We start from the raw sequence: 56529 nt of genomic DNA, 5'->3' as shown, positions 1-56529 counted from the left end.
CGGGTCGATGCGGAAATCGCCTGCCACGATGGCGTCATCATCCAACACGCGGCTGACGGCGAGGCTTTCGGGCACAAACCAGTCAGAGAGGCATTTCGAGATGCGCTCTTCATCCGGGCGGTCCTCTACCCGGATCAGCGCCGAGGTGATCCTCACACCGGGGGCTGAGGCAAGCCAGTCATCCGGAAACACGCCCATGTCGGACGGATCGAAGGGACGATCGGTCAACCCATTCAGAAACACCGTGTAGGTCACGAATTCCGTGTGCTGTTCCCACTTCAGCGTGTGCTGGCCGATCTGTCCGGAAAAATGAGTGGCACCGGGTTGCGGGTGGCTTGTGCCATAGCGGTCCAGCAGCGCCTTGAGATGATCGAGATCCAGCGTTTTGTCCCGTGCCGCCGCGGATTTTGGCTTTTTCAGCGCGAGGTACACAGCGCGACAGGGCGCTTCGAGCGACGGAAACGGTCGGGCGTGAAGTTCGTTCGAGAGGGCGTAGCGCAGCGGGTGGTCTTCGATCGGGGCCATGACTCAGTCTTTCCGGTTTGGCCAAGACTTAGGCGCCGCGACTCGGCAAGTAAAGGAAATTTCCAAACATTTCAACATTTTACCAGTATCCAACAGTATGCAGAGCCAATTCCCGGGTGCCATATCCCCCGCTCTTTTACCCTAGGTCCGTTACACCACAGAGCCAGTTCAATGATCTCAAACGGTTTTTGCGTTGCGTCAACGCGCAGTCAGAGCAGTTGGAGTAAACTTGGTTTGTGTCGCAGGGGATCGCCTCCTGTGGCGCTTTGGCAGCAAAGGGGGGAGAGGATGAAACTCTTTATCGGCTACGCCACGTCAGAAGGTCAGACGCGCAAGATCGCCCGGCATATTGCGGACCGGGTGGTGGATGCAGGGCATGCGGTCGAACTTGCGCCGCTTGCAGATGCCGCAGATGTGGATTTGACCCGGTTCGACGGTGCGGTGCTCGGCGGGTCGCTCCATGCCGGCCAATACCAGAAAGTGCTGTCCGAGTTCGCGGCAGATCATGTGACCGCCCTTGCCGCCATGCCGACGCTGTTTCTGTCCGTGTCGCTGGCCGCCGCAGGCCATGACGCGGAGGACTGGCGGGCGCTGGACAAGATTCTGGCGGATTTTCAGGATGCGACCGGCTGGGTGCCGGGCCAGGTGGCACAGGTGGCTGGGGCCTATATGCCATCGGAATACGACGTATTCCGCCGGTTCGTGATGCGCCGGATCATCGCTGCAAAGGATCCGGAGGCCGATCTGGACTGGGACCACGAATACACCGACTGGGACGGCCTGGACGCCCTTGTGGACGGATGGGTCGAGACGCTTGGATCCTGAGCAACGGATCCCGTCCCGCGTCCGAAAACGAAAAAGCCCCGCCGAACCCGGCGGGGCTTTGCCATGTCGTTTTTCCGAACCGTATCAGGTGATGCGGGTCAGCAGATCCTCAAGCGACTTCTTCGCATCGCCGTAGAACATGCGTGTGTTCTCTTTGAAGAAGAGCGGGTTCTCGATGCCAGAGTACCCGGTGCCCTGCCCGCGCTTGGACACGAAGACCTGCTTGGCCTTCCAGCATTCCAGAACCGGCATGCCGGCGATGGGGCTGTTCGGGTCATCCTGTGCCGCCGGGTTCACGATGTCGTTCGAACCGATGACGATGGCGACGTCCGTATCCGGGAAGTCGTCGTTGATCTCGTCCATCTCGAGAACGATGTCGTAGGGCACCTTGGCTTCGGCCAGAAGCACGTTCATGTGGCCGGGCAGACGGCCTGCGACCGGGTGGATCGCAAAGCGGACTTCCTTGCCCTTGGCGCGCAGACGACGGGTGAGTTCCGCCACGTTCTGTTGCGCCTGTGCCACCGCCATGCCGTAACCCGGGATGATGATGACGCTGTCGGCCTCGTCCAACGCGGTGGCCACGCCATCGGCGTCGATCGCAACCTGTTCGCCCTCAACGGCCATCTGCTCGCCCGCCGGGCCACCGAAGCCACCGAGGATCACGCTGATGAACGACCGGTTCATCGCCTTACACATGATGTAGGACAGGATCGCACCGGAAGAGCCCACAAGCGCGCCCACCACGATCAGAAGGTCGTTGCCCAGCGAGAAACCAATCGCCGCCGCGGCCCAGCCCGAGTAGCTGTTCAGCATCGACACCACAACCGGCATGTCGGCGCCGCCGATGCCCATGATCAGGTGGTAGCCGATGAACAGCGCTGCGGCCGTCATCAGGATCAGCGGGAACACACCGCCGGTGTTGAAGTACCAGATCAGGCAGAGCACGGACAGCGCAGCGGCACCGGCGTTCAGGATGTGACCGCCCGGCAGTTTCTTTGCCGATGTGTCGACCTTGCCCGCAAGTTTGCCATAGGCGATCACCGAACCGGTGAAGGTCACCGCACCGATGAACACGCCAAGGAACAGTTCGACCCGCAGAATGGCGATCTCAACGCTGTCCTTCTTGGCCAGCAGGGCTGCAAAGCCTTCCAGCGCCTTCTTCGCGCTGTCGTCCATCGCCATGACACGGCCCAGTTCGATATGGGCGATGAAACCCACGAACACGGCCGCAAGGCCCACAAGGCTGTGCATCGCCGCGACCAGTTCCGGCATCTGGGTCATCTGGACCCGTGTCGCCAGCTGGTAGCCGATGACACCACCGCCCGCGATCAGAATGATCGAAAGCAGCCAGTAGCCCGAACCTGGACCGACCAGCGTGGCCGCCACGGCCAGCGCCATGCCGACAATGCCGTACCAGACGGCGCGTTTTGCGCTTTCCTGCCCTGACAGACCGCCAAGCGCGAGGATGAAGAGCACAGCTGCAACCACATAGGCTGCTGTCGTAAATCCGAATTCCATGATGCTGTCCCCTTACGACTTCTGGAACATGGCGAGCATGCGCCGTGTGACGAGGAAGCCGCCGAATATGTTGACCCCGGCCATGAAGACCGAGAGGGCGGCCAGCAGAATGACGAGGTAAGACCCCGATCCGATCTGCATGAGAGCCCCCAGAATGATGATCGAAGAGATGGCGTTGGTGATCGCCATCAGCGGCGTGTGCAGCGAATGCGCGACACCCCAGATCACCTGGAAGCCAACGAAGACGGCGAGAACGAACACGATGAAGTGCTGCATGAAGCTCGCCGGAGCAACGAGGCCGGCCCCGAGGACAAGCGCGCCGCCAACGGCCAGCAGCGTGACCTGCTGCTTGGTCTGGGCCTTGAAGGCGTCCAGTTCCTGCTGCTTCTTCTCTTCCGGTGTGAGTTCCTTGACCTTTTCCTTCGGTTTGGCCGCAATCGCCTGAACCTTCGGCGGGGGCGGCGGGAAGGTCACGGCCTTCTCGTGCGCGATGGTTGCCCCACGGATCACGTCGTCTTCCATGTTGTGCACGACCTGCCCGTCTTTCTCGGGCGTCAGGTCTGTCATCATGTGACGGATGTTGGTGGCATAGAGGTTTGAGGACTGCGTAGCCATGCGCGACGGGAAGTCGGTATAGCCGATGATCGTCACGCCGTTATCGGTGACGATCTTTTCGTCCATTACGGTCATCTTGCAGTTGCCGCCCTTTTCGGCGGCGAGGTCGACGATGACCGATCCCGGTTTCATGCTCTCGACCATGTCCTTGGTCCAAAGCTCGGGCGCTTCGCGGTTCGGGATCAGCGCGGTGGTGATCACGATGTCCATTTCGGGCGCCAGTTCGCGGAACTTGGCAAGCTGGGCCGCTGCGAATTCCGGCGAGGAAACAGAGGCATAGCCACCGGTTGCGGCGCCGTCCTGCTGTTCTTCCTCGAAGTCGAGGAAGACGAATTCCGCGCCCATGGATTCAACCTGCTCGGCCACTTCCGGGCGCACGTCGAAGGCGTAGGTGATGGCACCAAGCGATGTCGATGTGCCGATGGCGGCAAGCCCGGCGACACCTGCACCGACGACCAGAACCTTGGCGGGCGGGACCTTACCGGCGGCGGTGACCTGACCGGTGAAGAAGCGGCCGAAGTTGTTGCCTGCCTCGATCACAGCGCGGTAGCCCGCGATATTCGCCATGGAGGACAGAGCGTCCATCTTCTGCGCGCGGGAAATCCGCGGCACCATGTCCATCGCGATGACCGATGCGCCCTTGTCTGCGGCCTGCTGCATCAGCTTTTCGTTCTGTGCAGGGTAGAAGAACGAGATCAGAAGCTGGCCTTCGCGCGATTTCTTGATCTCGGCTTCGGTCGGCGGACGCACCTTGGCGACCACATCCGCAGCTTTCCAGAGTGCTGCGGCGGTTTTGACAACCTCAACGCCAGCCTCTTTGTACGTTTCGTCGCTATAACCCGCTGCGTCGCCTGCACCGCTTTCGATGATGCAGTCATATCCCAGCTTTTGCAGCTGACGGGCGGAATCCGGGGTCATGGCAACGCGTGCCTCACCCTTCATCACTTCCTTTGGCGTCCCGATTTTCACCTGAGCCGTCCCCCTTTGCTTCGTTCCGAAGTGCCGTAGCGGCATGTTTGCGGCGATGGGTCTACAATGCTGACCTAATGCACACAATGCACCCCCACCGCGAAAGGCTCATCTAGAGCAGATGGGCGCGGGCGGCTAGAGCCAACGTCGCGTTTGTTTCTCATATCGTGCAAAATTCGCACGAAAATTTCGCCGCAACCGCTTTTCTTCCGCAATTATGAAGTGTTTCTCGATCCACCAGACGAAGATCGGAATCAATGGGAGCGATAACACTGCATCCCAGTAAAGGATCATCCCGGCCAGGATCAGCGAATCAGCCAAATAGATCGGGTTCCGTGACCGTTTGAAGATACCGCTGGTCACAAGCGCCGCAGGGTCTTGATGAGGAATGATCGTGGTGCGGTGCCGTCGCATCTCGTAGGCGGCAAGAGCAATCAGAACGAGGCCGCCACCGACAAGCAATCCGCCGAGCAGATCCGCCCAGACGGGCCCAAAGCTCAGGCCAAGGGAATGGTAGGTCTTCTGCCACCAGGCGACCGCCAAAGCCGCCGCAAGCCAAACCGGGGGGATGTCGATGTATTTCAGCATGGCGACGGATATAGCAGGGCCCGACGCCTTGGGCGAGTGGGGTCAGATGGACAAAAGGCCGCCCAGGATGGGCGACCTGAGGATCACATCTTGACGCAGCCCAGGATCTCGTTTTTGGGGATCCGCGCGACCATCACGCCGCCATCGACGCGCTTGACGTGGAAGCCGTACCCCCGCATCCGGAACTTCCATTCCGCATCCGAAAGGGTCTTCTGGCGCTCGGACACAAGGAAATGGCGCAATTCGCCCAGATCCCGGCTCGAATAGGTTTCTGCAAACATGGGTGTCTCCTCGTACATTTACCCACTGTTTGTCCGTGCGGATTGTGGCCAATTTTGGAAAAAATCCCGGTTTTTTGCCGAACGCGAAACAATCGCGGTCTTGGCGCAGTCATTGGCATCCGGTGAAGGCTGAGAACCGCGCCCTAACCCTTTGTTTCGTTGACCAAAGGTGTCCGATGCGCTCTGCGCAGCTGGGCCTCGCGCCAGGTGATGAAGATCACGGACGCCATAATTACGCCACCGCCCAGGATCACCCAGGGGTCCGCCGGCTCACCAAAGAACACCATGCCCAGCAGAACTGACCACACCAGTTGCAGAAAGGTGACCGGCTGGGTCACCGTCACGGGGGCCGCAGCAAAGGCCAGCGTCATCGTGTAATGCCCGGCCGTCGCGAAGCACGCGACTGCGGCGAGCACGGCCAGATCGGCCAGGCTTGGCGTGACCCAGACGGCAATCGCAAAAGGCGCCAGCCCGATCGTGACCGTGATCGACAACAGCGCAACCACCATGCTTGCGGGAAGCTCTCCGGATACGATCTTGGCGATCAGGTAGCTGCCCGCAAAGAACAGCGCGGTCCCCAGCATCGCGATATGGCCAAGGTCGAGCTCCCGAAATCCGGGGCGCAGTATGATCAGTGCCCCGACTAGAGCGGCAGCAACTGCCTGCGCGCGGCGCAACGCCAGCGTTTCACCGAGGACAAAAACCGCAAGGATCGTCACGTAGACCGGGTTGAGATAGTTCATCGCCGTGACCTCGGCGATCGGGATCCGGGTCATGGCAAAAAACCACAGGATCACACCAAGCGAATGAACAAGCCCGCGCAGGGCAAAGAGGTTCTTCTGCCGGCGGGTCAGCCGGATCGCCATCAGTTCCCGCCAGACCGGGATCAGGAAAACCAGACCGATCACGTAGCGCAGGAAGGCCGACTCGGCTGCCGGGATGCGTCCACCCAGCGTTTTCACCAGCGCCGTCACCGCAACGAAGCACAGCCCAGTCATCACCATCCAGAAGATGCCTTTGACAGGGTTGCCGGTCTTGTCGGTGGGTGAGGACGCGCTCATGGCGGCACTGGAACGGAAGGATGCGGGAAGTTCAAGAGGCTCTCATTCGACACCGCGCGCGCCCTGACGGTCGATCGTGTGCGATCACATCAGCAGCAGTTTTGCCGCGATGGCCCACATCACGACGCCGATGATCACATCAAGGATCTGCCACGCGCGGGGTTTTGCAAAGAACGGCGCAAGAAGCCGCGCACCGTAGCCCAAGGAAAAGAAGAACACGAAACTGGCGGTCATCGCACCAAGCGCAAAGCTGAGGCGATCTGTGTATTGCGCGGCGACCGCGCCCAGCAGCACAACCGTATCGAGATAGACATGCGGGTTCAGCCATGTCAGCGCGAGACAGGTCAGCAGCGCGGTTCTGAGCGACCCCGCCGCGTGCCCCGCCTGCATCGCCTGTCCACCGCGCCATGCGCTGAGCAATGTGCGTGCGCCGTACCAGATCAGGAAGGCCGCCCCAAGCAGCCGCATCGCAAGCTCCAGCCCCGGTACGGCCTTCGTCAGCGCACCAAAACCTGCAACCCCGGCGGCAATCAGGATCGCGTCAGACAGCGCACAGGTCAGGCAGACCGCAAAGACGTGGGATTTGAGCAACCCCTGCCGCAGGACAAACGCGTTCTGCGCTCCGATGGCGAGGATCAGAGACAGGCCCAGCGCAAAGCCGGCTAACGCCGCCGTCATTTAGAGCGCCCGCCAGCCGATATCGCGGCGGCAGAAGCCCTCGGGCCAGTTGACCTGATCGACCATTCCATAGGCCCGATCCCGCGCCTCCTGCAGCGTGGCCCCACGCGCGGTGGCGTTCAGGACCCGGCCACCCGTTGCGGTGATCTTGCCATCCTTCTCGGTCGTGCCAGCGTGGAACATCATGTGGAAGCTGTCCTCAGGCAGATCATTCAGCCCGCCGATGACGCTGCCCTTCTCATAGCTGCCCGGATACCCGTTTGCTGCCAGCACAACGGTCATCGCATGATCGTCGGCCCAGTTCACCCGCGCCTCGCCTAGACGTCCTTCGGCACAGGCGTGCAGCAGGTCCATCGCCTGCGCGCCCAGCCGCATCATCAGCACCTGACATTCCGGATCGCCGAAGCGGACATTGTATTCCACCAGCCGGGGCTGGCCGTTCTCGATCATCAGCCCGGCATAGAGCACGCCCTGATAGGGCGCGCCGCGCTTCGCCATTTCGGCCATGGTCGGCTTGATGATCTCGTCGAGCGCCTTCTGCGCGATTTCGTCGGTCAGAACCGGTGCCGGGGAATAGGCCCCCATGCCGCCGGTATTCAGACCGGTATCGCCCTCGCCCACGCGCTTGTGGTCCTGCGCGGTGCCGATGGGCAGCACATCGGTGCCGTCGCAGAGCACGAAGAACGACGCTTCTTCCCCCTGCATGAATTCCTCGATCACCACCTCAGCCCCGGCCCCGCCGAAGGCACCACCGAACATATCGTCGATGGCGGCTTCGGCCTCGGCCACGGTTTCCGCGATGATCACGCCCTTGCCTGCAGCCAGACCGTCGGCCTTGACCACGATCGGCGCGCCCTGTGCGCGGACATAGGCTTTGGCCGCGTCGGCATCCGTGAAATGACTATAGGCCGCAGTCGGTGCGTTGGCCGCATCGCAGATCTCCTTGGTGAAGCTCTTGGAGGCTTCGAGCCGCGCCGCTTCGGCAGACGGGCCGAAGACCAAGAGACCCGCGTCGCGCAAGCGATCCGCAACACCCGCCGCCAGAGGCGCTTCGGGGCCGACGATCACGAAATCGATGCTGTTCTCTTCAGCGAAAGTAACCACCGCGCCGCCGTCTTCGATGTCCAGGGCGGCGCAGTCCGCGATCATCGCGATCCCGGCATTGCCAGGAGCCACGATCAGCCGGTCGCATTTGGGGTTCTGCATCACGGCCCATGCCAGCGCATGTTCGCGCCCGCCACTTCCAAGGATGAGAATGTTCATGGCGCACGCTCCGTCTTCACCTTCGGTTGCGCGCGTTCTAGGGTCAGGGCGAGTGAAGCGCAAGCGAGGCCAAATGTCCGATCTGATCGACGATCCGCGTCCGGGGCAGAACCTGCCCGAATACACCGTGTCCGAAGTCTCGGGTGCCGTGAAGAAGACGCTGGAGGATCAGTTCGGCCGCATCCGTGTGCGCGGCGAGGTGGGCCGCGTGTTCACCGCGCGGTCGGGGCACCTCTATTACGACGTAAAGGACGACCGGAACGTGTTGGCGTGTACCACGTGGAAAGGTCAGGTCTCCAGCCTGTCGGTGGTGCCCGAAGAAGGTCTGGAGGTGGTCGTGACCGGGCGCATGACGGCGTTCGGCGGGCAGTCCAAGTACAACCTCAACGTCGACGAAGTGACCGTTGCCGGCGAAGGCGCGCTGATGGCGATGCTGGAAAAGCGCAAAAAGGCGCTGGCCGCCGAAGGGTTGTTCGATCCCGCACGCAAGAAGGAACTGCCCTACCTGCCGGACATCATTGGCGTGATCACCTCGCCTTCGGGGGCGGTGATCCGGGATATCCTGCACCGGCTGCGCGACCGTTTTCCGCGCAAGGTTCTGATCTGGCCGGTGGCCGTTCAGGGGGCGGCCTGCGCGCCCGAGGTGGCCCGCGCGATTACGGGTTTCAACGCGCTGACGCCCGGCGGTGCCCTGCCCCGCCCCGACCTGCTGATCGTGGCGCGCGGGGGCGGAAGCATCGAAGACCTTTGGGGGTTCAACGAAGAGATCGTCGCGCGGGCGGCGGCCGCATCGGAGATCCCGCTCATTTCAGCGGTGGGGCACGAGACCGACACGACCCTGATAGATTACGTATCCGACCAACGCGCGCCCACGCCCACAGCCGCTGCGGAGATCGCTGTACCCGTGCGGCTGGAGCTGCTGGGATGGGTCGGCGACCAACAGGCGCGCATGACCCGCGCCGTGTCGCAGCGGATGCAGACCCGCGACCAGCGCCTGCGCGATCTGGCCCGCGCCCTGCCCCGACCGGACGCGCTTTTGTCCGGCCCGACCCAGCGGCTCGACCTGATGGCGGACCGGCTGCCGCGCGCCTTGACCCGCACCGTGGACCTACGGCGCGGACGGCTCGTCGAAGCGGCCGCTTCCCTGCGCCCATCGCTTCTGTCCCGCGCCCTGGCCGAGCAGCGGCGGCGTTTCGACCAGAGCGCCACCCGGCTGGCACCCGGCCTCACCCGTGTGGTCGAGACGAAACGCGAGGCGCTGGCGCGCCGCGCCGACCGGCTGTCGGTCAAACCCATCGAACGGGATCTGGCGTCCAAGCGCGACCGGCTGGAGGCGCTGACCCGGCGGCTGTCGAGCGCTGGTCAGGCGCAGGTCAAAGATTGGCAGTCCCGACTTACGGCACTGGACCGGCTTCGGGAAACGCTGGGTTACAAGGAAACGCTCAAGCGCGGCTATGCGGTCGTGCGGGGCGATGGCGCGGTGGTGACGACACAGGTCGCAGCGCAAAAGGCTACGGCTTTGGAGATCGAATTTGCCGATGGGCGCATGACCGTCGGCGCGGCGGTCGCGAAACCCTCGACAAAAGCAAAGCCAAAGCCGCCGGAACAGGGATCGCTGTTCTAGGCAACGCGCGGAAGCGATTTCGAAATCGCTTCAAAGCCCATGCGCATGGGCTTTTTCAACGCGTTTCGAAACGCGTTCTCCTCCGCCGCCGGTTTGCCTCTTTGCTTTCCCCCCCTGCCGCTCTAATCCTCGGGGCATGAGAACACTCTTTCTTGGCGACATCATGGGTCGCGTGGGCCGCACCGCGATCACCGAGCGGCTGGGCGACCTCAAAGCTCGACTGAAGGTCGATTTCTGCGTGGTGAACGGCGAAAACGCGTCCAGCGGCGTTGGTTTGTCCGGCCCACATGCGCAGGCGCTGCTCAACGCCGGGGTCGACTGTCTGACGCTGGGCGATCACGCCTTCGATCAGAAGGACATGCTGTCCTATATCGAAAACGAACCCCGCATCCTGCGCCCGCTGAATTTTGCCAAAGTCGCCCCCGGTCGCGGCCATCGCCTTTTTACCGATGCGCGGGGCCGCAAGATCCTTGTGTTGCAGGTGCTGGGACAGGTGTTCATGAAACGCGCCTTCGACGATCCGTTCTCGGCGGTTGACGCGGTGCTTCGTGCGCACCCGCTGGGCGGGCAGGCGCAGATGATCCTTGTCGACATGCATTGCGAGGCGACATCGGAAAAGATGGGCATGGGCCATTTCTGCGATGGCCGCGCCAGCCTTGTGGTCGGCACGCACACCCATGTGCCTACGGGGGATGCGCAGATCCTTCCGGGGGGGACGGGCTACCTGACAGATGCGGGCATGTGCGGCGACTACAATTCGGTGATCGGCATGGAAAAGACCGAACCGATGCGCCGCTTTGTGACGGGCATGAGCAAGGGCCGGTTCCAACCCGCACTGGGCGAGGCCACGCTGTCGGGCGTATTGGTGGAAACTGACGACCGCACCGGCAAGGCCACCGCGATCCACATGATCCGTGACGGCGGGCGCCTTCAGGCCGCCGCCCCATGACACGCGCCCTGCCGCTGATCGTTCTGATCCTCGCGGGGGCCGCCTGGGGGGCGACGCAGCCTCTGGCCAAGACAGCGGTCAGCGAAGGCTACCGGCATTTCGGTATCCTGTTCTGGCAGATGTGCATCGGCGCGGTCCTTCTCGGCCTGATCTGCGCGCTGCGCGGGACGGGGATGCGATTCACCCGGCGGGACATCACGCTTTACACGGTGCTCGCTCTGATTGGCTCTGTCCTGCCAGGCATCTCGTCCTATTCAGCGGCGATCCACCTTCCCGCAGGTATCCTTTCGATCCTGCTCAGTTCCATCCCGATGCTGGCTTTTCCCATTGCCCTGCTGTTCGGATTGGAAAGGTTCCGGTGGACGCGTCTCGCCGGGCTGAGCCTTGGGTTTGCCGGGATTTGCCTGCTGATCCTGCCGGATGCGGGACTGCCTTCGGAGGTCTCGGTGATCTGGGTCTTCGTCGCTCTGGTGTCCTCGCTCTTTTACGCACTGGAAAGCAATGTCGTGGCGCGCTGGGGTCTGGACGGGCTGGACCCCGTGCAAACGCTGTGCGGCGCAACGCTGGTCGGCGCGGTGATTACGCTGCCATTGGCGCTGATGACCGGGCAGTTTATCGACCCGCGCGGTCCCTGGGGAGCGCCCGATGCCGCTATCGTCGCGACCGCGCTGCTCCATGCGGGCGCATACACCTCCGATGTCTGGCTGGTCGGTCGCGCCGGGCCTGTCTTTACGGTGCAGGTCAGCTACTTTGTCACGCTTTTCGGTGTGACCTGGGCGATGCTGTTTCTGGGCGAGAGTTATTCGTCGTATTTCTGGGCAGCGCTGGCCGTGATGCTGGCGGGACTGGCCCTTGTGCAGCCAAGACCCAAGGCTGTTCTTGTTCCGCCCGCCCAACCCGGCCAGACTGGAGAAATCTGAAATGAGGGTGTGGTGACGTGCTGAGTGCGCTGATGCAAGTGACCCCGAACGCGCCTGCTCTGCTGGCCCTTGCCACAGTGGCAGTCATGTTCGCGCTGTTTGTGCGCGAGACCTATCCGACCGAAGTCGTGGCCATCGGCGGGGTGGCGTTTCTTCTGGCAACGGGTGTCCTGCCCTATGGCGATGCGCTGGCGGTGCTGTCGAACCCTGCGCCCTGGACCATTGCGGCGATGTTTCTTGTCATGGGCGCGCTGGTCCGCACCGGCGCGCTCGCGGCCTTCACCAACGCCGCACAATCCGCAGTGGAGAAACGCCCGAAACGCGCGATGGCGGGGATACTGGGGGTTGTGATCGTGGCGTCGGCCTTCATGAACAACACGCCTGTCGTTGTCGTCATGCTGCCTTTGTTTGTTCAACTGGCGAAAACCCTTGGCCTCGCCCCGTCAAAGCTGCTGATCCCGCTCAGCTATGCCGCCATTCTCGGCGGTACACTGACCCTGATCGGCACCTCGACGAACCTGCTGGTCGATGGTGTCGCCCGCGCGCAGGGGCTCGAGCCCTTCTCCATCTTCGAGGTCACGCCACTCGCAGTGGTGCTGATCGCGTGGGGGATGTTCTATCTCTGGGCCTTTGGCCGCTACCTCCTGCCCGAACGCACCAGCATGGCCGCGATGCTGTCGGACCGGTCAAAGATGAAGTTCTTCACCGAAGCGGTGATCCCGCCCGACAGCAACCTCATTGGCCGCGAGGTGCAGGGCGTGCAGCTTTTCAAACGCGACGGGGTGCGCCTGATCGACGTGATCCGCGGCGATGCCTCGCTGCGGCGGAACCTTGAGGGCGTCACCCTGCAGGTGGGCGACCGTGTGGTGCTGCGTACGCAGATGACCGAACTCCTGAGCCTGCAACGCAACAAGGAACTGCGCCGCGTCGATCAGGTCTCGGCGGTGGAGACCACCACGGTCGAAGTGCTGATCACACCGGTTTGCAAGATGGTGGGCCGACGTCTCGGCGCAATGCGCCTGCGGCGCCGCTATGGCGTCTATCCGCTGGCGGTGCACCGGCGGAACCAGAATATCGGACGACAACTCGATGATCTGGTGGTGCGCGTGGGCGACACGCTGCTGCTCGAAGGCGCGCCCGAGGACATCCAGCGTATGGCGGAAGAACTCAACCTCGTGGATGTGGCCAAACCCTCGGCCCGCGCCTACCGGCGCAGCCATGCCCCCATCGCCATTGCGGCGCTCGCGGGCCTCGTTCTGCTGGCCGCCTTCGGGGTGGCCCCGATCCTCGCGCTGGCGATCATCGCCGTGGCGGTGGTGCTGCTGACAAAATGCGTGGATTCGGACGAGGCGTTTTCCTTTGTCGAAGGACAACTCCTTGCGCTCATCTTTGCCATGCTCGCCATCGGGGCCGCGCTTGAGGCCTCGGGCGCCGTCACCCTGATCGTCGAAGGACTCGCCCCCTACCTGATGAATCTGCCGCCCTGGGCGATTGTCTGGGCGATCTACCTGCTGACCAGCCTTCTCACCGAACTGGTCAGCAACAATGCGGTGGCGGTCGTGGTGACGCCCATTGCCATCGGTCTCGCGCAGGTCATGGGATTCGATCCAAGGCCGTTGGTGGTTGCCGTGATGGTGGCGGCCTCCTGTGCCTTTGCCACACCGATCGGTTACCAGACGAACACGCTGGTCTATGGTCCCGGGGGGTACGCGTTTTCAGACTTCCTCAAGGTGGGCGTGCCGCTTAACCTGAGCGTCGGGATCCTTGCCTCGGCCATGATCCCTCTGATCTGGCCGCTCTAGGGCCACCGATGCGTCAACGCATCGGACGTTTCTGTCGACGGAAACGTCACCCGCCGTAGCGCGACACGAACCGGCGCAGGATCTCCACGGGCACTGTCACGTCACTGGCGTGACACATCGCGATGAGATCGTCGGCTGTCTCGGGCGCAAAATACCCTTTGTGGCGATAGATCCGGATCCGATCCTCGAACACGCCCGCATCCGCCTCGGGGTGGAACTGTGTGGCATAGACGTTCTGCCCATACCGGATCATCTGGTAGGGACACGGATCCGACGCCAACAGATGCACACACCCGTCAGGCAAGTCCTGCACCGCTTCCTTGTGGCCGACAAACGCGTCGAACGCCTGGGGCAATCCCGCCACCAAAGGATCCGCCGCCCCCGCGTCCGTCACACGGCACGTCACCGGGCCAACCGGTTCGCCATAGCGCCGCTTGGACACTTCGGCCCCCAGATGGTGCCCCAGAATACCGATGCCATAGCAGCAGCCCATGAACGGCACGTCCCGTTCCGTAATCTCGGGCATGAGCGACAGAATCTCCGCCTCGATCCGCGCCTCGACCGGGTCCTTGGTCGCCGGATCATCCGATACGCAGCCCGGCCCGCCGCCCACGATCACCCCGGCATAATCGTCCAGACGTAACCCCTCGGGCAGCGGCTCGCGGTCCAGACAGACGCGATGGACCTGCGCCTCGGACAGACCGCCCTTGCCAAGGAACGCAGCGAACTCGCCATCGCTGGCTTCGACCTCGGGGCGCAATTGCAGGATCAGAAATGGTTTCATACCGATCTCATACCCAACCCCGCCCCGCGCGCAAACCTCGAAAACGCAACTTGTTCCCGCCCTGCCATCTGCGCTAAAGACGCCAAAACTTCTCGACCTCCGACAATCAAGGACAGGACACCATGGCCGGCCATTCCAAATGGGCAAACATCCAGCACCGCAAAGGTCGTCAGGACGCGGTGCGCGCCAAGCTCTTTTCCAAGCTTTCCAAGGAAATCACCGTCGCTGCAAAGATGGGCGACCCCGATCCCGAAAAGAACCCGCGCCTCCGCCTTGCGGTGAAGGAAGCGAAATCGCAGTCCATGCCCAAGGACAACATCGAACGCGCCATCAAGAAGGCGACCGGTGGCGATGGCGAGGATTACGAGGAAATCCGCTACGAAGGCTACGGCCCGAACGGCGTGGCCGTGATCGTCGAGGCGATGACCGACAACCGCAACCGCACCGCGTCCAACGTGCGCTCCACCTTCACCAAGAACGGTGGCAATCTGGGCGAGACCGGGTCCGTGGGCTTCATGTTCGACCGCAAGGGCGAGATCACCTACCCTGCCGATGCGGGTGATGCCGACACGGTGATGATGGCCGCGATCGAAGCCGGCGCCGAAGACGTGGAAAGCAGCGAAGACGGACACATCATCTGGTGCGCCGACACCGATCTGAACGAGGTCGCCACCGCGCTCGAGGCAGAGCTCGGCGAATCCGACTCGACCAAACTGGTCTGGAAGCCCACCACCACAACCGAGCTTGACCTCGACGGCATGCAGTCGCTGATGAAGCTTGTGGATGCGCTGGAAGACGATGACGACGTGCAGCGCGTCACCACCAATTTCGAGGCCAGCGACGAGGTCATGGCCCAACTCTGAAACCGGCGCCAAGGGCGGTCGACCGCCCTTGGCCGCATTTTCGAAAACGCGGGATCAAGCGCCTTCGAAGGCGCTTGCCTTCAACAGCCCAGCGCACGCTCTATCGCATCGGGCGTATACGGTCCAAGCTCATATTGCGTGAGCCTGTCGCCGTCAAACCGCACCGCGACCACGGTTGACCATCCCGCATCGGCCAGCACCATCTCTGGCCCCTGCCCGCAGTCACGCAGGCCCCCGGCGATGTAATCCCAGCCGATCCGGTGATTGGTCACACCGTCCAGCGACGCCACTTCGCTCAGCCGGACCTGCCCCGCGCCCAGTGGCTCATACCGCCAGACGCGCAGGACTTTCGCAAGGTGCGGACGATCGACATAGGCCAGTTCCACCAGCCCGTCGCCATCCAGATCCGCGACAGCGGCGGGTGCCAGCCAGCGGAAACGCGTTCCAATAAAAGGCGTGGTTGCTTTGGCCGCCAGCGCGCCATCGACCAGCCCCCAGACAGCCAGCCGTGCGCCCTGCCGTTCGTGGCTTTCGATCACCACCACTTCCGGTGCGCCATCGCCATCCACATCCACCACGCGGGGGGACAGGTCTTCGAACACGATGTCCTGCGTCCAACGCGCCGACATCTCCCGGCCATCGCTCAGGCGCACGGCCAGGGTGTCATACTCGACCTCGTCGCCCAAAACGCCATGCGGATAGCGTGTGGTCGGCCCGTCATAGCGGGCGGACACGATCTCCTGCGCCACGGCCTGTGACGCGATCCCGGCCATAAGCCAGGCGGCCGCGCCGCAAGCCCAGAACGTCATCAGGCGGCGCGGAGTCCACATCGGATCAGATCTGCTTTTCGGGCATCTGGACGATCAGCCCGTCCAGCGCATCGGTCACCTTGATCTGGCAGGTCAGGCGCGACCGCTCGGGGTTCGGCTCATAGGCAAAGTCGAGCATGTCTTCTTCCATGTCTTCCTTCGGCGGCAGCTTGGCCACCCAGTCGGGATGCACATAGACGTGGCAGGTCGAACATGCACAGGCGCCGCCGCAATCGGCTTCGATGCCCGGAATGCCATTGTCGCGCGCGCCTTCCATCACGGTCAGGCCGTTGGCGACGTCCACGACATGCTCTGTCCCGCCATGCTCAATATAGGTGATCTTTGCCATTCCAGCACTCTCCGTCTCACAAATCGTGACATACCTAGTCTGGAGCGGTCGCGCCTGCCAGCCCCTTTTCGCTCAAATTCCCGCGCGCCGGATGGATTGCCTGTCCCATGCGGATCATGCGGCACGTCTGAAGAGACCGTCGCACAGGAAAGCCTTGGTCCGGATCGGAATTTCGGACTAGTCTTTATCAACGCATGACCAATCGGAGCGTGCATGCCGGTTCTTCATATCGATGACACCACCCGCACCGCACGTCTGGACGGGACAGAAGTCGCTCTGGGCGCGCGGGCGTTTGACGTTCTGCATCACCTGCACCGGAATCCCGACCGCGTCATCACCAAGGAAGAGCTTCTCGATACGGTCTGGGCCGGGACACTGGTCGAGGAAAGCAACCTCACGGTGCAGATTGCCGGGCTGCGCAAGGTTCTGGGACGGGACGCAATCAAGACAGTGCCCGGCGTCGGCTACAAGTTCACTTTGGGCGCGGCGGCGGACCCGGTCGAACGCACGTCGCAGAAGGACGCCCCTCCGGTCCCGGCAATTCCGTCGCTCGCGGTGCTTCCGTTTGCCAACCTGACCGGCTCGGATGAAAACGCCTACATGGTCGATGGGATCGTGAACGAGATCACATCGGCACTGGCACGGGTATCGTCGTTCTTCGTGATTTCGACGACCTCGACCTTCACCTATCGCGGCAAAGCTGTGGACCTCGCCGAGATCGGCCGCGAACTGGGTGTTCGCTACATCCTCGAAGGCAGCATCCAGAAAGCAGGTGACCGGCTGCGGATCTTCACCCAACTGGTCGAAGCCAGGACCGGCCGCATGATCTGGCACGACCGGTTCGACGGCAGCAGCGATGACATCTTCAATCTGCAGGATACCGTCGCCGAAAGTGTCGCTGCGGCCATAGAGCCGAAACTGATCTGGGCTGAAGCCGCGCGGGCGCAGGCCAAACCCACGGACAATCTCAAGGCCTACGATCTGTGCATGAAGGCCGCCCCCCTGGTCTACCGGCAGAATTCACTCGCAAACCTCGAAGACGGGTTGGAGCTGCTGCGCCAGGCCCTCGAACTGGACGCGAACTATACCTATGCGAAGGCGCTCATCTGTTACGCGCATACCGGGGCCTTCGCGGCGCGCTGGTGGCCGTTTGAACAGGCACGCGCCGCGTTGCCCCTTGCGCATGAGGTTCTGGACAGCAATCCGGACGACCCTTTGGCGCTGTGTTATGTCGGGCATTACATCGCCTATATTGGACATGACACCAAAACAGGTCTCACTGCCCTGAAACGGGCGCACTCGCTCAACCCGAATTCCGCCAATATCGAAATGCTGCTGGGCTGGGTCTACAATTACATCGATCAAAGCGACCTTGCGATCGAGCATCTGCGCCGCGCCATCCGCATCAGCCCGCTGCATCCACAAATTGGCATCATGACATCCGGCATTGGCAATGCCCTGTTTCAGAAAGGCGAGATCCCAGAGGCGAGCAGATATTATGAACAGGCACTGACAGAGTATCCGGAGTTTGCGACGATTCAGCTTGGGCTGATGGGATGCTACTGGCGGCTTGGGGAGTTGGAGAAATCCGCGAAGATGGCGGAGTGGTTCCGGCAGAAGGTTCCTGACATGTCCGTTTCCACGTTCAGACGCACGCGCCCACAGAGCAGCGAATCCTACCGGGAAGCCGTCATTGGCGCACTGCGCGCCAACGGCTTTCCCGAAGATTAACGCATCAGCCGGTCAACCGCGCGGCGGTGTGCCTCGGCGCGGTGTTGCGCGGCCACGATGTCGTGCGGGGATTTGCCCGGACGCTTCGGGGTCGACGATATCCGCGCCATGATGAATTTTACCAGTTGGTCAAAAATGCTCCCGATGGTGGTGCCGGTGGTCTTTCGTGTGTCGAAATAAGCCATGATGCCCTCATCTGTGTGTGCTTCCGTCTGTCCTGACACTCTCATGCGGCAGGGCGTTGCGTCCTTAAGGCCGGATTAAGCGTTCCAAAGCGATCCGAAATCTGCGGAAAGATCGGGCTTGCCGGCCATGGTAAATGTTCTATTTTTGTTCTTATGCGTGTTGTCACACCCCGCCCCACCCGAACCGACTGGCCGCGCCCGCCATCCTGTCTGACGGCGTCGCAGTTGCGGCTCCCGCCCGAGAATGCCCGGATCACCGTGGCCGGGCTGGTGATCCTGCGGCAGCGGCCCGGCACGGCAAAGGGGGTGATCTTTCTGACACTCGAGGACGAGACCGGCGCGGTGAACGTCATCGTCTGGCGTAAGATGTACGAAAAGTTCCGCCGGGCCGTGATCGCGGGTCGGATGCTGCGGGTCACCGGGCGGCTGCAGCGCGAGGGGGACGTGATCCACGTCATCGCCGAGCAGATCGAGGATATTTCGCCGCTTCTGGATCAGCTTCTTGCCACCGCGCCAGAGACGCTTTCGTCAGAGCCGCAAACAGGTTAGACTGCGCCCGAGCAGAAACAGGCAACAGGCGCACATCTTCCGTGACCCGTCCCCCGTCAGCGACCCGGGCCATCTGTGCCATGGCCTTGCTCGGCCTGACCGCCTGCGCCGGATCCTACGCAACTGACGTTCCGGACGACACGCTGCCCGTCCCCGACTTCGCCTCGGCCCAGATCGACCCGCCACCGGGTGTGCGTCCGGACGGTTGCTGGGTGCGCGACGTGGCGCCTGCCGAACTCGAAACCGTGACCCGCCAGATCGAGGTCGCCCCTGCGCAGTTTGACGAAGCGGGTCGGCAGATCAGCCCGGCTCGGTTCCGCACCGAAACGGCACAGGTGATCCTGCGCGAACGGCAAGAGCTGATTTTCGAGACCCCCTGCCCCGACGCACTGACCCCCGACCTGATCTCGACCCTGCAGCGGGCGCTCGAGGCGCGCGGGCTCTACCGGGGACAGATCACCGGTCAGATGGATGTGCCAACCCGGCTGGCCGTGCGCCGCTACCAGAACGCCCGCGGCCTGCCCAGCGGGTTGCTTTCAATCCAGTCGGCCCGGGCGCTGGGTTTGCTGACGACACCGCGCGACCAGCTTTGAACCAGCACGGGATCAGGCAAGAATCGGTTCGCAGACAAATTTGCAGTATAGAGTTTGCAGTTTTGCAAAAACGCGATTTGGCGAAACTGACCCTGCATAATCCAAGAAGCTTTGCAAAAGTTTGCAACCGGATTTCCTCAAAACTGCAAAGTTTTTGCGGCCTTCTGCCGCGCGGCTGATCCAGAGACTTGCCGCAACGTCCCACGCGCCGTACGCCAATGCCAACACGTTTCAGGAGGAGACCGGCATGGGCTACCAAGAGGTTTATGAGAGCTGGGAATCCGACCCGGAAGGGTTCTGGATGCAGCAGGCCGACGCAATTGATTGGGATAAGAAACCCAGCAAAGCGCTGTTTGAGGTGGGTGAGAACCTCTACGAATGGTTCGCGGACGGCCAGACAAACACATGCTGGAACGCGGTCGACCGCCATGTCGAGGCCGGGCGCGGCGGACAGGTGGCGATCATCCACGACAGCCCGATCACCGGCACCCTGCACAAGATCACCTATTCCGAACTGCGCAACCGCGTCGCCCGTCTGGCCGGTGCGCTGCGCGCCAAGGGTGTGGAAAAAGGCGACCGCGTCATCATCTATATGCCGATGGTGCCCGAAGCGCTGGAGGCGATGCTTGCCTGTTCGCGCCTCGGAGCCATCCACTCGGTGGTGTTCGGCGGCTTTGCGGCCAACGAACTGGCCGTCCGCATCGACGACGCGAAACCCAAGGCAATCATCGCTGCCTCTTGCGGCTTGGAGCCGGGACGCGTGGTACATTACAAGCCGCTGCTCGACGGAGCTATCGACCTGGCCACCCACAAGCCGGATTTCTGCGTGATCTTCCAGCGCGAGCAGGAAGTCGCACATCTGGAAGAGGGCCGCGACTATGACTGGCACGGATTCCAGTACGGCGTTGAGCCGGCCGACTGCGTTCCGGTCGAGGGCAACCACCCGGCCTATATCCTTTACACGTCCGGCACCACAGGCGCACCGAAAGGCGTAATCCGCCACACCGGCGGCCACCTGGTGGCGCTGAACTGGACGATGAAGAACATCTACAATGTCGATCCGGGCGACGTGTTCTGGGCAGCGTCGGACGTGGGCTGGGTCGTGGGACACAGCTATATCTGCTACGCACCGCTGATCCACGGAAACACCACGATCGTGTTCGAAGGCAAGCCGGTCGGCACGCCGGATGCGGGCACCTTCTGGCGGGTGATTTCGGAACACAAGGTCCGCACGTTTTTTACCGCGCCGACGGCGTTCCGCGCGGTCAAGCGCGACGACCCCAAAGGCGAATTTGTCGGCAAATACGACATCTCGTGCCTCAACGCGATCTACCTCGCGGGGGAACGGGCCGACCCGGACACCATCGAATGGGCGCAGCAGGTCACCGGCAAGCCGATCTATGACCACTGGTGGCAGACCGAAACCGGCTGGACCATCGCAGGTATGCCCGCCGGGATCGAGGCGCTGCCGGTCAAGATCGGCTCTCCGTCGGTGCCGATGCCGGGCTATGATGTGCAGATCCTCGATGAGGCGGGCCACCCGATGAAGCCGGGCGAGCTTGGCGCCATCGCGGTCAAACTGCCCCTGCCCCCGGGTACGCTGCCGACGCTGTGGAATGCCGAGGACCGGTTCCGCAAATCCTACCTGTCGCATTTCCCGGGCTACTATGAGACCGGCGACGCGGGCATGATCGACGAGGATGGATACCTCTATATCATGGCGCGCACCGATGACGTGATCAACGTGGCGGGCCACCGCCTGTCGACGGGCGGCATGGAAGAGGTTCTGGCCTCGCACCCGGATGTTGCGGAATGCGCGGTGATCGGCGTGACCGATCAACTCAAGGGCCAGTTGCCGATGGGCTTCGTTTGCCTGACAACCGGCGTGAACCGGCCGCATGACGAGATCGTCAAGGAATGTGTCAAACTGGTGCGCGACAAGATCGGCCCGGTGGCCGCGTTCAAGCTGTGCGCGGTGGTTGACCGTCTGCCGAAGACCCGGTCGGGCAAGATCCTTCGTGCGACGATGGTCAAGATTGCGGACAGCGAAGAGTTCAAGATGCCCGCAACCATCGACGATCCGGCCATCCTTGACGAGATCAAGACCGCATTGCAGGGCATGGGCTACGCCAAGGGCTGATGCTGCCGAACCGGATGCGTCAACGCATCCGGTTTTTCCGTTGACGGAAAACCCCGCGCCAGTGGCGCGGGGTTTTGTTTTGGCGCGGCCCAGCCTGACCGGTTTACAGTCCCGGCCTTTCGCCGCACTCTGGGGCTCCGTGACACAGGAGACCGACATGCCCCGTCCCATCGTCTATCACATCCCCGTCTGCCCGTTTTCCCAGCGCCTTGAAATCATGCTGGCACTGAAGGGACAGAGCGATGCGGTGGAATTTCGGGTGGTGGATATCACCAAGCCGCGCGATCCGGAGCTTCTGCGCAAGACACGCGGCACCACGGCTCTGCCGGTTCTGGAACTGCCGGATGGGCGGATCATCAAGGAAAGCCTTGTCATCCTCGATTATCTCGATGCCACGGTCGGGCCATCGCCCATACGGCAGACCTCCCCCTACGAGCGGGCGGTCGAACAGATGCTGATTGCCCGCGAAGGTCCGTTTACCATGGCAGGTTACCTGTTTGTCATGAACCAGGATCAATCCCAGCGCGCGGCGCATCAGGAGAAGTTGCTGGGGCTTTACCGCGACATTGACGGGTTCCTGATGGAACATGCTCCGGAGGGCATCTGGCTGCAGGGCGCGTTCGGGTTGGCAGAGGCGGTGTTCACCCCAATGTTCATGCGGTTCTGGTTTCTGGAATACTACGAGGGGTTCAGCCTGCCCGACACACCGGACTTTGACCGGGTGCGCCGCTGGCAGGACGCGTGCCTTGAGCATCCTGCGGCCCAGCAGGTGAGCCGGGAAGAAATCGTGAAGCTTTATTACGACTATGCGCTGGGTGTGGGGAACGGTGCGCTGCCGGAGGGTCGATCCGTGTCGAGCTTTGCTTTCAGCCCGGACTGGCGCACGCGGCCCTGGCCACCGAAGGACAAGTACGGCGCATCCGCATCGGATCAGGCCTTGGGCCTTGTTGACGCCTGACGGAAAGGGCGTTCGATGAAAAAAGGGCGCCGGTTTCTGCGGCGCCCTTTTCAATTTTCTGATCGGCGGACTTATTCGTCGTCCGCGATGTTCAGTGCGACGAAGCGCGGATCGCCAGCGCGGCGCACCAGAAGCAGGATCGACTTGCGGCCCGCTTCCTTGGCTTCGGCAATACGGTCTTCAAGATCGCTGAGAGCCAACACCTGTGCCTGACCCGCCTCGGTGATCACATCCCCGGCGCGCAGTCCCTTTTCGAAGGCCTCGGAGGTTTCGTCCACATCCATGACGGCCAGCCCGCGGGCACTTTCGGGAAGCTCCAGCTGTTCGCGGATCTCGGAGGTCAGGGGGCTGAGCGTCAGGCCCATGAGGTCCATCGACTGCGGGGCCTCTTCTTCCGGGCCGGGCTGGGCTGCGGGTACGGCGCTTTCGGCTTCTTCGCGGCGACCGAGCGTCACCAGAAGCGTCTGCGTCTCACCGTTGCGGTTCACCACCACGCGCACCGATTTGCCGACGGCGGTGTTGCCGACCTGGCGCACGAGGCCACGGGTATCTTCCACCTCTTTTCCGTCGAAGCTGATGATGACGTCACCGGCCTCCATGCCAGCTTCCATCGCCGGACCCTCGGGTACGTCAGAGACGAGAGCACCCTTGGCTTCGGCAAGACCCAGAGCGTCGGCCACGTCTTCGGTCACATCCTGGATCCGGACGCCGAGCCAGCCACGACGGGTCTCACCGTATTCCTGCAGCTGGTCCACGACGCGGGTCACCACGTTTGAGGCCATCGAGAAGCCGATGCCGATGGAGCCGCCATTGGGGGACAGAATCGCGGTGTTCACACCGATCACTTCACCATCCATGTTGAAGAGCGGACCGCCGGAGTTGCCGCGGTTGATGGCGGCGTCGGTCTGGATGTAGTCGTCATAGGTGCCGCTGAGTGCGCGGTTGCGGGCTGACACGATCCCGGCGGAGACCGAAAAGCCCTGCCCGAGCGGGTTGCCCATCGCCATCACCCAGTCGCCGACGCGGGCGGTGTCGCTGTCGCCGAAGCTCACGAAGGGAAGCGGCTCGTCGCTTTCCACCTTGAGCAGGGCGATGTCGGTGTTGGGGTCGGTGCCGACGATCTCGGCGGGCAGTTCCTCGCCCGAGAAGAACTCGATCAGAACCTCATCGGCGCCTTCGATGACGTGGTTATTGGTGACGATGAACCCGTCTTCGGAAATCACGAAACCCGAGCCCAGCGCGGAGGAGCGGCGCGGCCGGTCACCCTGACCACCACGGTCCTGGAATTCGCGGAAGAAGTCCTCGAAGGGGGAGCCTTCGGGAACGATGCCCTGTGGACCGGTGCGGCCCGCAACGGTGGTCGAAGTCGTGATGTTCACCACGGACGGGCTGATCTTCTCTGCCAGATCGGCAAAGCTTTCGGGCATCCGCGCATGGGCCATCAACGACTGAGCGACTATGAGGATCATCGACAGCGAGGTCAGCCAGAAGAGGCGCAGCGGCGTCGACTGATCCCGTTCGATTGCAATTGCCTGTGAGGTCAAGGGAAACTCCTTCGTCTTTGGTGCGGGTGCATTGCCCGACACCTGCCTTGTCATGGTTTCAATGTAGGTGCGCTTTCGCAACACGCAAACAGGAAAGCGGGGCATCAAGCGACTGTGATTTGAACGTGACGTGACCCGGCGGAACCGGACCGGTCAAAACGCCTGCAATATCCAGAGCATGGCCACACCGGCGGCCATCGACGACACGCCGATCAATCTTCTGAGATCGAGCGGCATCGCGCGCATCGCCTCCAGCATGCGTTCGATAAGCGAAGGGGCCAGCGCATAGGCCAGCCCCTCGATAATCAGCACCATTGCAATCCCCGTGAGGATCGTCTGGGTCAATTGCCTGCTCCGGTGCCGCTGTCACCCGACGTGTCGCCCGAGCTTTCGGTTGCGCCTTCGGACGTACCAGAGGTGCTCGATGCCGCCGGGCCTGCAATCCGGGCCGCAGCTTCCGGAGAGATGCCACCGCCAAGACCTTCGGCAGATTTCAGGTAGTTGAAGAACTCGCTGTCCGGCGCCATCACGAAGGTCGAATTCTCGCCCTGCAATGCGCGCTGGTATGCGGTCAGGGAGCGGTAGAATTCAAAGAACTCTGCGTCACGGCTGAAGGCCGAGGCAAAGATGTTGTTGCGGCGCGCGTCGGCTTCACCGCGGATGATCTCGGCCTGACGGTTGGCATCGGACACAAGCTCGACCACGGTTCTGTCGGCCTGGGCGCGGACACGCTGCGCGGCTTCGTTACCACGGGCGCGTTCGTCGGTCGCTTCGCGTTCACGCTCGGCGCGCATCCGGTCGAAGGTGGCGTCGAGGTTTTCCGCCGGAAGGTCGGTCCGCTTCAGTCGCACGTCGATGATCTCGATACCCAGCGCACGCGCTTCCTCGATTGCACCGTTACGGATCCGCAGCATAAGTGCGGCCCGGTCGGTACTGAGGATGTCGTTCGAGGACACGGAACCCAGAATTTCGCGTGTTTCAGCCCGCAGGATCGAGTCCAGACGGCTTTCTGCGGCGGGAATGCCGCCGACACCAACGGCCTGACGGAACCGCTCCACATCGGCGATGCGGTAGCGGGCGAAGGCGTCGACCACCAGACGGCGGTCGTCGAGCGGGGTGATTTCGAGCGGATCGATGTCACGGCTCAGGATACGGTCGTCATAGCGCACGACTTCCTGAATGAGCGGAATCTTGAAGGCGAGGCCCGGATCTTCCTTGACCGAAACGACACGACCGAACTGAAGCACCAGCGCTTTCTCACGCTCGTCCACGATAAAGAGCGACGAGAGCAGACCGGCAACGGCCAGAACCAGAATTGGCAAAAGGTACGTTGTCTTACGCATCAGTTTGTCCCTCCGGTGGCCGAGTTGCGGCGCAGTTCATTGAGCGGCAGGTAGGGTACGACACCGCTGCCACCGCCTTCGGTGTTTTCATCAAGGATGATCTTGTCCACACGACCAAGCACTTCTTCCATCGTTTCGAGATAGAGGCGTTTGCGGGTCACTTCCGGTGCGTTCTGGTATTCGCCCAGAACGGCAAGGAAGCGGCTCGCCTCACCTTCGGCCTCGTTCACAACACGGGCGCGATAGGCTTCGGCTTCTTCAAGCACCTGCGCAGCTTCACCGCGCGCCTCGGCCAGAACACGGTTGGCATAGGCGTCGGCCACGTTGCGCAGACGGTCACGTTCCTGTTCGGCGGCCTGAACGTCGCGGAATGCAGCGATCACCGGCTCAGGCGGATCGGCCTTGTCAAAGTTCACGCGGATGATCGTCACGCCGGAATCGTAGCTGTCGAGTGTCGACTGGATCAGATCCTGCAGACGCGAGGCAATGGCCCCACGATCACGGTTGAGGATCGGCGCGAGATCGGACTGCGCGATGATCTCGCGCATTGCGGATTCACTCACGGCGCGGATCGTCGGGCGCGGGTCGCGCAGGTTGAACAGGAATTTCGCAGGATCATTGATGTTCCAGACCACCTGGAAATCGATATCGACGATGTTTTCGTCTCCGGTCAGCATCAGACCCGCATCCGAACCGCGGCCACCCACACCGATATCTTCGGTCTGTTCGCGGGTCACCGGTATCACCTCGGCGGTGACAACCGGCCAAGGCGCGAAGTTCAGACCGGGATTGCCTGTGGCGTAGTATTCGCCAAGGAACAATTCGACCGACTGTTCTTCGGGCCGAACGGTGTAGAAGCTGGCCATAGCCCAGAGCGCGATGGCACCAACGACCCCAAGACCAATCGTGCCGCGGGTGAACTTGAAGCCACCCCCGCCGCCGCTGCCGCCGGGAACACCGCCGCCGCCACCATTGCCGCGACCGCCCATCAGAACGCGCAGGCGCTCCTGGCCCTTTTTCATCAACTCATCAATTTCGGGTATCTGTGGCTGGTTGTCGTCACCGGGACGACGCCCTCCACCGTTGTTGCCGCCGCGCGGGCGATCATCGCCACGGTTTCCACCGTTGTTACCGCCGCCGCCCCACGGGCCGCCACTGTTACCTGCCATCTGGTCTTTTCCCCTCTCGGAACAATCCGTCTTTCTTCATAGTCTTCTACCTGTGGGCAAAGCCCGGAAATTCAAGCCGTCCGCATCGGTTTGCGCATGGTCACGATCTCTTCCGACATGGTCGGATGAACGGCAACGGTGCGGTCGAAATCCTCCTTGGTGGCCCCCATCTTGATAGCGATGCCCGCCATCTGGATCATCTCTCCCGCACCGGGCGCGACGATGTGACAGCCCAGAACCTTGCGGGTTTCGGCGCTCACGACAAGCTTCATGAGCACGCGATCGGGCTTTTCGGCAAAGGCGGTCTGCATCGGACGGAACGAGGTGCAGTAGACCTCGATCGGCTCCTGATCGCGCGCGTCCTCTTCGCTCAGGCCCACGGTGCCGAATTCCGGCTGCGTGAACACGGCAGACGGGATCAGGCTGTGATCCACAGGGGTCGGGTTGCCGTTGAACACGGTTTCGACAAAAGCCATGCCTTCGCGAATAGCCACCGGGGTCAGATTGACCCGGTTGGTCACGTCACCGATGGCGTAGACGGACGGAACGCTGGTCTGGCTGTACTCGTCCACCTCGATCTGGCCGGCGCGGCCGATCCTGATGCCAAGATCCTCAAGGCCCATGTCGTCGCTGTTGGGATGGCGGCCGGTGGCAAAGAGCACCACGTCGAACTCCTGCGTATGTCCGTTGGTGGCTTTGACCCGGATCGGGCCCTGCCCCGCCTCGTCCGACGGCGCGGACCCGCCATATTGGGTGGCTTCCATCGGTGCGGTCAGCCCGTCGTCCTCTCCGGCCGAGGCGCGATGCATTTCGACGATGTTGGTGCCGGTATGAATGTCGATGCCCTTTTCGCGCATCTCGTCGGCAATCAGCCCGCGTGCCTCTTCATCGAAGCCGCGAAGGATCTGCGCACCGCGATAGTATTGCGTCACCTCAACACCCAGCCCGTTAAGGATACAAGCGAACTCGCAGGCGATGTAGCCGCCTCCGACAATCAGGATGGATTTGGGCAGTTCCGGCAGATGAAAGATGTCGTCTGATACGATCCCGAGATGTGCGTTGGGCATGTCAGGACGGACCGGACGACCGCCCGTCGCAATCAGGATGTGTTTTGCCGTCAGCGTTTCACCGGTCGACAGTTCGACGGTGTGCGCGTCCTTGAGACGCGCGCGCGCGTCGTAGGTGGTGACGCCAGAGCCCGCCAGAAGTTTGCGGTAGACACTTTCGAGGCGGTCCAGTTCCTTGGTCAGATGGCCGGAAAACGTCTGCCAATTGAATCCCCCGGCCTGCATGTCCCAGCCGTAATGCGTGGCCTCTTCGACCATGCCGCCATAGCCGCTGGCAAAGACCATCAGCTTTTTCGGCACACATCCCCGGATCACGCAGGTGCCGCCGTAGCGGTCTTCTTCCGCAAGCCCGACCTTGGCCCCCGCCTCGCCCGCAGCCACACGCGCCGCACGCACGCCACCGGAGCCGCCGCCAATCACGAAGAGATCGTAGTCGAATGTGCTCATGGTCGGTTCCTTCAATATCCGCGCGAAGATATTTCATATGGAGGGCCGGAACGCCAGAGAGGGATGCTCACGCATCCTCGCGCAATCGTTGCCGGACAGGGGTTTTCTGAGTAGGCTTCGGGGGACCGGGAGGACAGCGATGAAACATGACAGGTACGACAACCCGATCTCGACCCGGTCGGATGCGGCCCGCGATCACTACATCGCCGCAACCGATCTGCTGCTTGCAGGGAACCCCGGCATCTCAGAGGAATTCCGGAAAGCCATCGACAGCGATCCGGATTTTGCGCTGGCGCATGTCGGTCTGGCACGAGGTCTGCAATACGAGGGCCGGATGCAGGCGGCCAAAGAGGCCATGGACGCGGCAAAGGCGGCACGGGGCCCCCGCACCGAACGCGAGGCCAGCCATATCGCCGCATTCGATTTGCTTGTCGCAGGAAAGACGGCTGAGGCCTATCCTGCGATCCGCGCGCATGTCGACGAGCACCCCCGCGACGCGCTGCTGGCGCAGACTTGCACATCGGTCTTCGGACTGATCGGGTTTTCCGGCAAACCGGGGCGCGAGGCCGAAATGCTGGCCTATAATGCGAAACTGCTGCCGCATTATGGCGAGGATTGGTGGTGCCTGAGCCAGTATGCCTTTGCCCTGTGTGAAACCGGCAATCTGGCCGAGGCGGACATTTACATCGAACGATCCCTTGCGCTGAACCCGCGCAATGCGAACGGCGCACATGTGCGCAGCCATATCTACTACGAGACCGGCGATATCGACCTCGGGATTGCGTATCTGACCGACTGGTTGGGCCCGTATGACCGGGCGGGATACATGCATGGCCACCTGTCCTGGCACGCAGCGCTCTGGGCGCTGGAACAGGGAGACACGCAAACGATGTGGCAGCGGATGGAGACCGACATTCTGCCCGACGTGTCGCAGAGCCTGCCGATCAACGTGCTGACCGATGCGGCCTCGCTCCTCTTCCGCGCGGAGCTGGCCGGGGTCGAGGTGCCACAGCACCTCTGGAGTGAGATCAGCGCCTATGCACTGCAGTTCTTCCCCAAGACCGGGATCGGGTTTGTCGACATCCATGCAGCCCTTGCCCATGCCATGGCCGGGAATGGCGAGGCGCTCATGCAGATCATCGCGGAACCGAATCCGAACACGGGCGACGTGGTGACACCATTGGCCGAAGCCTTCCGCGCGCTGGCGCAGCAGAATTGGGCCGAGGCCGCCGCCCTGTTGATCGGTGCCATGGGTGACCATGCGCGTCTTGGTGGCAGTCGTGCCCAACGCGACCTTCTGGAATTCGCGCTGCTGGGGGCGCTGCTAAAGCAGGGGAAGGACGAAGAAGCCAAACATCTTCTGGCATTGCGCCGCCCTGCGCTTGTCGGAACGCAGTCCGTCCACGGGCTGTCGGTTCACTGAACGATCTTTGTTGTCGTCAAAGACCGACCACCGGCCCTCGATTTGCAAAGCTGGCAAACGAGCACTGCGGCGCAGTCGACGTTTCAGATCGTAGTTCGAAGGGTGGCGGCAGTCCGGACCGTCAGATGTCGGAAAAGAGATTATCCGTCTCGACGAGATTGATGTGTTCCTCGCTCACCGTGCCTTCGTTGATGTCACGCGTTTCGACGCGACCATCGCTGTACCCGATGATGACCTTGTCACAGAGATCGATGAACAACCCGTTTTCGACGACACCCGGCATCTGGTTCAGCGCCATGGCAAGCTGCCGGGGATTGCCGATCCGGCTCAGGTGCAGATCAAGGATGTGGTTTCCTTCGTCGGTGCGGAAGGGTTTGTCGCCGTTCATACGCAGCGTGATCCTGCGCCCCATCACATCGGCAGAGACGAGAAGCTCATCAACCAGCATCTGCGTTGTCGTCCAGCCGAAGGGAATCACTTCGATGGGCAGCGGAAACGCCCCGAGTGTACCGACCTCTTTGGCCGCATCGGCGATGATGACCACTTCCTCGCTCGCGGCGGCGACGATTTTTTCGTGCAAAAGAGCCCCGCCACCACCTTTGATCAGGTTCAGGTTGGCGTCGAACTCATCCGCCCCATCGATGGTGATGTTGAGTGTCCCTGCCTCATCCAGCGTGATCACGTCGATCCCGGCATCGCGGGCCAGCTGTGCCGTGCGGGTGGACGTGGGAACACCCTTGATCCGCAAGCCCTCGTCCTGCACCCGGTCGCCCAGATGGCGCACCAGCCATGCCGCTGTCGATCCCGTCCCCAGTCCGACGCGCATGCCGTCCTCGACCAGCTCTGCCGCGCGTTTTGCGGCGACGAACTTGGCTTTGTCGATAGGCGACAGTTCTCCGGTCATGGGCAACTCCTGGGGCAGACTTGCCGTACTTATAAGACGTTGCCGCGCAAGGGGCGAGACCGAATTGGCTTGCCGCCTTGTTCCGGGCAGTCGGCACGCAGAGAACGTTCAGAGGAGTTAATGCCCCGGGTCTGCCGTTCTGTCCTGCGACACCGGGGGCAGAGGCAGTACCTCGACCGACGGGATTTTCGGGAACATGACGGCATTGGCCGACGCGATCTGCGGCGCGAAGGCCCATGTGAGAATTGCCAACGCCGAAGCGAACCACGCTGCTTTGTTGAAAGTGTCCTTCATCCGATCACCTTTGGCTGCGACTCTGCCAAGCCTGCACCGCGCCGGGTAAAGGTCGGGTTAAGCGCATCGCTTTTTCGCTGCCACGCGCCGCTTTCGCAGCGTCCGACGCGGGCAACGCGGGATAGATGAGAGGCATGAGCTATGTTCTGCATTACGCGCTTGACAATGCGTCGCTGATCGTCCGGTTGGTCCTGGAAGAGCTGCACCTTCCCTATGAAACTGCGCTGGTCGACCGGCGCGTGTCTGCGCAGCACAGACCGGCCTATCAAAAACTGAATCCGGCTGGCCGCATCCCCGCTTTGGAAACACCGGACGGTCCGATGTTCGAAACTGCGGCGATCTGTCTGTGGCTGGCCGACCGTCACCGCGACCGGATGCTGCTTTCCCCTGCCCCGGATCATCCCGGCCGCGGGCGGTTTCTAAGCTGGCTGTTCTTCCTGTCGAACACCGTACATGCCGAAATGCGTGCGCTGTTCTATCCGGACAAGTATGCCGGTTCCGATCCACGGGCACAGGACGCATTGTCAAAGCAGTTGCACCGTAATCTTCAGGCGCATTTCGACGTGCTGAATACGGCATGGCGGACGGTTGAAGGGGATCTGACGTTCTGCGACATGTACCTCGCCGTTCTTCTGCGATGGCCGGCGATATACCCAGCCTCCGCAGACACATCATGGTATGACCTGAAGCGGTGGTCCGCGCTTCACGCTCTTGCCCGCCGCATCGAGGCGCGCGACACTGTTGCGCGAGCCATGATGGCCGAAGGGCTTGGGCCAACACCGTTTTCCGCCCCACATCCACCCACGCCACCTGAAGGGAGCGCGCTCTAGCCATGTTTCTTTCCGTCTTCGACATGTTCAAGGTCGGCATTGGCCCGTCCTCGTCTCACACGATGGGGCCGATGGTTGCCGCCGCGCGCTTTCTTGACCGGCTGCGCAAAGCGCCATTCACGGTTGCGGGGGTCAAGGCATCGCTGCATGGATCGCTGGCCTTCACCGGGGTCGGCCACGCCACCGACAGGGCCACCATTCTTGGCCTCGCCGGGTTCGTTCCCGAAAGCTACGACAGAGAAAAAGCCGATGCGGCTCTGGCGCAGATCAAAGCAACCAGGACGGTGGAGCCCGAGAGCCTGCCCGTTCTGGCGTTCGACCCGGAGTCCGACCTGACCTTCGATTTCGGACCGAACCTGCCAGGCCACGCCAATGGCATGATCCTCAGCGCAACAGATGCGCAGGGCGACGTGATCCTGCAGGAAACCTATTACTCCATCGGTGGCGGTTTCGTGATGACACAGGCCGAGCTTGATGCCGGCAAGGATACCGACGATGGCGCACCGGTGCCCTACCCGTTCAAATCGGCGGCCGAGATGCTCGAAATGGCGAATATCGCGCATATGAGCATCGCAGAGATGAAACGCGCGAACGAACTGTCCCGCCGCTCTGCCGCTGAATTGGACCGCGGGATCGAACGACTCTGGCAGGTCATGAATGACTGCATCAACCGCGGTCTTGAGGCCGAAGGTATTCTGCCCGGTGGTCTCAGCGTGAAGCGCCGCGCCAAGGGCATCCATCAGAAACTGTTGGCTGAACGCGGTATGAACCTGACCGCACCACACACGATCAATGACTGGATGAGCGTGTACGCGATGGCGGTGAACGAAGAGAATGCCGCCGGAGGACAGGTTGTGACAGCGCCCACCAACGGGGCGGCGGGCGTGGTACCCGCAACGATCCGCTATTACCTTGACCATGTGCCCGGCGCGACGACGAAGCGTGTGCCTGATTTTCTGCTGACCGCCGCCGCGATCGGCGGGCTGGTGAAGTTCAACGCGTCCATCAGCGGGGCCGAGGCCGGCTGCCAGGCCGAAGTGGGCAGCGCAAGCGCAATGGCCGCCGCCGGGCTGTGCGCGGTGATGGGCGGCTCTCCCGAGCAGATCGAAAACGCGGCGGAAATCGCGCTGGAACATCACCTCGGCATGACGTGCGATCCGGTTAAAGGACTGGTTCAGGTGCCCTGCATCGAACGCAACGGGCTGGGCGCCATCAAGGCCGTGTCTGCAGCAAGCCTCGCGCTGCGCGGCGACGGTACGCATTTCGTGCCGCTCGATTCGGCTATTGAGACCATGCGCCAGACCGGCGCGGACATGCATGAGAAGTACAAGGAAACCTCTCTCGGAGGGTTGGCGGTGAACATCCCCAACTGTTAACCTTTCTCGCACGGCCGCAATCTGCGCAAGTCACGCCGCTTTCAGTAGAGCGTTGACACACAAACACAACCGAGAGTAGCGTCCCGTATGACTCAGGACCGCCCCACACTTGGAATCGCCCTCATGTTGGGCTTCTGCATCGTCGCCCCGATGGGCGACGCGCTGGCCAAGATCCTGTCTGACAAGGTTGCGCTGGGGCAGTTGCTGTTCGTGCGGTTTGGAATTCAGGCCATCGTTCTGATCCCGATTGTCGCCATGTCGGGCCGTATCTGGCGGATGAGCCGCCGTGTCTTTCATCTGACCGCGATCCGTACGGTTATGCATATCGTCGGAATCGGGATGATGGTCTCTGCGCTGTACTATCTGCCGCTGGCTGATGCGGTTGCCATCGCCTTTGTCATGCCGTTCATCATGCTGCTGCTGGGACACTACGTTCTGGGCGAAGAGGTGGGACTGCGCCGCATGATCGCCTGCGCGGTGGGCTTTGTGGGAACGCTGCTGGTCGTGCAGCCCTCGTTTCAGGAGGTGGGTTGGCCCGCCCTTCTTCCACTCGGTGTCGCGCTCAACTTTGCATTGTTCATGCTGGTGACCCGAAAGATCGCCAAGGAAATCGACCCCATCGGTCTTCAGGCGGTTTCGGGTGTAATGGCGGTCGTGCTCATGGCCCCGGTCCTTTTTCTCGTGCCCGACATGTCGGCCCCAATCCTCGCATGGAATGGCGTGCTTGGGGCGTCCACCTGGACCCTTCTGGTGGCGATCGGGCTGTCCGGCACTCTGGCGCATCTGCTGATGACTTGGTCCCTGCGGTTTGCACCCTCTGCGACGGTCGCGCCGATGCAGTATCTTGAGATACCCATCGCAACGATCATCGGCTTTATCATTTTCGGAGACCTGCCGAACATGATGGCGAGCATCGGCATCGCAATCACGATTGGCTCCGGTCTTTATATCGTGTTCAGGGAGCAGGCCATAAGCCGTCGGCCCCCAACAGCGCCCGTTGCAGCGCGGCCCGCTGAGACACCGGCAGAATAATAAGCATACCTGCGGAATGCATCCTGATCCTCACCGCCCCTTCAGCGCGGTTCGATGTCCCAACCCGCGCATCCGGAGACATGAGCAAGCCGTCAATCGGCCAATGCAGACCTGTCGATGTGCCTTCGACCGCGCACAGCGGATAGAGAGAGACCCGTGTTCCCGGTTCCAGAGGCAAGTCGATCGAGGGCGGCAAATGCGCCACCACGTCCTTGTCCCCAACCAGAACGATGGCCCGATCCGGATAACGTGCCAGAACGGTCAGCGCCGCCATCAGGTGATCGACCCGCCCGCCAAGGAAACCCACTCCAAGGATCAGCGGAGCATTGATCGACCGCACAGCCTTGTCGAAATCGGTGCTGTCCTGCTCTGCGATATGGTGCACACGATCTTCCGCCAGCGCGGCGCGCGTCGTCTCGGACACCGAATCCAGATCGCCGATCAGGGCATCCGGCATCCGTCCAACTGCGGCGAGCCAGTCGGCGCCGCTATCCGCCGCGACGACGGTCTCAACCTCGTCCAATAGTCTGGAAAGGTGCCGATTGTCGCCATGTGCGCCACCGACAAGCAGGACTGGTGCGTCCGCGAAAACAATTGCGTCGTTCATGGCTGATTAATGGCGAAAGGCGAAACAGATCACAATCAGGTCACGAAATGATACCGTGACCGGCACAGATTCGATACGCTTTGGTCTTGGTAACCATGTTATCCAGACCTTCGCAGAATTTTGGAAAGCGGGTTTTGTTATGGTGAGTTCGAACAAGATACTCACGGTATCCTACGGTACCTTTTCATGCACGCTCGAGGGTTTTGACAATTCCTTCGACACCATGAAGGCGATTGCGGAATACTTCCGCGATCTCGCGCAGGATGACCGATATTTTGGCGCAGAACCGCCGACCCCGGACGCCGAGATGCTGGCCCGGATCGCGGAGCGCGAAATCGAACGTCGCGTTGAAGCGCGTTTCGAAAAGGGCAATCTGGTTCTGCGTCCGACTGATGAGTCCGAGCCGCCGCGAGGGGATGTCGCGCCGGACACGTCAGCGGACGCAGCCAAGGTGGGCGCGACAGTCGGGGCGGCTGCCACCGCACTGGCTGTCGCGGACACTCAGGCTGAGGGCTTTGATACGGACGTCGACCTGACGGTTTCGGAAGACGCCAGCCTCGCAGACCTCGTGACCGAAGAAGCCCCTGTCGAGGACATCGCAATTGATCTGTCCGAACTCGACCTGTCCGACGACGGGGAAGATGATGACACTGCGGATGATATCCTGTTTGCGAGTGACGATGAGGATGTGGCGGAGTCCATCGACGATCTGATCGCCGGTCACGACGCCGAGCCCGACAACGTGGTCACACTCGATACCAGTGCGGAAGAGATCGCAGAGCATATCGCGGAAGCCCCGGCTGTAACCGACAGCGTGGCCGACAAACTGCAGCGCATCCGCGCCGTCGTGGCCTCCAAGGCGCAGAAAACACCGGAGTATATCGAAGACGAACACGCCATGTCCGGCCCGGACGGCGACGGCATCGACGAAAACGACGCCCTCGACACCACTCTGGAGATCCCCGGTTTTGTCGAGGCGCCCGAGGCACAGGCCGTCGAAGAAGACTTCGAGGAAGAAGACACCACCCTCACCTTTGACGACGCCGAGGATGAGGATGATATGATCTTCTCCGATACGATCGCGGACGCGATGTCGGATCAGATCGAGGCTGACGAGGCCGAGGTCGAGGCCGGGGTTGAAGACCATGCGGCCGAGGAAGCCCAAAGCGAACTCGAAGCACTCCGCGCCAAAATCGCAGAGCTTGAAGCGCAGGCTGCCGCTGCGGCACAGGCCCAGCCGATCGCAGAGGAAGACGACGAGGATGACGTCGCCGCTCTGACCGACGCCATGGACTTTGACGACGAAGATGAGGACGACGAAGACGACATCCCGTTGGTGCTCGATCAGGAGACACGGCAGGACGTAGCAGAGGACGACGAAGACGAAGACGAAGACACGCTCGACCTCGACGACGATTTCGAAGACGAGGACGAAGCCCCGGCTCCGATCGTGGCCCGTGTCGCCAAGGCCAAACGCGCCGATGTCGAAGCGGCCCTCGCTTCGGGCGATATCGAGGAATACGACGACGAGGACGAGTTCGACGATGAGGCCGAAGACGATACCCTGGTCGTTGTCGCCAAGGCGGTCCCCGGCCTCGAGGACAGCTCCCTCACCCCTGAGCAGGAAGCTGAACTGGCCCGCGAACTCGCCGATCTCCATGCCGAGATCGAAGAGGACGAAGACTGGGACTTCGAGGATGAGGACGAAGATGAAGCGCTCGAACTGAGCGAAGAAGACCTCGACGCAGCCAGCGCCAACATCCGCAAGGCGGTCAAGCTGACCAGCCCGGGCCGCGCCCTTCTGACCGACACCTCCATCGAGGAAGATGACGATTCCGTCGAACGTCTGGCCGACAAGACAGACACCGAGATGGAAGAACCCGAAGGCAACCGCCGCCGCAGCGCCATCGCGCATCTCCGCGCAGCCGTGGCGGCGACCAAGGCGGACCGCCTGCTGGGCTTCGGCAAGAAGGCCGAGGTCGAGGAAGAGCCCTACCGCGAGGATCTGGCCGATGCGGTGCGCCCGCGCCGCCCGAAGGTCACGGAAGCCCGCTCTGCCCGTCCCGCACCTGTGCGCCCGGCCCCGCTCAAGCTCGTCGCAGAGCAGCGGATCGATGTGGATGCCGCGCCGAAATCGGTCGAGCCCGTCCGCCCACGTCGCGTGCTGCGTACCGCCGAAGCGATCGACCCTACAGATGCCACCCCGGGTGACGACATCGGTTTCGCGGAATTCGCAGAAAGCCAGGGGGCCCACACTTTGGCAGAACTTCTCGAAGCCGCTGCTGCCTACATGTCCTTTGTCGAAGGCCGCGACCAGTTCTCGCGTCCGCAGTTGATGACCAAACTTCACCAGGCCGAGGGCGAGGCCAGCTCGCGCGAGGAACGCCTGCGCAGCTTTGGTCAGCTTCTCCGCGAGGGCAAGATCGAGAAGAAGGGTGGAGGCCGCTTCGCAGCCTCCGACAGCATCGGCTTCAAGCCCGATGCCCGCGCCGCCGGCTGATCAGGTCGGTCCAACAAAAAACAAAGGCCGGACAGACATGTCCGGCCTTTTTTGCATTTGCGGCTGCCACCGCCTTACTTCTCGGCGTCAGGGTCGGGTTGCCCGATCCCCTTGAACACAAACTTGAACGGCAGCGCCCAGAGTATCCCCAGCACGATGTAGACCAGCAGTTCGACAAGGAAGGACGGCCGATCCAGCCAGTTGAGTACCGTCACGCAGGCCACGACATAGGCGGGCATGCCGACCAGAAGGATCACCAGAGCCCATCGCTTGCGGGCCTTGTAGCTCAGCGCCATCCGCGCCTCCTTTCCGTCAATCCGCGAACGGATCGGTCACGAGGATCGTGTCCTCCCGCTCGGGTGAGGTGGAAAGTAGGGCAACCGGGCATTCGATCAATTCCTCGATCCGGCGCACATATTTGATCGCTTCTGCGGGCAGATCGACCCAGGACCGTGCGCCTTCGGTCGATTGCGACCAGCCGGGCATTTCCTCGTAGATCGGCGTGCAGCGCGCCTGTTCTTCGGCGGCGGTCGGCAGGTAGTCGTAACGCTGACCGTCCAACTCGTAGCCGACACAGATCTTCAGCGTCTCGAACCCGTCCAGCACATCCAGCTTGGTCAATGAGATGCCATTCACGCCGCTCGTTGCGCAGGTCTGGCGGACAAGGCAAGCATCGAACCAGCCGCAGCGCCGCTTGCGCCCGGTTGTGGTGCCGAACTCATGCCCGCGTTCGCCAAGGCGCTGTCCGTCTTCGTCGTGCAATTCTGTCGGGAACGGGCCTTCGCCCACCCGCGTGGTGTAGGCCTTGACGATGCCCAGCACGTAATCGATCGCCCCCGGCCCAAGGCCAACACCCGTCGCCGCCTGACCGGCGATCACGTTGGACGAGGTCACAAACGGATAGGTGCCGAAATCGATGTCTAGAAGCGCGCCCTGCGCCCCTTCGAACAGGATGCGTTTGCCCCCCTTGCGCTTCTCGTTGAGCACCTTCCAGACCGGTGCCGCGAAGGGCAGGATCTGATCCGCGATCTCGGTCAGCTGAGCCAGCAGCGCATCGCGGTCCACCGGGTCAAAACCCAGACCCTTGCGCAGCGGATCGTGGTGCTGCAACGCACGGTCCACACGCGCCTCAAGCGTCGCGCGATCCGCCAGATCAGCGACGCGGACAGACCGACGACCCACCTTGTCCTCATAAGCCGGGCCGATGCCGCGCCCGGTGGTGCCGATCTTGGTACCTTTGCTGGCTGCCTCTTCGCGCGCCCGGTCCAACTCACCGTGAATCGGAAGGATCAGCGGCGTGTTCTCTGCGATCATCAGCGTCTCGGGCGTGATCTCTACACCCTGACCACGAATGGTTTCGATCTCTTTCATCAGGTGCCATGGGTCCAGCACGACACCATTGCCGATCACCGACAGCTTGCCTCCGCGCACCACGCCGGACGGCAGCGCATGCAGCTTGTAGACCTTTCCATCGATCACAAGCGTATGACCGGCATTGTGCCCACCCTGGAAGCGGCAGATCACATCCGCCCGCTCCGAGAGCCAGTCCACGATCTTGCCTTTGCCCTCGTCGCCCCACTGGGCACCCACGACCACCACATTCGCCATGTCTTTAGACCTTTGCTGGAGTTCCATCCGTCAAACCCGCGCCCGTATAAAGCGCAATGCCTGCGGGGGGAACCGGTTTTCCACCGCAATTGCGCGACATATCAACATGGGTGCCGCCCCCTTACGGATTTCTGCCGCTTTGCCACAGGCCAACCGCCAAGAACACCCGCCCCTCTGGACAGTTCCTGCGGCTTCAGGTCCTGTGCCGGCACGTGGTAATTCGGAAAAGGTGGTGACACATGGGGTTCATTCTACGCTGGCTCTTCGCGTTCGGCCTTGTCTCTGCCACCTATAACCCGACTGAAATCAATTTCGTCCGCTGGGCCATGACCGACGGCCAGGAGAAATTGTCGATCACCGTGCTTGCCGGGCTGGTGCTGCTGGTCGGATACATCATCTACCTGCGCGCCACGCTCCGTTCCATCGGCGCATTCGGCATGATCCTGATCCTCGCGCTTGTGGGCGCGCTGCTCTGGGTTGCCTACGATTTCGGTCTGCTCGATCTGCAGAACCGCACGCTGTCCACCTGGATCGGAATCCTGGCGCTGTCGCTGGTGCTGGGCATCGGGCTCAGTTGGTCCATTGTACGCCGCAGGCTCTCGGGTCAGGCCGATGTGGACGATGTAGAAGAATAGTCCGAGCGCCCCTTTCTACTCTTTCCAAATACGCACAAACACCACCGGCCACGCGCGCGCGATCAGATCGTCCAACACGGGTTGCACCACGCTGCACTTGGCCTTAGATACCCCCCATTCACGAAGAGATCCGGGACAGCCATGGAAAACGTCGTTCTCATCATCCACCTCCTTCTCGCGCTCGCGCTGATCGGCGTCGTGCTGCTGCAGCGCTCTGACGGCGGTGGGCTTGGCGCCATGGGTGGCGGCGGTGGCGGGGCGATCAGCACCCGCAGCGCGGCCACGGGCCTTGGCAAACTGACCTGGATCCTTGCCATCGCGTTCATCTGCACCTCGCTCACCCTGACAGTGATCGCGGCACAGAATGCTTCGGGCAGCTCCATCATGGACCGCCTGACCACCGGCGGCGATGCTCCGGCAGCTGAAGAGAACGGCAGCACTCTGGACACGGACGGGCTTCTGCCGCCGCCCTCCTCCTCAGGCACGGACGCACCTCTGGTTCCGCGCGCCGACTGAGGCAGCATATCCAAGACAACCGACGCGCGGTCCGATCCGGCTGCGCGTTTTTCTTGCGACACTGGGCCACCACCCCTTGAGGCGCAGCAATCTGACGTAACATCATCTTGGGTTCGGCCTTGCCTTTTTCCGCCGAATCCTCTACCGGTCAAATCCCGTGATGCTGCGTGCCTTTGGCTGCGCAGGTCGCTTGATTTGCAGGCACATCTCGGGAGGTCTCCACTCATGGCACGCTTTATCTTCATCACCGGCGGCGTGGTGTCTTCCCTCGGCAAAGGTCTTGCGTCAGCGGCGCTGGGCGCGCTGCTTCAGGCACGGGGTTTCTCTGTCCGCCTGCGCAAGCTCGACCCCTACCTGAACGTTGATCCCGGCACGATGTCGCCGTTCGAGCATGGCGAGGTGTTCGTCACCGATGATGGCGCGGAAACCGACCTCGACCTTGGTCACTATGAACGCTTCACAGGTGTGCCCGCGCGCAAGACCGACAGCATCTCGTCGGGACGCATCTACACCAACGTGCTCGAGAAAGAACGGCGCGGCGATTACCTTGGCAAAACGATTCAGGTGATCCCGCACGTCACCAATGAAATCAAAGACTTCATCTCCATTGGCGAGGACGAGGTTGATTTCATGCTCTGCGAAATCGGCGGCACCGTGGGCGACATCGAAGGCCTGCCTTTCTTCGAGGCGATCCGCCAGTTTTCTCAGGACAAGCCGCGCGGCCAGTGCATCTTCATGCACCTGACGCTGCTGCCCTACATCAAGGCGTCGGGCGAGTTGAAAACCAAACCGACGCAGCACTCCGTCAAGGAACTCCGCTCCATCGGTCTGGCGCCCGACATTCTCGTCTGCCGCTCCGAAGGGCCGATCCCGCAGAAGGAACGCGAGAAGCTCGCGCTCTTCTGCAACGTGCGCCCCGACAGCGTGATCGCCGCACAAGACCTCAAGTCGATCTACGAAGCCCCCCTCGCCTATCACCGCGAAGGCCTCGATCAGGCGGTGCTCGACGCGTTCCAGATCACGCCTGCGCCCAAGCCGAACCTTGAGAAATGGGAAGACGTCGCTGACCGCATCTACAACCCCGAGGGCGAGGTGAATGTCGCCATCGTGGGCAAATACGTTCAGCTTGAGGACGCCTACAAATCCATTGCCGAGGCGCTCACCCATGGCGGCATGGCCAATCGCGTCAAGGTCAACATCGAATGGGTCGATGCCGAGATCTTCGAACGCGAAGACCCGGCCCCGCATCTCGAAGGCTTCCATGCCATCCTCGTGCCCGGCGGCTTTGGCGAACGCGGCACCGAGGGCAAGATCAAGGCGGCGCAGTTTGCCCGCGAACACAAGGTCCCCTATCTGGGCATCTGCCTTGGCATGCAGATGGCGGTGATCGAAGCCGCGCGCAACGTCGCCAAACTGCCCGATGCGGGGTCCGAGGAGTTTGACCACGAGGCCGGGAAAAAGCGGTTCACGCCCGTGGTCTACCACCTCAAGGAATGGGTGCAGGGCAACCAGACCGTCAACCGCAGCGTGGCCGACGACAAGGGCGGCACCATGCGCCTTGGCGCCTATGACGCGGTGCTGACCGAAGGCTCGAAAGTGGCCGAGGTCTACGGCACCACCACCATCGACGAACGCCACCGCCACCGCTACGAGGTCGACATCAAGTACCGCAAGGCGCTTGAGGAAGGCGGGCTGTGTTTCTCGGGCATGAGCCCCGACGGCCGCCTGCCCGAGATCGTCGAATGGCCCGACCACCCGTGGTTCATCGGCGTCCAGTTCCACCCGGAGCTGAAGTCGAAACCGTTCGACCCGCATCCGCTGTTCAAGGATTTTGTGCGGGCGGCGAAGGATGTGTCGCGGTTGGTGTAACGCGCCATTGCCAGACCGCGGGATGGCGATCCTCCCGACGACCGACGGCGCTTTATTCCAGCCACTCCCGCGCGCAGAATGAACGCAGCGCCCAGATTTGCAAAATCGCCAGCCCGGGGGGCGGGTCGTGCCGGAGGCACGCCTCTGGCGTGACCGATGGCGCGGCACCTGCGGTGCTGTTCGCGCTGAGCGCATAGCTCAACGGTCTGTAGGGTGCGTGCTCGCACGCACCGGCAAACGCGGCCTCGAGGCCGTGCCTCGCCGCGTCGACGCGACGAGCCTCTTCCCCAAACCACCCGCACCCGCTACGCTCTCTCCATGCCCCTCGCCGCCTTCACCACGATCGACAGCGAAGACGCCGCCCGCATCCTTGCGCGCGCGGCCGTCACGGCCAAACTCGCCGCCTGTGTGCAGATCGAACGGATCACATCGGTCTACGAATGGAACGGCCTGCAGGAAGAGCCGGAATACCGCCTGCTCTTCAAGACCAGCGCCGCCGCGTGGCCCGCGCTCAAAGAGTTGATCCTGCGCGATCATCCTTATGACGAACCCGCACTCTGGGCGGTCGAGATGACGGACGGCTCGGACAGTTTTCTTGCGTGGATCGACGCCACCGCGACCGGCTGACCTCTATCCGGCCCGACACAACTGACCTATCAAGGCCTCATGCTGTCCTATCAACATCTCTACCACGCGGGAAATGCCGCCGATGTCCACAAGCACGCGGCGCTGGCCGTGGCGCTTGATTATCTGACACGCAAGGACAAGCCGCTCAGTTATATCGAAACCCACGCCGGCCGGGGCCGCTATGATCTGACCGCCCCGGAGGCGGTCAAGACCGGCGAGGCGGCGCAGGGCATCGCTCGGTTGCGGGATGGGTTTCCCAAGGACCACCCTTATATCAGGGCGCTGACGGATCAGCCCGAGGGCCTTTATCCCGGCTCGCCCGCCATCGCGCAGGCGTTGCTGCGCCCGGATGACACCCTGCACCTCGCCGAGTTGCACCCGCAGGAACATGCCGCGCTGCGCGAGAACCTGCGCGCGCCCAACAACCATATCTATCATCAGGATGGGCTGGCTCTCGCCCAGAGCCTCTGCCCACCGACCCCGCGCCGGGGGTTGATGCTTGTCGATCCGAGTTACGAGATCAAAGCCGAATACGGAAAGATCCCGAAATGGCTCTTTGGGATCACCAGAAAATGGAATGTCGGCGTGGTGATGGTCTGGTATCCGATCCTGACCTCCGGCGCGCACCGCCCCATGCTGCGCGCGATGCAGGCGGATCATCCCGATGCTCTGACCCACGAAGTGCGGTTTCCCCCGGCCCGTGAAGGGCATCGCATGATCGGATCGGGTCTGTTCATCGTGAACCCGCCCTATGGTCTTAGCCCCGAACTCAAGTCCCTCGCAGGCCAGTTTCGGGCGCTGGGATGATCCGCGCCGCGCTGATCCTCGCTTGCCTGCCCGGCCTCGCTGGCGCGTCGGAGCTGCGCAAGGTGCCGTATGACAGCCTGCGGGGGCAGCCGCACCGCATCGAAACCTTCGACAGCCTGCCATCGGTCACCGAACCGGGGATCAACTTTGACCAGCATTGGCGCGCCCCCGGATTGTCGATTGCGGAACGACTTCTTGGACAGGGCGTCGAGGAAACTGACACCGATTTCGGGCGCTTCGATGTGCTGAACGGCGGCCCCGGCGCGCCACCACGGGTGATCCCGGGCGCGTCGGGTCAGAATTTCACCATCGCGTATCACGATGGCTTTGGGTCCAACGCGCTCTTCCCGCTTGGGCCGGTCGGGTTTGCAGGTGCGGACGGGCGCGGCGAAGGCAGCATCGCGTTCACCTTCGACGATCCGCAATTCGCCTTTGGTCTGCGCCTGCACGCCGAATACCCCGATCCGTTGGGCCAGCGCCCGATGCCCCGCGCCGCGCAGGTCGCGTTCTACGATGTCAAAGCCCGCCTGATCACCCGCTTCGTTCTGCCGCTCGGGCGCGGAGTGATCTCGCTTGCGTGGCGCAGTGGCTATGGGATCGCGGCTGTGACCATCGAAAACACCGATCCCGGCGGCATTGCCATCGACGACATTCTCTATGAGGTCGAAGATCTGTCAGGTTGAGCCGCAGAACAGCCATTGGCGAAGCGCACCGCCCGGCATATATCCCCGTCATGTTTGCAGATTTCATCAAGCGCCTGACCGCGACCGACCCCGCCCCGCTTCCCGACGCGGATGCCCGTCTTGCCCTGACCGCGCTTCTGGTGCGCGTCGCCCGCACCGATGGCGATTACGACGAGAGCGAGAAGACCCGCATCGACCGGATCGCCGCATCGCGCTATGGCCTGTCACCTTTCGAGGCCTCCAAGCTGCGCGGCGAAGCGGAAACACTGGAAGCTGAGGCGCCGGACACGGTGCGCTTTACCTCTGCCATAAAGGATGCCGTTCCCTACGAAGAGCGGATCGCCGTGATAGAGGCGCTTTGGGAGGTTGTCCTGGCTGACGGCGTGCGTGAAGCGGAGGAAGATGCGCTCTTGCGCCTGGTATCCAAGCTCTTGGGCATCAATGACCGGGACAGCGCGCTGGCCCGCCAGCGGGTCGACAAGGCATGAACCTTGCAAGCCTGCCGATGTACTGGCGGGCAGAGAACGCCGATCTCTGGCGTGGATTCTGGGCGGTGGTTCAGGACTGCGCCGCGGATGTGGGCATCCAGCTGCCCGACCTGACCGAGCCCGATGCGCTTCCGGATGATCTGTCGCGACACTGGACCGATTCCGGGCTGGCCCTGTCGATGACCTGCGGGCTGCCGTTTCGCTCAGTGCTGCGCGATAAGGTGCGATACGTCGGAACGCTTGATTTCGGCCTCGATGCCCCGGACGGTCACTATTATTCACAGATCATCACCCGCTCGGATCTGTCCGGACCGCCGCGCAGGCTGGCGTATAACAGCGCCGACAGCCAGTCAGGCTGGGCCGCAGCGCAGGAGATTTCCGGGTTCGCGGCGCTGACGGGCTTTATCCCGACCGGCGCACATGCAAATTCTCTCGCCGCCGTGGCCGAAGGCCGGGCGGACATCGCCTGTATCGACGCGGTCACATGGCGGCTCCTTGAAAGGTTCGACCCGAACGCCAGCCGCGTCACCCCAGCAGGTCGCACCCGCCCGACACCGGGTCTGCCGCTCATCACAGCTCTGGAAACGGATCCCACGCCGCTGCGCAGCGCACTCGACGCCGCGACGGCACGCTTTTCACCGCCCGATCCGATCGCACTGGGTGGCCAAATGCGGTTTTGCGTGCTTCGTCCGCAGGACTACCTCGCAGAGCCCATTCCCGCGCCACCTCCGCCCTGAGACAGAGCTGACGCTGGGTCACCGAGCGTGAACTCCACGCAAAATGCGATTTCCGCATTGCATCGGAACCGGTTTTGGCTTCATCCTGCAGCGCATCTTTGATCAAAAAACACCAGACCGCTCTGTGACTGACACGCCCGTTCTCGACATCCGCAATCTGCATAAGCAGTATGGCAGCCTTGAGGTGATCAAGGGCGTCGACATTACGGCTCACCGTGGCGATGTGGTGTCCCTGATCGGATCGTCCGGGTCGGGCAAATCAACCATTCTGCGCTGTGCCAACCTGCTCGAGGACAGCCAGCAGGGGGATATCCTGTTCAAAGGCGAAGCGGTAACGTGGAAGGGCAGCGGCCTGGGGCGGCATCCCGCCGACCCCAAACAGGTTCTGCGCATCCGCACCAATCTTTCGATGGTGTTCCAGCAGTTCAACCTATGGTCCCACATGACGATCCTGCAGAACGTCATGGAAGCCCCCCTGACCGTGCTGGGCCGCGACCGGGCCGAAGTCGAGGACGCCGCGCGCGGCTATCTCGACAAGGTGGGCATTGGCGACAAATGCGATGTGTACCCGGCTCAGCTTTCGGGCGGTCAGCAGCAGCGTGCAGCGATTGCGCGTGCGCTCTGCATGGAGCCGGAAGCTCTGTTGTTCGACGAACCGACATCCGCGCTCGACCCTGAACTGGAACAGGAAGTGGTCCGCGTGATCAAGGATCTGGCCGCCGAAGGCCGGACCATGATGATCGTCACCCATGACATGAAGATGGCCCGCGACGTGAGCAGTCACGTGGTGTTCCTGCACCAGGGCCTGATCGAAGAAGAAGGCGCGCCTGACACGCTGTTCGGCGCACCGAAATCGGAACGGCTGCGAGGCTTTCTGTCCTCGACGATGGCCGAATAACCACTCAAGAAACCGGGAGAACCAACCATGAAATCCATCCTTCTCGGCACAGCCGCACTGGCCATTTCGGCCTCTGTCGCGTTTGCCGGCAGCCATTCGGTTGTCCGCATGGGCACCGAAGGCGCCTACCCTCCGTACAACTTCATCAACGACGCTGGCGAAGTCGACGGGTTCGAGCGCGAACTGGGCGACGAGCTTTGCGCCCGCGCCGAACTGACCTGCGAATGGGTCACCAACGAGTGGGACAGCATCATCCCGAACCTCGTGTCGGGCAACTACGACACCATTATCGCGGGTATGTCGATCACCGACGAGCGCGATGAGGTCATCGACTTCACCCAGAACTACACCCAGCCGGACCCGTCTTCCTACCTCGCCCTTGATGGCGCGGATGTGGACTTGGAAGGCGGTGTGATCGCGGCCCAGGCCAACACCATTCAGGCCGCGTTCATTGCATCCAGCGGTGCAACTCTGGTTGAATTCGCGACCCCGGACGAAACCATCGCGGCCGTGCGCAGCGGTGAGGCCGACGCGGTTCTGGCAGATGATGCCTACCTGCGCCCGATTGCCGAGGAAAACGCAGACCTCGTGATGCTCGAAAAGCAGGAGCTGATCGGCGGCGGCGTCGGTATGGGCGTTCGTGAATCCGACACCGAGCTGAAGGAAAAGTTCAACGCGGCGATCCAGTCCATGAAGGATGATGGCACGCTGAACGCGTTGCTCGCAAAATGGGAAATCGGACCGGGTTTCTGATCCGGCAGCACCCGAACCAGGGAAGGGGTCGCCACTGCGGCCCCTTCTCGTTTCTGCTCAAGTCGCGCGCAGGGCTGCGGTTTTCCTGAAACCGCTCAAGGCGTTACGCGACACGGGAATTGTCAAGCACGGCATGGACGTGCAAGACTTGCCCAACCCGAAGCCGCTCAGGGGAACAGATGTTCAGTTTTTGTGTCGATCCCGCGTCGCTCGACGGCCTGGCATGGATGGCCTGCTATCTGACCACCGGCAAACACATGGCGATCTACACGTCGCTGTTCACGGTTCTTTTGTTGCTGGCTATCACGGCACCATCTGCTCTGATCTTTGGCTTTCTCGGCGCGTCCAGCGCCCGCTCGCCCTTCCCTCCGCTCAGCTGGATCGGCAAAGCCTATATCGCCATCGTGCGCGGCGTGCCGGACATCGCATTCTTCCTGTTCTTCGTGATCGCGCTCGACCAGCTGTTCGAGTGGATCCGCCACGAAATCAAATGTCCCGACTGGGAGGCGGACATCTGGCAGGGCAATGATTTCGTCGTCTGCGACATCGCCAAGCTGCCCTTGGGCAACGCCCCGCAATGGGTGCACGAAACCTACGGCTTTTTCCTGGCTGTCCTGACCTTTGCCATCGTTTTCGGCGCGTTTGCCGCGAACGTGCTCTATGGTGCGATGCGCGCGGTGCCCCACAACCAGCTTGAAACGGCCGAATCCTACGGCATGAACCGCCGCCAGGTGTTCTGGCGCATCCTTGTGCCTCAGATGTGGGTCTTTGCGCTTCCGGGCCTGTCGAACCTGTGGATGGTTCTCATCAAGGCCACCCCGCTTCTGTTCCTGCTGGGCGTCGAAGATATCGTCTACTGGGCGCGTGAACTGGGCGGCTCAAAGACCGCACGGTTCACCGATTACCCGCATGGTGACTGGCGCATGTGGTACTTCCTCGCGCTGCTGATCTTCTACCTGCTGTTTACGCGCGTGTCGGAAATCGTGCTCGACAAGCTGATGCTCAAGCTCACCCACGGTCAGGCGACACTCGCAGGTGAAGCCCAGAGAAAGGCTGCCGCATGAGCTGCTGGGAAACCATCGCCGACTACGGCCTGCGCTCCATCGGCATCGGTGAACGGGTGCTGCCGCGTGAAGGCTATACGCTTTGCCAGCAGTTTACCCTGATCGGCTCGGGCATGATCTGGAACATCTATTTCGGCGTGCTGGCGCTGTGTTCGGGGTTCTTTCTGGCCACCGCCGTAGCCCTGGGCAAGGCATCGACGAACCCGGTGCTGCAAAAGGCCAGCGCCTGGTTCATCTTCCTCTTCCGCGGGTCGCCGCTCTTCATCCAGTTCTTCTTTGCCTACTTCCTCTTCCTCACGCTCAAACCGATCTCGCCGTTTTTCAACCCGTTCACCTCGGCGTGGCTGGGCGCCCTGATCGTGCTGTTTCTGAACACCGCCGCCTATTCCGGCGAGATCTTCTATGGCGCACTGCAATCTGTCCCAAAAGGCGATATCGAGGCCGCCGACGCCTATGGCATGTCAGGCTGGTCGCGATTCCGGCGGATCACGTGGCCAACCATGCTGCGTCTTGCCTGGCCAGCTTACACAAACGAGGCGATCTTCCTCTTTCATGCCACGACGCTGGTCTATTTCTCGGGCTTCCCGGCATGGCAGCAACGGGGGGATGCGCTCTACTACGCGAATTTCTTCGCCGACAAGACCTTCAACCCGTTCGTCCCCTATCCGATCCTTGCCTTCTACTTCATTATTCTGACGCTGTTGATCATCAGCCTCTTCGGTTTGATCAATCGACGCCTGAATCGTCACCTTCCACAGGACGTTCGAGGCAAGATGAAGCTGAAACTGAACGTCATTCGGTGAATTTCACTTGCTAAGGCGCGGTCGCCCCGCCTATCTCTGAATTTGATCAAATTATTAATACGGCGCTCCGATGGACACGCATATTCGAAACTGGCTCCGCAAGAACCCTCAGGTTCGCACAATCCGTGTGGCCGCCTCGGACCTTAACGGACAGGCACGCGGCAAGCGGGTGCCCGCACGCTTTGCCGACAAGGTGCTCGACGGCGGCACACGATTTCCGCTCTCGGTCCTGAACCTCGATATCTGGGGCGAAGACATCGACGACAGCCCGCTTGTCTTCGAGGCAGGCGATGCGGATGGCGTCCTTTGGCCAACAGGCCGCGGATTTGTTCCCATGCCTTGGCTGGAGGCGCCAAGTGCGCTTCTGCCTCTCTGGATGTTCCGCGACAATGGCCAGCCTTTCGAAGGCGATCCACGCCATGCGCTCAACGCCGTGGTCGAGCGCTACAAGGCCCGGGGTCTGACCCCGATCGTGGCCATGGAACTCGAATTCTTCCTGATCGACGACAGCACGCGGAACCTGCAGGTTCCGGCCTCTCCGCGTTCGGGCAAGCGTCGCAAGGCGGGCGAGATCCTGTCGATCCGCCTGATCGACCAGTTCGACCGTTTCTTCACCGATCTCTACGACGCCTGCGAGGCGATGGACATTCCCGCCGACACGGTGATCTCGGAAGCCGGGCTGGGACAGTTCGAAATGAACCTGATGCACTCCGACGATGCACTGCGCGCCGCCGATGATGCCTGGCTCTTCAAGATGCTGGTGAAGGGGCTCGCGCGCCGGCACGGCTTTGCCGCCTCCTTCATGGCGAAACCCTACCCTGACTACTCCGGGTCCGGCATGCACACGCATTTTTCGGTCCTCGACGAAAACGGCGACAATGTCTTTGACGACTGCGGCCCCAAGGGCACCGACACCCTGCGCCACGCCATAGCGGGATGCCTGAACGGCATGTTTGACAGCACCCTGCTGTTTGCGCCGCACATGAACAGCTACGACAGGCTTGTTCCGGAATCCCATGCCCCCACCGGCATTGCCTGGGCCTATGAGAACCGCACGACGGCCATTCGCGTGCCCTCGGGCAATCCAGCCGCCCGGCGTATCGAACACCGCGTTGCGGGCGGAGATGTGAATCCTTATCTCACGCTCGCCGCGATCCTCGGAGCCGCCCTTGTGGGCATCGAAGACCAGTCCGAACCGCCCGCACCGGTCAAGGGCAACGCCTATGCGCTGAACCTGCCGCAGATCCCGTCCGACTGGCCCAGCGCAGTTGCCGCTTTCGAAAAAAGCACCGTCATGCCGCGCATCTTCCACGAAGACATGATCCGCAACCTGGTTCTGACCAAGAAACAGGAAATCCACTACATGGACGAGCTCACTCCTGCGGAACGCGTCGAAATATACCTCGATACGGTTTAGGCGCGTCCCTTGCTGTGCCGCGATCGAACGCATAGCTTATGACCACAAACACCTTGGTGCTTCATGAAAATCGGAATTCTGCAAACGGGGCTTGCGCCGGACGAACTCAAAGAGACGTTCGGTGAGTACCCCGGATTCTTCGAACGGCTGCTCGCCGACAAAGGCTTTACCTTCGAAAGCTGGAGCGTGGTTGAAAACGAGTTTCCCGACGGCCCGGAAGATGCCGACGGCTGGCTGATCACCGGATCGAAACACGGGGCGTATGAGGATCACCCCTGGATTCCTCCGCTCGAACAGCTGATCCGCGATATCGTCGACGCGGGCCGTCCCCTTATTGGTGTCTGCTTTGGCCACCAGATCATCGCGCAGGCCCTCGGCGGGAAAGTCGAAAAATACCCCGGCGGCTGGGTCGTGGGACAGCAGGTCTACGATTTTGGCGGTGACAAAATGACGATCAACGCCTGGCATCAGGATCAGGTCATCGATGCGCCCGAAGGCGCAGAGGTCGTGGCATACGGCACGCACTGTGCCAATGCCGCCCTGCTTTACCCCGGCAAAGCCTATACCGTTCAGCCTCACCCCGAATATGGCGATGACTTCATCAAGGGGCTGATCGAGACTCGGGGCAAGGGTGTTGTGCCCGATGATCGGATGCAGGACGCGCTGTCGCGGATGGGACAGCCTCTCGACAATACCCGCATGGCCGATCAGTTCGCCCATTTCTTCCGCGAAGGAACCCTCGCATGACCGACTGGACCGATGCCCTGCCCGAGCCCGCGCGCGCCTTTCTCGAAGGTCGCCGCCTCGACGAGGTCGAATGTGTGATTGCGGACCTGCCCGGCATTGCGCGCGGCAAGGCCGTACCCGCCTCGAAATTCGCGCGTCAGGATTATTTCCACCTGCCGGATTCGATCTTTTTCCAGACCATTACAGGAGACTGGGGCGAAGCCGCCGACGAGGACGATGGCGGTTTCATCGAACGCGACATGATCCTGCGTCCCGACATGAGCACCGCCACCGCCGCGCCGTGGACCGGCGACTGGACGCTTCAGGTGATCCACGACGCCTATGACCGCAAGAACAATCCCGTGCCTTACGCACCGCGCAACGTGCTCAAACGCGTGGTCGAGCTCTATCGCAAGCAGGGCTGGGAACCGGTTGTCGCGCCCGAGATGGAATTCTACCTGACAGCGCGCAACCTCGATCCGGCCAAACCCATCGAACCGATGATGGGTCGCTCGGGTCGCCCGGCGGCGGCGCGTCAGGCCTACTCCATGACCGCGGTCGACGAATTCGGCCCCGTCATCGACGACATCTACGATTTCGCCGAAGCGCAGGGGTTCGAGATCGACGGCATCACGCAGGAAGGCGGAGCGGGTCAACTCGAGATCAACCTGCGCCACGGCGATCCGGTGAAACTGGCGGATGAGGTGTTCTATTTCAAACGCCTGATCCGCGAAGCAGCCCTGCGCCACGATTGCTTTGCCACCTTCATGGCGAAACCGATCGAAAACGAACCCGGCAGCGCCATGCATATCCACCATTCGATCATGGATATCGAAACCGGTCGGAACATCTTTTCCGGGCCGCAAGGTGGCGAGACCGACGCGTTCTTCCACTTCATCGGCGGGTTGCAGACCTACACGCCCGCAGCGATTGCGGTTCTTGCGCCTTACGTGAACAGCTACCGCCGCTACGTGAAGGAACATGCGGCTCCCATCAACCTTGCCTGGGGCCGCGACAACCGCACCACGGGCATCCGTATCCCGCTGTCGGGCCCCGCCAGCCGACGGGTCGAAAACCGTCTGGCTGGGATGGACTGCAACCCCTATCTGGGCATCGCGGCGTCTCTGGCCTGTGGCTATCTTGGTCTGGTCAATGAAAAATGGCCGTCGAAACCGCTCAAGAAGGACGCCTATGAGGGCGAGCCGGACATTCCGCAGGTTCTGGGTCAGGCCTTGCAGGTCTTCGAAGAAGCCGAAGATCTGCACCAGATCCTTGGCGAGGATTTCTGCCGCGTCTACTCGATCGTGAAGCGGGCGGAATACGAGGAATTCCTGCAGGTGATCAGCCCGTGGGAGCGGGAACACCTGCTGCTCAACGTCTGATCCGAGGGTTTCGGACCGGCTGCGCCGGTCCGACCAGGGCGAGGGGCGCTGCCCCTCGCGCTCCCCGGCATATTTGGAAAAAGAAGAAGAACAGGACCGCGCTTTGAATCTGTTGTTCAGCAATGACGCCCGTGGGTCATATCCCGATAGCTGGTACGCCGCGACAGCGACCCCGTTGCCCCCCTTTGCCCCGCTGCAGGGTGAAACCCGCGCCGATGTCTGCATCATCGGTGCCGGGTATACCGGGCTGTCGGCAGCACTCCATCTGGCCGAAATGGGCGCAGATGTGGTCCTTCTGGACGCGCACCGTGTGGGCTTTGGGGCGTCCGGGCGCAATGGAGGCCAGCTGGGGTCCGGACAGCGGCAGGACCAGATCACACTGGAAAAGCTGGTGGGGTCCGATGCAGCGCGGGCGCTCTGGGATCTGGGCGAGGACTCCAAGACCCTTGTCCGCGATCTTGTCGCACGACACGGGCTCGACTGCTATCTCAGGGATGGCGTCGCCTGGGCAGCCTCCCGGCCTGCGGATGCCGATGACCTGCACCAATACGCAGAGCATCTTCAGACACGCTACGGCTACGACCGCATCGAGGCGCTGGATCGCGACGCGTTCCATGCGCTCTGCCCCTCTCCCGATTACATCGGGGGGACGCTCGATATGGGAGCCGGGCATCTTCACCCGCTGCGTCTGGCGCTTGGACTGGCGGACGCAGCCGCCAAAGCCGGGGCGCGCATCCACGAGCGCAGCCATGTGCATGACATCCGGCATGGATCCAAGATCACCGTTCGCACGGATGCGGGACATGTCATTGCGGATCAGGTGATCCTCGCGGGTAACGGGTATCTTGGCGGGCTCGACCGGCAGGTGATTGCCCGTGTGATGCCGATCAATAACTACATCGTCGCCACCGAGCCCTTGGGCGAAGACAGGATGAAGGTGCTCACGCGGGATGTGGCCGTGGCGGATTCCCGCTTTGTGGTCAACTACTTCCGTTTGAGCCATGACGGACGACTGCTGTTCGGCGGCGGCGAAACCTATGGGTATCGCTTCCCTGCGGACATCCCCGCGCTGGTGCGCAAACGGATGGCCGTGATCTACCCGCACCTCAGGGATGTCAGGATCGACTACGCCTGGGGCGGGACACTGGCGATCACGATCCGACGTATGCCATATCTCGCGCGCGTTCGCCCAAACATGCTGTCGGCCTCGGGCTATTCCGGCCATGGTGTCGGCACGGCCATTCAGGCGGGCAAGCTGCTGGCCGAGGCCACGCGCGGCACGTCAGACGGTTTCGAGACATACAATGCCATCCCGCATACCCCCTTCCCCGGTGGAGGCATGTTCCGGACCCCTCTGCTTACGCTGGCGATGACATGGTTTGCGATGCGTGACCGGTTGGGCATCTGACGCGGCAATCCGTTTCCAGCCCGAACCGTCATACTCTGTCATACGGCTGTGACAGCGCGTATGATCGATCAAGGAAAGATACGAGGCACGGATATGGCAGACCTCCCGAACATGCATGACGCAGAACCCATCCCCGAAGCGGCGCGGCAGGAAATCGACCGCCTCCTGAACTCCGGGGATCTCTTTCGTTACACCGCGCCAGAGGCTGCGCCGGTCTCGCTTCTGGAAGCGGAGTTCGCTGATCTCATGGGGGCGAAATATGCGCTGGCAGTCAGCAGCTGTTCCGCCGCTCTGTTCCTGTCGCTTAAGGCGCTTGGCCTGCCGCGCGATTCCCGCGTTCTGATCCCGGCGTTCACTTTTGCCGCCGTCCCGTCCTCGATCGTGCATGCCGACTGCGTGCCGGTGCTCTGCGAGGTGGATGACAGCTACCGCATCGACCTTGAGGATTTCGAGGCGAAGCTGGACGATGTTCAGGCGGTGATGATCAGCCATATGCGCGGACACACATCCGACATGGACGCGATCCTGCGACTGGCCGAGGCGCGTGGCCTTCCGGTGATTGAAGACGCGGCACATTCGCTGGGCACGCTTTGGAACGGGCAGCGGATCGGAACGCTGGGTCATGTCGGCTGCCTCAGCTTCCAAAGCTACAAGATGCTCAATGCCGGCGAAGGCGGCATCCTTCTGACTGACGATCCGGACCTGATCGCCCGCGCGGTGATCCTGTCGGGGGCCTATGAGCACAACTGGAAGAAACACCCGGTCCTGCACGACGCCTTTGCGAAGTGGCAGAATAAGCTGCCGCTTTATAATCTGCGTATGTCGAACCTGTCGGCGGCGGTGATCCGTCCGCAACTGGCCGAGCTTGACCGCCGCGTCCGCGATGGCCGCCGCAACCACGATCACGTGGCTGACAGGATCAACCAGTCACCGTGGATCACCGTGCCACCGTCTCTGCCGCAGGAAGAGCGCGCGCCGGATTCGCTTCAGTTCTCGCTCTGCGACATGACCGACAGCGATGTCGATGCCTTCGTCGATGCCGCAAAGGAGATGGGCGTGTCCATACAGGTGTTCGGTCGCAGCACGGATAACGCCCGTGCTTTCTGGAATTGGGAGTTCCTTGGACCGGCACCGGATCTTCCCAAAACGCGCCGGATGCTGTCGCGCGCCTGCGACTGCCGCCTGCCCGCCCGGCTGACCCTGAGCGATTGCGACAGGGTGGCGGACGTGATCCTGTCCGCCATCGATCAGGTCATGCGCCCGGCAGTGCAGGCGATGGCCTGATCACTTGCCGAGTTTCGAAAGCTTTTTCTGAAGCTCGGCCAATTGCGTCTTGATGGCGTCCAGATCGTCGCTTTCCGACGGGGTTTCGGCCTCGGCCGACGCTTCATCGGAGGCCGGACCCGACCAATTGCCGGACATGCCGCCCGTCATCGCCTTGAGAAACGCTTCCTGCTGCGCCTGCAGCGCTTCGAACCCCGGCACACCCGACATGGGGTTTGCCTTGTTCATGTTCTCCATCCACTTGGACTGGCTTTCACGGAACATTTCAAAGCTTGCCGCCAGAAACTGCGGTACGGCGCTCGTTGCCTGCGTCGTGTAGCTGCGCACCAGATCGTTCAGAACGTTTGTCGGCAGAACACTTTCCCCGCGGCTTTCGTGCTCGGCGATGATCTGCAACAGGTATTGCCGGGTCAAATCGTCACCGGACTTGAGATCGACGATCTGCACCTCACGCCCGCTGCGAATGAAACTCGCAATGTCCTCAAGGGTCACATAGTCGGATGTTTCAGTATTGTAGAGACGTCGGCTTGCATAGCGCTTGATCAGCAGCGGTTTCTTGTCTTCGGCCAAGGTGTCCCCTCCCCCCGGTATGTCTTTGCTGCATTGCAGCCTAAGCACATGCAGCACAAAAAGAAAGCACTGACAGACAGCGGGCGGCACAAACCCAATCCCGCCAGTCAGCGTGTCCCGCTCAGGCATTGGCGCCCAATGGGCCATGCCGCACAAGTCGTTGATCGAATTATCCTTCTGTGCCATCGTCCACCGAACCGCGTTCAAGCGATTACCGAACGTCGGACAATTGGAGAGTTACATTGCCCTTACCCGTCGCTGCAGTCGCCGCAATTGGCGCAATTGGATTGGTTGCTGACGTTCTTTCGATCTATTCGTTTTTTGCATCCGCAGACAGCGATGAAGAACGCCAACGCGATCTGGATCAACTGAAATCAAATTTGGCGAACCTGCAAAACCTGCCTGGGATTGTGATCAATGTCAGCATTGCTCAGTCACTGGGTCAGGCCGATACCGCGCTCGACAACCTCGCTCTTTACCGCGCCTCCGAAGACAGCGCGGCGCGCGATGTCCTTGCGAACAACGCCATTCTTGCGTCTCAGAGCGCACTGAATGACATCAGATTGCAGGTTTCGGCGACGTATGAAAACGCACCGATGGAGGCGCTGTCCTATGCGTTCGGTGCGCTGCACTATGCCATTGCCGCGCGCATGATGGTCGCCAACGCCGTACAGGATGGCCCACTGGGTGGCGCGGGGATACACGAGTCGGTGAAAGAAGCCGCGGAATTCCTGCTGAGCGTCTTTGCAACCGGCGATGACATTATCGGCGAAATGACCCAAAGAATTGCCTCGTCTATTACTGCGGAATATGACCAGAGCTTTTTCGGCGGCAGCGTAGATGTCGTTGTGTCGAGTTCGCTGACCGGGGACCGTGATTCCTTTACCGTTGAACGCGATGTCGGGTTTCGCGGGATTATCCCCTACCGGGAATCGAACGCGAGTTTCGAAGCGCGCGTGAACAGCGCGGCAAACGACTCTTATGATCAGATGTATTCGGATATCTATGCAGAGATCGGTATTCAGAACTATCTGAATACTGCCGGTGATGTGAATGCCTGGCTCGCTCAAAGCTCAGCGAACGTGTCGGACATCTACGAACAGGTCGGCAGCAACTCCGAAAATGACGTTAGGGTCAGG

The 56529-nt window shown here is 62.0% G+C and carries 57 protein-coding genes (1 of these 57 only partly in view); 34 read left to right on the top strand and 23 right to left on the bottom strand.

Going from position 1 to position 56529, the window contains the following annotated elements; genetic code table 11:
- A protein-coding gene (locus MGEO_RS08895; protein WP_085636370.1) for a DUF3422 family protein crosses the window boundary here: on the bottom strand, positions 1 to 525 show its 5' portion. Its footprint begins 774 nt before the window's first position; 525 of the gene's 1299 nt are visible here — the first part of the coding sequence; the start codon lies at positions 523 to 525; its stop codon lies off the left edge, out of view.
- Positions 526 to 813: 288 nt separating this feature from the next.
- Here MGEO_RS08895 and MGEO_RS08890 point away from each other — a divergent pair, with 288 nt between their 5' ends.
- Positions 814 to 1350: a flavodoxin domain-containing protein gene (locus MGEO_RS08890; RefSeq protein ID WP_085636369.1), complete on the top strand. Its 537-nt coding sequence runs from the start codon at positions 814 to 816 to the stop codon at positions 1348 to 1350.
- Positions 1351 to 1434: 84 nt separating this feature from the next.
- Here the strand turns inward: MGEO_RS08890 and MGEO_RS08885 are convergent, their stop codons facing one another.
- From MGEO_RS08885 to purD, 7 genes are all read right to left on the bottom strand, one after another.
- Positions 1435 to 2868 carry an NAD(P)(+) transhydrogenase (Re/Si-specific) subunit beta gene (locus tag MGEO_RS08885; protein ID WP_085636368.1) on the bottom strand — a complete coding sequence of 478 codons (1434 nt, stop codon included), beginning with the start codon at positions 2866 to 2868 and terminating at the stop codon, positions 1435 to 1437.
- A gap of 12 nt (positions 2869 to 2880) precedes the next feature.
- Entirely contained in the window at positions 2881 to 4452 is a 1572-nt protein-coding gene (locus tag MGEO_RS08880) for a Re/Si-specific NAD(P)(+) transhydrogenase subunit alpha (RefSeq protein WP_085636367.1), read from the bottom strand.
- A 135-nt stretch (positions 4453 to 4587) separates the two neighbouring features.
- Entirely contained in the window at positions 4588 to 5040 is a 453-nt protein-coding gene (locus MGEO_RS08875) for a methyltransferase family protein (RefSeq protein WP_085636366.1), read from the bottom strand.
- A gap of 83 nt (positions 5041 to 5123) precedes the next feature.
- A complete protein-coding gene (locus MGEO_RS08870; protein ID WP_085636476.1) occupies positions 5124 to 5321 on the bottom strand; it encodes a hypothetical protein in 198 nt (65 codons plus the stop codon).
- 143 nt (positions 5322 to 5464) lie between these two features.
- Positions 5465 to 6382, bottom strand: a complete 918-nt coding sequence (locus MGEO_RS08865; protein WP_085636365.1) for a DMT family transporter — start codon at positions 6380 to 6382, stop codon at positions 5465 to 5467.
- 84 nt (positions 6383 to 6466) lie between these two features.
- Complete coding sequence (locus MGEO_RS08860) at positions 6467 to 7060, bottom strand: LysE/ArgO family amino acid transporter (protein ID WP_085636364.1); 594 nt, start codon at positions 7058 to 7060, stop codon at positions 6467 to 6469.
- Positions 7061 to 8323 (bottom strand): phosphoribosylamine--glycine ligase, encoded by a 1263-nt coding sequence (gene purD, locus MGEO_RS08855; RefSeq protein ID WP_085636363.1) that lies wholly within the window; start codon positions 8321 to 8323, stop codon positions 7061 to 7063.
- 73 nt (positions 8324 to 8396) lie between these two features.
- Between purD and xseA the strand changes: the two genes are divergently transcribed.
- The 4 genes from xseA (at position 8397) to MGEO_RS08835 (ending at position 13618) form a co-directional block, all read left to right on the top strand.
- Complete coding sequence (gene xseA, locus MGEO_RS08850; protein WP_085636362.1) at positions 8397 to 9947, top strand: exodeoxyribonuclease VII large subunit; 1551 nt, start codon at positions 8397 to 8399, stop codon at positions 9945 to 9947.
- Between the two features lie 136 nt (positions 9948 to 10083).
- Entirely contained in the window at positions 10084 to 10896 is an 813-nt protein-coding gene (locus tag MGEO_RS08845; RefSeq protein WP_085636361.1) for a TIGR00282 family metallophosphoesterase, read from the top strand.
- Positions 10893 to 11816, top strand: a complete 924-nt coding sequence (locus tag MGEO_RS08840) for a DMT family transporter (protein ID WP_085636360.1) — start codon at positions 10893 to 10895, stop codon at positions 11814 to 11816. The genes MGEO_RS08845 and MGEO_RS08840 overlap by 4 nt, the downstream gene beginning before the upstream one ends.
- Positions 11817 to 11848: 32 nt before the next feature.
- On the top strand, positions 11849 to 13618 hold the full coding sequence (locus tag MGEO_RS08835; protein ID WP_085636475.1) for an SLC13 family permease: 1770 nt from the start codon (positions 11849 to 11851) through the stop codon (positions 13616 to 13618).
- 46 nt (positions 13619 to 13664) lie between these two features.
- On the opposite strand, the gene MGEO_RS08830 is transcribed toward MGEO_RS08835, so the two are convergent.
- Complete coding sequence (locus tag MGEO_RS08830; RefSeq protein WP_085636359.1) at positions 13665 to 14402, bottom strand: glutamine amidotransferase; 738 nt, start codon at positions 14400 to 14402, stop codon at positions 13665 to 13667.
- Positions 14403 to 14524: 122 nt separating this feature from the next.
- Here MGEO_RS08830 and MGEO_RS08825 point away from each other — a divergent pair, with 122 nt between their 5' ends.
- A complete protein-coding gene (locus MGEO_RS08825; protein ID WP_085636358.1) occupies positions 14525 to 15265 on the top strand; it encodes a YebC/PmpR family DNA-binding transcriptional regulator in 741 nt (246 codons plus the stop codon).
- 80 nt (positions 15266 to 15345) lie between these two features.
- On the opposite strand, the gene MGEO_RS08820 is transcribed toward MGEO_RS08825, so the two are convergent.
- A complete protein-coding gene (locus tag MGEO_RS08820) occupies positions 15346 to 16095 on the bottom strand; it encodes an FG-GAP repeat domain-containing protein (protein ID WP_085636357.1) in 750 nt (249 codons plus the stop codon).
- A gap of 4 nt (positions 16096 to 16099) precedes the next feature.
- Positions 16100 to 16423: a 2Fe-2S iron-sulfur cluster-binding protein gene (locus MGEO_RS08815; RefSeq protein WP_085636356.1), complete on the bottom strand. Its 324-nt coding sequence runs from the start codon at positions 16421 to 16423 to the stop codon at positions 16100 to 16102.
- Positions 16424 to 16636: 213 nt separating this feature from the next.
- On the opposite strand from MGEO_RS08815, the gene MGEO_RS08810 reads away from it, so the two are divergent.
- On the top strand, positions 16637 to 18154 hold the full coding sequence (locus MGEO_RS08810; RefSeq protein ID WP_085636355.1) for a winged helix-turn-helix domain-containing protein: 1518 nt from the start codon (positions 16637 to 16639) through the stop codon (positions 18152 to 18154).
- Here MGEO_RS08810 and MGEO_RS08805 read toward each other — a convergent pair.
- Positions 18151 to 18339: a hypothetical protein gene (locus MGEO_RS08805; protein WP_143746255.1), complete on the bottom strand. Its 189-nt coding sequence runs from the start codon at positions 18337 to 18339 to the stop codon at positions 18151 to 18153. The genes MGEO_RS08810 and MGEO_RS08805 overlap by 4 nt on opposite strands.
- A 153-nt stretch (positions 18340 to 18492) precedes the next feature.
- On the opposite strand from MGEO_RS08805, the gene MGEO_RS08800 reads away from it, so the two are divergent.
- The 4 genes from MGEO_RS08800 (at position 18493) to MGEO_RS08785 (ending at position 22579) form a co-directional block, all read left to right on the top strand.
- Positions 18493 to 18888 carry an OB-fold nucleic acid binding domain-containing protein gene (locus tag MGEO_RS08800; RefSeq protein ID WP_085636353.1) on the top strand — a complete coding sequence of 132 codons (396 nt, stop codon included), beginning with the start codon at positions 18493 to 18495 and terminating at the stop codon, positions 18886 to 18888.
- A 41-nt stretch (positions 18889 to 18929) separates the two neighbouring features.
- Entirely contained in the window at positions 18930 to 19481 is a 552-nt protein-coding gene (locus MGEO_RS08795; protein ID WP_233139775.1) for a peptidoglycan-binding domain-containing protein, read from the top strand.
- 247 nt (positions 19482 to 19728) lie between these two features.
- A complete protein-coding gene (gene prpE, locus MGEO_RS08790; RefSeq protein WP_085636474.1) occupies positions 19729 to 21621 on the top strand; it encodes a propionate-CoA ligase PrpE in 1893 nt (630 codons plus the stop codon).
- Positions 21622 to 21778: 157 nt separating this feature from the next.
- Positions 21779 to 22579, top strand: coding sequence for a glutathione S-transferase family protein (locus MGEO_RS08785; protein WP_085636351.1), 801 nt, complete (start codon positions 21779 to 21781; stop codon positions 22577 to 22579).
- Positions 22580 to 22650: 71 nt separating this feature from the next.
- Here the strand turns inward: MGEO_RS08785 and MGEO_RS08780 are convergent, their stop codons facing one another.
- The 5 genes from MGEO_RS08780 to MGEO_RS08760 all read right to left on the bottom strand — a co-directional run bounded on the left by MGEO_RS08780 (position 22651) and on the right by MGEO_RS08760 (position 28149).
- Positions 22651 to 24048 carry a DegQ family serine endoprotease gene (locus MGEO_RS08780; protein ID WP_106299166.1) on the bottom strand — a complete coding sequence of 466 codons (1398 nt, stop codon included), beginning with the start codon at positions 24046 to 24048 and terminating at the stop codon, positions 22651 to 22653.
- A gap of 228 nt (positions 24049 to 24276) precedes the next feature.
- Entirely contained in the window at positions 24277 to 24468 is a 192-nt protein-coding gene (locus tag MGEO_RS08775) for a DUF2065 domain-containing protein (protein ID WP_085636350.1), read from the bottom strand.
- A complete protein-coding gene (gene hflC, locus MGEO_RS08770) occupies positions 24465 to 25466 on the bottom strand; it encodes a protease modulator HflC (RefSeq protein WP_085636349.1) in 1002 nt (333 codons plus the stop codon). The genes MGEO_RS08775 and hflC overlap by 4 nt, the downstream gene beginning before the upstream one ends.
- Positions 25466 to 26635: an FtsH protease activity modulator HflK gene (gene hflK / locus MGEO_RS08765; protein WP_085636348.1), complete on the bottom strand. Its 1170-nt coding sequence runs from the start codon at positions 26633 to 26635 to the stop codon at positions 25466 to 25468. Before hflK ends, hflC begins: the two co-directional genes overlap by 1 nt.
- A 71-nt stretch (positions 26636 to 26706) precedes the next feature.
- Positions 26707 to 28149 (bottom strand): FAD-dependent oxidoreductase, encoded by a 1443-nt coding sequence (locus MGEO_RS08760; protein ID WP_085636347.1) that lies wholly within the window; start codon positions 28147 to 28149, stop codon positions 26707 to 26709.
- 139 nt (positions 28150 to 28288) lie between these two features.
- On the opposite strand from MGEO_RS08760, the gene MGEO_RS08755 reads away from it, so the two are divergent.
- Positions 28289 to 29572 carry a tetratricopeptide repeat protein gene (locus MGEO_RS08755; protein WP_085636346.1) on the top strand — a complete coding sequence of 428 codons (1284 nt, stop codon included), beginning with the start codon at positions 28289 to 28291 and terminating at the stop codon, positions 29570 to 29572.
- A gap of 121 nt (positions 29573 to 29693) precedes the next feature.
- On the opposite strand, the gene rpiA is transcribed toward MGEO_RS08755, so the two are convergent.
- Together rpiA and MGEO_RS21375 are read right to left on the bottom strand one after the other, a co-directional pair.
- The gene (gene rpiA / locus MGEO_RS08750) at positions 29694 to 30476 is read right to left on the bottom strand and encodes a ribose-5-phosphate isomerase RpiA (RefSeq protein WP_085636345.1); all 783 of its coding nucleotides are present in this window, start codon (positions 30474 to 30476) and stop codon (positions 29694 to 29696) included.
- 117 nt (positions 30477 to 30593) lie between these two features.
- Entirely contained in the window at positions 30594 to 30770 is a 177-nt protein-coding gene (locus MGEO_RS21375) for a hypothetical protein (protein ID WP_158090999.1), read from the bottom strand.
- A 134-nt stretch (positions 30771 to 30904) separates the two neighbouring features.
- Here MGEO_RS21375 and MGEO_RS08745 point away from each other — a divergent pair, with 134 nt between their 5' ends.
- The 3 genes from MGEO_RS08745 to MGEO_RS08735 all read left to right on the top strand — a co-directional run bounded on the left by MGEO_RS08745 (position 30905) and on the right by MGEO_RS08735 (position 34008).
- Complete coding sequence (locus MGEO_RS08745; protein WP_085636344.1) at positions 30905 to 31600, top strand: glutathione S-transferase family protein; 696 nt, start codon at positions 30905 to 30907, stop codon at positions 31598 to 31600.
- A gap of 2 nt (positions 31601 to 31602) precedes the next feature.
- The gene (locus MGEO_RS08740) at positions 31603 to 32976 is read left to right on the top strand and encodes an L-serine ammonia-lyase (RefSeq protein ID WP_085636343.1); all 1374 of its coding nucleotides are present in this window, start codon (positions 31603 to 31605) and stop codon (positions 32974 to 32976) included.
- Positions 32977 to 33063: 87 nt separating this feature from the next.
- Positions 33064 to 34008 (top strand): DMT family transporter, encoded by a 945-nt coding sequence (locus tag MGEO_RS08735; RefSeq protein WP_085636342.1) that lies wholly within the window; start codon positions 33064 to 33066, stop codon positions 34006 to 34008.
- Here MGEO_RS08735 and MGEO_RS08730 read toward each other — a convergent pair.
- Positions 33932 to 34615 carry a thiamine diphosphokinase gene (locus tag MGEO_RS08730; protein WP_085636341.1) on the bottom strand — a complete coding sequence of 228 codons (684 nt, stop codon included), beginning with the start codon at positions 34613 to 34615 and terminating at the stop codon, positions 33932 to 33934. The two genes, MGEO_RS08735 and MGEO_RS08730, sit on opposite strands and share 77 nt — an antisense overlap.
- 223 nt (positions 34616 to 34838) lie before the next feature.
- Here MGEO_RS08730 and MGEO_RS08725 point away from each other — a divergent pair, with 223 nt between their 5' ends.
- Positions 34839 to 37115 (top strand): hypothetical protein, encoded by a 2277-nt coding sequence (locus MGEO_RS08725; RefSeq protein ID WP_143746254.1) that lies wholly within the window; start codon positions 34839 to 34841, stop codon positions 37113 to 37115.
- A 74-nt stretch (positions 37116 to 37189) separates the two neighbouring features.
- Here MGEO_RS08725 and MGEO_RS08720 read toward each other — a convergent pair whose 3' ends face one another.
- Positions 37190 to 37411, bottom strand: a complete 222-nt coding sequence (locus MGEO_RS08720; protein WP_085636339.1) for a DUF2842 domain-containing protein — start codon at positions 37409 to 37411, stop codon at positions 37190 to 37192.
- A gap of 16 nt (positions 37412 to 37427) precedes the next feature.
- On the bottom strand, positions 37428 to 38723 hold the full coding sequence (locus MGEO_RS08715) for an adenylosuccinate synthase (RefSeq protein WP_085636338.1): 1296 nt from the start codon (positions 38721 to 38723) through the stop codon (positions 37428 to 37430).
- 239 nt (positions 38724 to 38962) lie between these two features.
- Between MGEO_RS08715 and MGEO_RS08710 the strand changes: the two genes are divergently transcribed.
- The 17 genes from MGEO_RS08710 to MGEO_RS08630 all read left to right on the top strand — a co-directional run bounded on the left by MGEO_RS08710 (position 38963) and on the right by MGEO_RS08630 (position 54820).
- The gene (locus MGEO_RS08710; RefSeq protein WP_085636337.1) at positions 38963 to 39358 is read left to right on the top strand and encodes a DUF6524 family protein; all 396 of its coding nucleotides are present in this window, start codon (positions 38963 to 38965) and stop codon (positions 39356 to 39358) included.
- 141 nt (positions 39359 to 39499) lie between these two features.
- Entirely contained in the window at positions 39500 to 39874 is a 375-nt protein-coding gene (gene secG / locus MGEO_RS08705; RefSeq protein WP_085636336.1) for a preprotein translocase subunit SecG, read from the top strand.
- A 225-nt stretch (positions 39875 to 40099) separates the two neighbouring features.
- Positions 40100 to 41743, top strand: coding sequence for a CTP synthase (locus MGEO_RS08700; RefSeq protein ID WP_085636335.1), 1644 nt, complete (start codon positions 40100 to 40102; stop codon positions 41741 to 41743).
- Positions 41744 to 42061: 318 nt separating this feature from the next.
- On the top strand, positions 42062 to 42370 hold the full coding sequence (cutA, locus tag MGEO_RS08695) for a divalent-cation tolerance protein CutA (protein ID WP_085636334.1): 309 nt from the start codon (positions 42062 to 42064) through the stop codon (positions 42368 to 42370).
- Positions 42371 to 42409: 39 nt separating this feature from the next.
- Positions 42410 to 43177 carry a 23S rRNA (adenine(2030)-N(6))-methyltransferase RlmJ gene (locus MGEO_RS08690; RefSeq protein ID WP_085636333.1) on the top strand — a complete coding sequence of 256 codons (768 nt, stop codon included), beginning with the start codon at positions 42410 to 42412 and terminating at the stop codon, positions 43175 to 43177.
- A complete protein-coding gene (locus MGEO_RS08685) occupies positions 43174 to 43860 on the top strand; it encodes a hypothetical protein (RefSeq protein ID WP_085636332.1) in 687 nt (228 codons plus the stop codon). The genes MGEO_RS08690 and MGEO_RS08685 overlap by 4 nt, the downstream gene beginning before the upstream one ends.
- A 50-nt stretch (positions 43861 to 43910) precedes the next feature.
- Entirely contained in the window at positions 43911 to 44348 is a 438-nt protein-coding gene (locus tag MGEO_RS08680) for a tellurite resistance TerB family protein (RefSeq protein WP_085636472.1), read from the top strand.
- Positions 44345 to 45085: a phosphate/phosphite/phosphonate ABC transporter substrate-binding protein gene (locus MGEO_RS08675; protein WP_085636331.1), complete on the top strand. Its 741-nt coding sequence runs from the start codon at positions 44345 to 44347 to the stop codon at positions 45083 to 45085. Before MGEO_RS08680 ends, MGEO_RS08675 begins: the two co-directional genes overlap by 4 nt.
- A gap of 124 nt (positions 45086 to 45209) precedes the next feature.
- Entirely contained in the window at positions 45210 to 45983 is a 774-nt protein-coding gene (locus MGEO_RS08670; protein WP_085636471.1) for an ABC transporter ATP-binding protein, read from the top strand.
- A gap of 27 nt (positions 45984 to 46010) precedes the next feature.
- Positions 46011 to 46736: a transporter substrate-binding domain-containing protein gene (locus tag MGEO_RS08665; protein ID WP_085636330.1), complete on the top strand. Its 726-nt coding sequence runs from the start codon at positions 46011 to 46013 to the stop codon at positions 46734 to 46736.
- 179 nt (positions 46737 to 46915) lie between these two features.
- Positions 46916 to 47800, top strand: a complete 885-nt coding sequence (locus tag MGEO_RS08660) for an ABC transporter permease (protein ID WP_085636329.1) — start codon at positions 46916 to 46918, stop codon at positions 47798 to 47800.
- Complete coding sequence (locus MGEO_RS08655; protein WP_085636328.1) at positions 47797 to 48603, top strand: ABC transporter permease; 807 nt, start codon at positions 47797 to 47799, stop codon at positions 48601 to 48603. Before MGEO_RS08660 ends, MGEO_RS08655 begins: the two co-directional genes overlap by 4 nt.
- Positions 48604 to 48685: 82 nt before the next feature.
- Positions 48686 to 50020 carry a glutamine synthetase family protein gene (locus MGEO_RS08650; protein ID WP_085636470.1) on the top strand — a complete coding sequence of 445 codons (1335 nt, stop codon included), beginning with the start codon at positions 48686 to 48688 and terminating at the stop codon, positions 50018 to 50020.
- 63 nt (positions 50021 to 50083) lie between these two features.
- Positions 50084 to 50767: a type 1 glutamine amidotransferase gene (locus MGEO_RS08645; RefSeq protein WP_085636327.1), complete on the top strand. Its 684-nt coding sequence runs from the start codon at positions 50084 to 50086 to the stop codon at positions 50765 to 50767.
- Positions 50764 to 52128: a glutamine synthetase family protein gene (locus MGEO_RS08640; RefSeq protein ID WP_085636326.1), complete on the top strand. Its 1365-nt coding sequence runs from the start codon at positions 50764 to 50766 to the stop codon at positions 52126 to 52128. Before MGEO_RS08645 ends, MGEO_RS08640 begins: the two co-directional genes overlap by 4 nt.
- Positions 52129 to 52231: 103 nt before the next feature.
- Positions 52232 to 53536, top strand: coding sequence for an NAD(P)/FAD-dependent oxidoreductase (locus tag MGEO_RS08635; RefSeq protein WP_085636469.1), 1305 nt, complete (start codon positions 52232 to 52234; stop codon positions 53534 to 53536).
- 93 nt (positions 53537 to 53629) lie between these two features.
- On the top strand, positions 53630 to 54820 hold the full coding sequence (locus MGEO_RS08630) for a DegT/DnrJ/EryC1/StrS family aminotransferase (protein WP_085636325.1): 1191 nt from the start codon (positions 53630 to 53632) through the stop codon (positions 54818 to 54820).
- On the opposite strand, the gene phaR is transcribed toward MGEO_RS08630, so the two are convergent.
- On the bottom strand, positions 54821 to 55390 hold the full coding sequence (phaR, locus tag MGEO_RS08625) for a polyhydroxyalkanoate synthesis repressor PhaR (RefSeq protein ID WP_085636468.1): 570 nt from the start codon (positions 55388 to 55390) through the stop codon (positions 54821 to 54823). It abuts the gene before it with no gap.
- 242 nt (positions 55391 to 55632) lie between these two features.
- Between phaR and MGEO_RS08620 the strand changes: the two genes are divergently transcribed.
- A partial coding sequence (locus MGEO_RS08620) for a hypothetical protein (protein WP_158090998.1) occupies positions 55633 to 56529 on the top strand: 897 nt, incomplete at its 3' end.

It is taken from the genome of Marivita geojedonensis, assembly GCF_002115805.1.
Taxonomy (GTDB): domain Bacteria; phylum Pseudomonadota; class Alphaproteobacteria; order Rhodobacterales; family Rhodobacteraceae; genus Marivita; species Marivita geojedonensis.
Note: the sequence above shows the minus strand (reverse complement) of the source record. Positions and strands in the feature narration are given on the sequence as shown.

Excerpts from the sequence above, each read along its gene's own strand:
- MGEO_RS08755 (WP_085636346.1), top strand. The coding sequence starts at position 28,289 with ATGAAACATGACAGGTACGACAACCCGATCTCGACCCGGTCGGATGCG.
- prpE (WP_085636474.1), top strand. The coding sequence starts at position 19,729 with ATGGGCTACCAAGAGGTTTATGAGAGCTGGGAATCCGACCCGGAAGGG.
- MGEO_RS08710 (WP_085636337.1), top strand. The coding sequence starts at position 38,963 with ATGGGGTTCATTCTACGCTGGCTCTTCGCGTTCGGCCTTGTCTCTGCC.
- MGEO_RS08800 (WP_085636353.1), top strand. The coding sequence starts at position 18,493 with ATGCGTGTTGTCACACCCCGCCCCACCCGAACCGACTGGCCGCGCCCG.
- MGEO_RS08810 (WP_085636355.1), top strand. The coding sequence starts at position 16,637 with ATGCCGGTTCTTCATATCGATGACACCACCCGCACCGCACGTCTGGAC.
- MGEO_RS08870 (WP_085636476.1), bottom strand. The coding sequence starts at position 5,321 with ATGTTTGCAGAAACCTATTCGAGCCGGGATCTGGGCGAATTGCGCCAT.
- cutA (WP_085636334.1), top strand. The coding sequence starts at position 42,062 with ATGCCCCTCGCCGCCTTCACCACGATCGACAGCGAAGACGCCGCCCGC.
- MGEO_RS08685 (WP_085636332.1), top strand. The coding sequence starts at position 43,174 with ATGATCCGCGCCGCGCTGATCCTCGCTTGCCTGCCCGGCCTCGCTGGC.
- hflC (WP_085636349.1), bottom strand. The coding sequence starts at position 25,466 with ATGCGTAAGACAACGTACCTTTTGCCAATTCTGGTTCTGGCCGTTGCC.
- MGEO_RS08645 (WP_085636327.1), top strand. The coding sequence starts at position 50,084 with ATGAAAATCGGAATTCTGCAAACGGGGCTTGCGCCGGACGAACTCAAA.
- MGEO_RS08680 (WP_085636472.1), top strand. The coding sequence starts at position 43,911 with ATGTTTGCAGATTTCATCAAGCGCCTGACCGCGACCGACCCCGCCCCG.
- MGEO_RS08805 (WP_143746255.1), bottom strand. The coding sequence starts at position 18,339 with ATGGCTTATTTCGACACACGAAAGACCACCGGCACCACCATCGGGAGC.
- MGEO_RS08820 (WP_085636357.1), bottom strand. The coding sequence starts at position 16,095 with ATGTGGACTCCGCGCCGCCTGATGACGTTCTGGGCTTGCGGCGCGGCC.
- MGEO_RS08690 (WP_085636333.1), top strand. The coding sequence starts at position 42,410 with ATGCTGTCCTATCAACATCTCTACCACGCGGGAAATGCCGCCGATGTC.
- MGEO_RS08780 (WP_106299166.1), bottom strand. The coding sequence starts at position 24,048 with ATGATCCTCATAGTCGCTCAGTCGTTGATGGCCCATGCGCGGATGCCC.
- MGEO_RS08675 (WP_085636331.1), top strand. The coding sequence starts at position 44,345 with ATGAACCTTGCAAGCCTGCCGATGTACTGGCGGGCAGAGAACGCCGAT.
- MGEO_RS08835 (WP_085636475.1), top strand. The coding sequence starts at position 11,849 with ATGCAAGTGACCCCGAACGCGCCTGCTCTGCTGGCCCTTGCCACAGTG.
- MGEO_RS08840 (WP_085636360.1), top strand. The coding sequence starts at position 10,893 with ATGACACGCGCCCTGCCGCTGATCGTTCTGATCCTCGCGGGGGCCGCC.
- MGEO_RS08720 (WP_085636339.1), bottom strand. The coding sequence starts at position 37,411 with ATGGCGCTGAGCTACAAGGCCCGCAAGCGATGGGCTCTGGTGATCCTT.
- MGEO_RS08745 (WP_085636344.1), top strand. The coding sequence starts at position 30,905 with ATGAGCTATGTTCTGCATTACGCGCTTGACAATGCGTCGCTGATCGTC.
- MGEO_RS08740 (WP_085636343.1), top strand. The coding sequence starts at position 31,603 with ATGTTTCTTTCCGTCTTCGACATGTTCAAGGTCGGCATTGGCCCGTCC.
- MGEO_RS21375 (WP_158090999.1), bottom strand. The coding sequence starts at position 30,770 with ATGAAGGACACTTTCAACAAAGCAGCGTGGTTCGCTTCGGCGTTGGCA.
- MGEO_RS08660 (WP_085636329.1), top strand. The coding sequence starts at position 46,916 with ATGTTCAGTTTTTGTGTCGATCCCGCGTCGCTCGACGGCCTGGCATGG.
- MGEO_RS08845 (WP_085636361.1), top strand. The coding sequence starts at position 10,084 with ATGAGAACACTCTTTCTTGGCGACATCATGGGTCGCGTGGGCCGCACC.
- MGEO_RS08875 (WP_085636366.1), bottom strand. The coding sequence starts at position 5,040 with ATGCTGAAATACATCGACATCCCCCCGGTTTGGCTTGCGGCGGCTTTG.
- MGEO_RS08715 (WP_085636338.1), bottom strand. The coding sequence starts at position 38,723 with ATGGCGAATGTGGTGGTCGTGGGTGCCCAGTGGGGCGACGAGGGCAAA.
- MGEO_RS08865 (WP_085636365.1), bottom strand. The coding sequence starts at position 6,382 with ATGAGCGCGTCCTCACCCACCGACAAGACCGGCAACCCTGTCAAAGGC.
- MGEO_RS08700 (WP_085636335.1), top strand. The coding sequence starts at position 40,100 with ATGGCACGCTTTATCTTCATCACCGGCGGCGTGGTGTCTTCCCTCGGC.
- MGEO_RS08640 (WP_085636326.1), top strand. The coding sequence starts at position 50,764 with ATGACCGACTGGACCGATGCCCTGCCCGAGCCCGCGCGCGCCTTTCTC.
- hflK (WP_085636348.1), bottom strand. The coding sequence starts at position 26,635 with ATGGCAGGTAACAGTGGCGGCCCGTGGGGCGGCGGCGGTAACAACGGT.
- MGEO_RS08830 (WP_085636359.1), bottom strand. The coding sequence starts at position 14,402 with ATGAAACCATTTCTGATCCTGCAATTGCGCCCCGAGGTCGAAGCCAGC.
- MGEO_RS08655 (WP_085636328.1), top strand. The coding sequence starts at position 47,797 with ATGAGCTGCTGGGAAACCATCGCCGACTACGGCCTGCGCTCCATCGGC.
- MGEO_RS08825 (WP_085636358.1), top strand. The coding sequence starts at position 14,525 with ATGGCCGGCCATTCCAAATGGGCAAACATCCAGCACCGCAAAGGTCGT.
- MGEO_RS08815 (WP_085636356.1), bottom strand. The coding sequence starts at position 16,423 with ATGGCAAAGATCACCTATATTGAGCATGGCGGGACAGAGCATGTCGTG.
- MGEO_RS08785 (WP_085636351.1), top strand. The coding sequence starts at position 21,779 with ATGCCCCGTCCCATCGTCTATCACATCCCCGTCTGCCCGTTTTCCCAG.
- MGEO_RS08725 (WP_143746254.1), top strand. The coding sequence starts at position 34,839 with ATGAAGGCGATTGCGGAATACTTCCGCGATCTCGCGCAGGATGACCGA.
- MGEO_RS08665 (WP_085636330.1), top strand. The coding sequence starts at position 46,011 with ATGAAATCCATCCTTCTCGGCACAGCCGCACTGGCCATTTCGGCCTCT.
- MGEO_RS08885 (WP_085636368.1), bottom strand. The coding sequence starts at position 2,868 with ATGGAATTCGGATTTACGACAGCAGCCTATGTGGTTGCAGCTGTGCTC.
- MGEO_RS08860 (WP_085636364.1), bottom strand. The coding sequence starts at position 7,060 with ATGACGGCGGCGTTAGCCGGCTTTGCGCTGGGCCTGTCTCTGATCCTC.
- MGEO_RS08735 (WP_085636342.1), top strand. The coding sequence starts at position 33,064 with ATGACTCAGGACCGCCCCACACTTGGAATCGCCCTCATGTTGGGCTTC.
- MGEO_RS08890 (WP_085636369.1), top strand. The coding sequence starts at position 814 with ATGAAACTCTTTATCGGCTACGCCACGTCAGAAGGTCAGACGCGCAAG.
- purD (WP_085636363.1), bottom strand. The coding sequence starts at position 8,323 with ATGAACATTCTCATCCTTGGAAGTGGCGGGCGCGAACATGCGCTGGCA.
- MGEO_RS08730 (WP_085636341.1), bottom strand. The coding sequence starts at position 34,615 with ATGAACGACGCAATTGTTTTCGCGGACGCACCAGTCCTGCTTGTCGGT.
- secG (WP_085636336.1), top strand. The coding sequence starts at position 39,500 with ATGGAAAACGTCGTTCTCATCATCCACCTCCTTCTCGCGCTCGCGCTG.
- xseA (WP_085636362.1), top strand. The coding sequence starts at position 8,397 with ATGTCCGATCTGATCGACGATCCGCGTCCGGGGCAGAACCTGCCCGAA.
- MGEO_RS08760 (WP_085636347.1), bottom strand. The coding sequence starts at position 28,149 with ATGAGCACATTCGACTACGATCTCTTCGTGATTGGCGGCGGCTCCGGT.
- rpiA (WP_085636345.1), bottom strand. The coding sequence starts at position 30,476 with ATGACCGGAGAACTGTCGCCTATCGACAAAGCCAAGTTCGTCGCCGCA.
- MGEO_RS08630 (WP_085636325.1), top strand. The coding sequence starts at position 53,630 with ATGGCAGACCTCCCGAACATGCATGACGCAGAACCCATCCCCGAAGCG.